General features: G+C 70.9%; 57 protein-coding genes, 1 tRNA gene and 1 pseudogene (2 of these 59 only partly in view). 36 read left to right on the plus strand and 23 right to left on the minus strand.

What is annotated here, in order from left to right; genetic code table 11:
• Positions 1-537 carry the 3' portion of an A24 family peptidase gene (locus AB0C04_RS02180; RefSeq protein WP_357047041.1) on the plus strand. It extends 279 nt beyond the left edge of the window, so 537 of the gene's 816 nt are visible here — the last part of the coding sequence; its start codon lies off the left edge, out of view; it ends in the stop codon at positions 535-537.
• 30 nt (positions 538-567) lie between these two features.
• Here the strand turns inward: AB0C04_RS02180 and AB0C04_RS02185 are convergent, their stop codons facing one another.
• The gene (locus tag AB0C04_RS02185; RefSeq protein WP_357047043.1) at positions 568-1,215 is read right to left on the minus strand and encodes a phosphatase PAP2 family protein; all 648 of its coding nucleotides are present in this window, start codon (positions 1,213-1,215) and stop codon (positions 568-570) included.
• Positions 1,216-1,371: 156 nt separating this feature from the next.
• Between AB0C04_RS02185 and AB0C04_RS02190 the strand changes: the two genes are divergently transcribed.
• The gene (locus tag AB0C04_RS02190; protein ID WP_357047045.1) at positions 1,372-1,875 is read left to right on the plus strand and encodes a hypothetical protein; all 504 of its coding nucleotides are present in this window, start codon (positions 1,372-1,374) and stop codon (positions 1,873-1,875) included.
• Between the two features lie 3 nt (positions 1,876-1,878).
• Here AB0C04_RS02190 and AB0C04_RS02195 read toward each other — a convergent pair whose 3' ends face one another.
• Complete coding sequence (locus AB0C04_RS02195; protein ID WP_357047047.1) at positions 1,879-2,343, minus strand: hypothetical protein; 465 nt, start codon at positions 2,341-2,343, stop codon at positions 1,879-1,881.
• Positions 2,344-2,509: 166 nt separating this feature from the next.
• Here AB0C04_RS02195 and AB0C04_RS02200 point away from each other — a divergent pair, with 166 nt between their 5' ends.
• Both AB0C04_RS02200 and AB0C04_RS02205 read left to right on the plus strand, forming a co-directional pair.
• The gene (locus tag AB0C04_RS02200; RefSeq protein WP_357047049.1) at positions 2,510-3,658 is read left to right on the plus strand and encodes a low temperature requirement protein A; all 1,149 of its coding nucleotides are present in this window, start codon (positions 2,510-2,512) and stop codon (positions 3,656-3,658) included.
• Positions 3,659-3,725: 67 nt separating this feature from the next.
• On the plus strand, positions 3,726-4,400 hold the full coding sequence (locus tag AB0C04_RS02205; protein ID WP_357047051.1) for an SUMF1/EgtB/PvdO family nonheme iron enzyme: 675 nt from the start codon (positions 3,726-3,728) through the stop codon (positions 4,398-4,400).
• 128 nt (positions 4,401-4,528) lie between these two features.
• Here the strand turns inward: AB0C04_RS02205 and AB0C04_RS02210 are convergent, their stop codons facing one another.
• Positions 4,529-5,365, minus strand: coding sequence for a hypothetical protein (locus AB0C04_RS02210; RefSeq protein ID WP_357047053.1), 837 nt, complete (start codon positions 5,363-5,365; stop codon positions 4,529-4,531).
• 173 nt (positions 5,366-5,538) lie between these two features.
• Here AB0C04_RS02210 and AB0C04_RS02215 point away from each other — a divergent pair, with 173 nt between their 5' ends.
• The 8 genes from AB0C04_RS02215 to AB0C04_RS02250 all read left to right on the plus strand — a co-directional run bounded on the left by AB0C04_RS02215 (position 5,539) and on the right by AB0C04_RS02250 (position 12,730).
• Positions 5,539-5,772: a hypothetical protein gene (locus AB0C04_RS02215; RefSeq protein ID WP_357047055.1), complete on the plus strand. Its 234-nt coding sequence runs from the start codon at positions 5,539-5,541 to the stop codon at positions 5,770-5,772.
• Positions 5,773-5,809: 37 nt separating this feature from the next.
• Positions 5,810-6,139 (plus strand): hypothetical protein, encoded by a 330-nt coding sequence (locus AB0C04_RS02220; RefSeq protein ID WP_357047057.1) that lies wholly within the window; start codon positions 5,810-5,812, stop codon positions 6,137-6,139.
• 196 nt (positions 6,140-6,335) lie between these two features.
• Positions 6,336-7,532 (plus strand): epoxide hydrolase family protein, encoded by a 1,197-nt coding sequence (locus AB0C04_RS02225; protein ID WP_357049059.1) that lies wholly within the window; start codon positions 6,336-6,338, stop codon positions 7,530-7,532.
• 499 nt (positions 7,533-8,031) lie between these two features.
• Positions 8,032-9,075: a hypothetical protein gene (locus AB0C04_RS02230; RefSeq protein WP_357047059.1), complete on the plus strand. Its 1,044-nt coding sequence runs from the start codon at positions 8,032-8,034 to the stop codon at positions 9,073-9,075.
• Between the two features lie 157 nt (positions 9,076-9,232).
• Positions 9,233-9,958, plus strand: coding sequence for an ATP-binding cassette domain-containing protein (locus AB0C04_RS02235; RefSeq protein ID WP_357047061.1), 726 nt, complete (start codon positions 9,233-9,235; stop codon positions 9,956-9,958).
• A complete protein-coding gene (locus AB0C04_RS02240; protein ID WP_357047063.1) occupies positions 9,955-10,725 on the plus strand; it encodes an ABC transporter permease in 771 nt (256 codons plus the stop codon). The genes AB0C04_RS02235 and AB0C04_RS02240 overlap by 4 nt, the downstream gene beginning before the upstream one ends.
• A gap of 17 nt (positions 10,726-10,742) precedes the next feature.
• The gene (locus AB0C04_RS02245) at positions 10,743-12,068 is read left to right on the plus strand and encodes a sensor domain-containing protein (protein WP_357047065.1); all 1,326 of its coding nucleotides are present in this window, start codon (positions 10,743-10,745) and stop codon (positions 12,066-12,068) included.
• Positions 12,069-12,082: 14 nt separating this feature from the next.
• The gene (locus tag AB0C04_RS02250) at positions 12,083-12,730 is read left to right on the plus strand and encodes a response regulator transcription factor (RefSeq protein WP_357047067.1); all 648 of its coding nucleotides are present in this window, start codon (positions 12,083-12,085) and stop codon (positions 12,728-12,730) included.
• A gap of 417 nt (positions 12,731-13,147) precedes the next feature.
• Here AB0C04_RS02250 and AB0C04_RS02255 read toward each other — a convergent pair whose 3' ends face one another.
• From AB0C04_RS02255 to AB0C04_RS02265, 3 genes are all read right to left on the minus strand, one after another.
• Positions 13,148-13,714, minus strand: a complete 567-nt coding sequence (locus AB0C04_RS02255; RefSeq protein WP_357047069.1) for an NUDIX hydrolase — start codon at positions 13,712-13,714, stop codon at positions 13,148-13,150.
• A 257-nt stretch (positions 13,715-13,971) separates the two neighbouring features.
• Positions 13,972-14,145, minus strand: a complete 174-nt coding sequence (locus AB0C04_RS02260; RefSeq protein ID WP_357047071.1) for a hypothetical protein — start codon at positions 14,143-14,145, stop codon at positions 13,972-13,974.
• On the minus strand, positions 14,142-14,360 hold the full coding sequence (locus tag AB0C04_RS02265) for a flavin reductase (RefSeq protein ID WP_357047073.1): 219 nt from the start codon (positions 14,358-14,360) through the stop codon (positions 14,142-14,144). Before AB0C04_RS02265 ends, AB0C04_RS02260 begins: the two co-directional genes overlap by 4 nt.
• 370 nt (positions 14,361-14,730) lie before the next feature.
• On the opposite strand from AB0C04_RS02265, the gene AB0C04_RS02270 reads away from it, so the two are divergent.
• Entirely contained in the window at positions 14,731-15,132 is a 402-nt protein-coding gene (locus AB0C04_RS02270) for a winged helix-turn-helix domain-containing protein (RefSeq protein WP_357047075.1), read from the plus strand.
• Positions 15,133-15,535: 403 nt separating this feature from the next.
• On the opposite strand, the gene AB0C04_RS02275 is transcribed toward AB0C04_RS02270, so the two are convergent.
• Positions 15,536-16,249 (minus strand): DUF3800 domain-containing protein, encoded by a 714-nt coding sequence (locus AB0C04_RS02275; RefSeq protein ID WP_357047077.1) that lies wholly within the window; start codon positions 16,247-16,249, stop codon positions 15,536-15,538.
• Between the two features lie 504 nt (positions 16,250-16,753).
• Here AB0C04_RS02275 and AB0C04_RS02280 point away from each other — a divergent pair.
• Positions 16,754-18,259, plus strand: coding sequence for a restriction endonuclease (locus AB0C04_RS02280; protein ID WP_357047079.1), 1,506 nt, complete (start codon positions 16,754-16,756; stop codon positions 18,257-18,259).
• A gap of 385 nt (positions 18,260-18,644) precedes the next feature.
• Entirely contained in the window at positions 18,645-19,700 is a 1,056-nt protein-coding gene (locus tag AB0C04_RS02285; RefSeq protein ID WP_357047081.1) for a hypothetical protein, read from the plus strand.
• 367 nt (positions 19,701-20,067) lie between these two features.
• On the opposite strand, the pseudogene AB0C04_RS02290 reads toward AB0C04_RS02285, so the two are convergent.
• Positions 20,068-20,469 (minus strand): annotated as a pseudogene (locus AB0C04_RS02290) (hypothetical protein); the annotation flags it as partial.
• A 598-nt stretch (positions 20,470-21,067) separates the two neighbouring features.
• The gene (locus AB0C04_RS02295) at positions 21,068-21,514 is read right to left on the minus strand and encodes a hypothetical protein (protein ID WP_357047083.1); all 447 of its coding nucleotides are present in this window, start codon (positions 21,512-21,514) and stop codon (positions 21,068-21,070) included.
• Between the two features lie 1,183 nt (positions 21,515-22,697).
• On the opposite strand from AB0C04_RS02295, the gene AB0C04_RS02300 reads away from it, so the two are divergent.
• Genes AB0C04_RS02300 through AB0C04_RS02310 form a run of 3 tightly spaced genes read left to right on the plus strand, consistent with a single transcriptional unit; the run spans position 22,698 to position 25,680 of the window.
• On the plus strand, positions 22,698-24,266 hold the full coding sequence (locus tag AB0C04_RS02300; protein ID WP_357047085.1) for a replication initiator: 1,569 nt from the start codon (positions 22,698-22,700) through the stop codon (positions 24,264-24,266).
• Positions 24,263-24,460: an excisionase family DNA-binding protein gene (locus AB0C04_RS02305; RefSeq protein ID WP_357047087.1), complete on the plus strand. Its 198-nt coding sequence runs from the start codon at positions 24,263-24,265 to the stop codon at positions 24,458-24,460. The genes AB0C04_RS02300 and AB0C04_RS02305 overlap by 4 nt, the downstream gene beginning before the upstream one ends.
• Positions 24,460-25,680 carry a site-specific integrase gene (locus AB0C04_RS02310; protein ID WP_357047089.1) on the plus strand — a complete coding sequence of 407 codons (1,221 nt, stop codon included), beginning with the start codon at positions 24,460-24,462 and terminating at the stop codon, positions 25,678-25,680. The genes AB0C04_RS02305 and AB0C04_RS02310 overlap by 1 nt, the downstream gene beginning before the upstream one ends.
• Positions 25,681-25,765: 85 nt before the next feature.
• On the opposite strand, the gene AB0C04_RS02315 is transcribed toward AB0C04_RS02310, so the two are convergent.
• Positions 25,766-25,837 (minus strand) — tRNA-Lys (locus AB0C04_RS02315).
• Between the two features lie 96 nt (positions 25,838-25,933).
• Between AB0C04_RS02315 and AB0C04_RS02320 the strand changes: the two genes are divergently transcribed.
• On the plus strand, positions 25,934-26,236 hold the full coding sequence (locus AB0C04_RS02320; protein WP_357047091.1) for a hypothetical protein: 303 nt from the start codon (positions 25,934-25,936) through the stop codon (positions 26,234-26,236).
• Positions 26,237-26,362: 126 nt separating this feature from the next.
• Entirely contained in the window at positions 26,363-27,445 is a 1,083-nt protein-coding gene (locus tag AB0C04_RS02325; RefSeq protein ID WP_357047093.1) for an NAD-dependent epimerase/dehydratase family protein, read from the plus strand.
• Between the two features lie 6 nt (positions 27,446-27,451).
• On the opposite strand, the gene AB0C04_RS02330 is transcribed toward AB0C04_RS02325, so the two are convergent.
• From AB0C04_RS02330 to AB0C04_RS02340, 3 genes are read right to left on the minus strand one after another with little or no spacing between them, the layout of a single operon-like run.
• Positions 27,452-28,645: a hypothetical protein gene (locus AB0C04_RS02330; RefSeq protein WP_357047095.1), complete on the minus strand. Its 1,194-nt coding sequence runs from the start codon at positions 28,643-28,645 to the stop codon at positions 27,452-27,454.
• A gap of 53 nt (positions 28,646-28,698) precedes the next feature.
• On the minus strand, positions 28,699-29,895 hold the full coding sequence (locus AB0C04_RS02335; RefSeq protein ID WP_357047097.1) for a GNAT family N-acetyltransferase: 1,197 nt from the start codon (positions 29,893-29,895) through the stop codon (positions 28,699-28,701).
• Between the two features lies 1 nt (position 29,896).
• Positions 29,897-30,619: a PP2C family serine/threonine-protein phosphatase gene (locus AB0C04_RS02340; protein ID WP_357047099.1), complete on the minus strand. Its 723-nt coding sequence runs from the start codon at positions 30,617-30,619 to the stop codon at positions 29,897-29,899.
• A gap of 63 nt (positions 30,620-30,682) precedes the next feature.
• Between AB0C04_RS02340 and AB0C04_RS02345 the strand changes: the two genes are divergently transcribed.
• A complete protein-coding gene (locus AB0C04_RS02345; RefSeq protein WP_357047101.1) occupies positions 30,683-31,741 on the plus strand; it encodes an AAA family ATPase in 1,059 nt (352 codons plus the stop codon).
• Here the strand turns inward: AB0C04_RS02345 and AB0C04_RS02350 are convergent, their stop codons facing one another.
• Positions 31,742-32,302: a helix-turn-helix domain-containing protein gene (locus tag AB0C04_RS02350; protein WP_357047103.1), complete on the minus strand. Its 561-nt coding sequence runs from the start codon at positions 32,300-32,302 to the stop codon at positions 31,742-31,744.
• 62 nt (positions 32,303-32,364) lie between these two features.
• On the opposite strand from AB0C04_RS02350, the gene AB0C04_RS02355 reads away from it, so the two are divergent.
• Positions 32,365-33,669 carry a benzoate/H(+) symporter BenE family transporter gene (locus tag AB0C04_RS02355; RefSeq protein ID WP_357047105.1) on the plus strand — a complete coding sequence of 435 codons (1,305 nt, stop codon included), beginning with the start codon at positions 32,365-32,367 and terminating at the stop codon, positions 33,667-33,669.
• A gap of 259 nt (positions 33,670-33,928) precedes the next feature.
• On the opposite strand, the gene AB0C04_RS02360 is transcribed toward AB0C04_RS02355, so the two are convergent.
• The 5 genes from AB0C04_RS02360 to AB0C04_RS02380 all read right to left on the minus strand — a co-directional run bounded on the left by AB0C04_RS02360 (position 33,929) and on the right by AB0C04_RS02380 (position 36,653).
• Entirely contained in the window at positions 33,929-34,201 is a 273-nt protein-coding gene (locus AB0C04_RS02360) for a hypothetical protein (RefSeq protein WP_357047108.1), read from the minus strand.
• Between the two features lie 503 nt (positions 34,202-34,704).
• Positions 34,705-35,064 carry a hypothetical protein gene (locus AB0C04_RS02365; RefSeq protein ID WP_357047110.1) on the minus strand — a complete coding sequence of 120 codons (360 nt, stop codon included), beginning with the start codon at positions 35,062-35,064 and terminating at the stop codon, positions 34,705-34,707.
• A 59-nt stretch (positions 35,065-35,123) separates the two neighbouring features.
• Positions 35,124-35,375: a hypothetical protein gene (locus AB0C04_RS02370; protein WP_357047112.1), complete on the minus strand. Its 252-nt coding sequence runs from the start codon at positions 35,373-35,375 to the stop codon at positions 35,124-35,126.
• Positions 35,376-35,456: 81 nt separating this feature from the next.
• Positions 35,457-35,930 carry a large conductance mechanosensitive channel protein MscL gene (gene mscL, locus AB0C04_RS02375; RefSeq protein WP_357047114.1) on the minus strand — a complete coding sequence of 158 codons (474 nt, stop codon included), beginning with the start codon at positions 35,928-35,930 and terminating at the stop codon, positions 35,457-35,459.
• A 39-nt stretch (positions 35,931-35,969) separates the two neighbouring features.
• Positions 35,970-36,653, minus strand: coding sequence for an FCD domain-containing protein (locus tag AB0C04_RS02380; RefSeq protein ID WP_357047116.1), 684 nt, complete (start codon positions 36,651-36,653; stop codon positions 35,970-35,972).
• A gap of 50 nt (positions 36,654-36,703) precedes the next feature.
• Between AB0C04_RS02380 and AB0C04_RS02385 the strand changes: the two genes are divergently transcribed.
• Complete coding sequence (locus AB0C04_RS02385; RefSeq protein WP_357047118.1) at positions 36,704-37,996, plus strand: MFS transporter; 1,293 nt, start codon at positions 36,704-36,706, stop codon at positions 37,994-37,996.
• A gap of 9 nt (positions 37,997-38,005) precedes the next feature.
• Here the strand turns inward: AB0C04_RS02385 and AB0C04_RS02390 are convergent, their stop codons facing one another.
• On the minus strand, positions 38,006-38,362 hold the full coding sequence (locus AB0C04_RS02390; RefSeq protein WP_350868210.1) for an STAS domain-containing protein: 357 nt from the start codon (positions 38,360-38,362) through the stop codon (positions 38,006-38,008).
• Positions 38,363-38,526: 164 nt separating this feature from the next.
• Between AB0C04_RS02390 and AB0C04_RS02395 the strand changes: the two genes are divergently transcribed.
• The 6 genes from AB0C04_RS02395 to AB0C04_RS02420 are packed head-to-tail and all read left to right on the plus strand — an operon-like array spanning position 38,527 to position 44,124.
• Positions 38,527-39,387, plus strand: a complete 861-nt coding sequence (locus AB0C04_RS02395) for an STAS domain-containing protein (protein ID WP_357047121.1) — start codon at positions 38,527-38,529, stop codon at positions 39,385-39,387.
• Entirely contained in the window at positions 39,387-39,803 is a 417-nt protein-coding gene (locus AB0C04_RS02400) for an STAS domain-containing protein (RefSeq protein WP_357047123.1), read from the plus strand. The genes AB0C04_RS02395 and AB0C04_RS02400 overlap by 1 nt, the downstream gene beginning before the upstream one ends.
• Positions 39,800-40,219, plus strand: a complete 420-nt coding sequence (locus tag AB0C04_RS02405; protein WP_357047125.1) for an ATP-binding protein — start codon at positions 39,800-39,802, stop codon at positions 40,217-40,219. The genes AB0C04_RS02400 and AB0C04_RS02405 overlap by 4 nt, the downstream gene beginning before the upstream one ends.
• Positions 40,216-41,229 carry a SpoIIE family protein phosphatase gene (locus tag AB0C04_RS02410; RefSeq protein ID WP_357047127.1) on the plus strand — a complete coding sequence of 338 codons (1,014 nt, stop codon included), beginning with the start codon at positions 40,216-40,218 and terminating at the stop codon, positions 41,227-41,229. The genes AB0C04_RS02405 and AB0C04_RS02410 overlap by 4 nt, the downstream gene beginning before the upstream one ends.
• A complete protein-coding gene (locus tag AB0C04_RS02415; RefSeq protein ID WP_357047128.1) occupies positions 41,226-42,587 on the plus strand; it encodes a sensor histidine kinase in 1,362 nt (453 codons plus the stop codon). Before AB0C04_RS02410 ends, AB0C04_RS02415 begins: the two co-directional genes overlap by 4 nt.
• Positions 42,577-44,124, plus strand: a complete 1,548-nt coding sequence (locus AB0C04_RS02420) for a SpoIIE family protein phosphatase (RefSeq protein WP_357047130.1) — start codon at positions 42,577-42,579, stop codon at positions 44,122-44,124. The genes AB0C04_RS02415 and AB0C04_RS02420 overlap by 11 nt, the downstream gene beginning before the upstream one ends.
• Before the next feature lie 344 nt (positions 44,125-44,468).
• Here AB0C04_RS02420 and AB0C04_RS02425 read toward each other — a convergent pair whose 3' ends face one another.
• Positions 44,469-45,284 (minus strand): AraC family transcriptional regulator, encoded by an 816-nt coding sequence (locus AB0C04_RS02425; RefSeq protein WP_357047132.1) that lies wholly within the window; start codon positions 45,282-45,284, stop codon positions 44,469-44,471.
• Between the two features lie 31 nt (positions 45,285-45,315).
• Between AB0C04_RS02425 and AB0C04_RS02430 the strand changes: the two genes are divergently transcribed.
• The 6 genes from AB0C04_RS02430 to AB0C04_RS02455 all read left to right on the plus strand — a co-directional run bounded on the left by AB0C04_RS02430 (position 45,316) and on the right by AB0C04_RS02455 (position 51,400).
• Complete coding sequence (locus AB0C04_RS02430) at positions 45,316-45,885, plus strand: TIGR03086 family metal-binding protein (protein ID WP_357047134.1); 570 nt, start codon at positions 45,316-45,318, stop codon at positions 45,883-45,885.
• Positions 45,886-45,950: 65 nt separating this feature from the next.
• Positions 45,951-46,487: a PadR family transcriptional regulator gene (locus AB0C04_RS02435; RefSeq protein ID WP_357047136.1), complete on the plus strand. Its 537-nt coding sequence runs from the start codon at positions 45,951-45,953 to the stop codon at positions 46,485-46,487.
• On the plus strand, positions 46,484-47,185 hold the full coding sequence (locus AB0C04_RS02440) for an ABC transporter ATP-binding protein (protein WP_357047138.1): 702 nt from the start codon (positions 46,484-46,486) through the stop codon (positions 47,183-47,185). The genes AB0C04_RS02435 and AB0C04_RS02440 overlap by 4 nt, the downstream gene beginning before the upstream one ends.
• The gene (locus AB0C04_RS02445; RefSeq protein ID WP_357047141.1) at positions 47,182-48,705 is read left to right on the plus strand and encodes an ABC transporter permease; all 1,524 of its coding nucleotides are present in this window, start codon (positions 47,182-47,184) and stop codon (positions 48,703-48,705) included. Before AB0C04_RS02440 ends, AB0C04_RS02445 begins: the two co-directional genes overlap by 4 nt.
• Positions 48,706-48,818: 113 nt before the next feature.
• Positions 48,819-49,247 (plus strand): hypothetical protein, encoded by a 429-nt coding sequence (locus tag AB0C04_RS02450; RefSeq protein ID WP_357047143.1) that lies wholly within the window; start codon positions 48,819-48,821, stop codon positions 49,245-49,247.
• Entirely contained in the window at positions 49,244-51,400 is a 2,157-nt protein-coding gene (locus AB0C04_RS02455; RefSeq protein WP_357047145.1) for a bifunctional polysaccharide deacetylase/glycosyltransferase family 2 protein, read from the plus strand. Before AB0C04_RS02450 ends, AB0C04_RS02455 begins: the two co-directional genes overlap by 4 nt.
• A gap of 76 nt (positions 51,401-51,476) precedes the next feature.
• Here AB0C04_RS02455 and AB0C04_RS02460 read toward each other — a convergent pair whose 3' ends face one another.
• Positions 51,477-51,752 (minus strand): hypothetical protein, encoded by a 276-nt coding sequence (locus AB0C04_RS02460; protein ID WP_357047147.1) that lies wholly within the window; start codon positions 51,750-51,752, stop codon positions 51,477-51,479.
• A gap of 154 nt (positions 51,753-51,906) precedes the next feature.
• Entirely contained in the window at positions 51,907-54,003 is a 2,097-nt protein-coding gene (locus AB0C04_RS02465; protein ID WP_357047149.1) for a S9 family peptidase, read from the minus strand.
• A gap of 101 nt (positions 54,004-54,104) precedes the next feature.
• On the opposite strand from AB0C04_RS02465, the gene AB0C04_RS02470 reads away from it, so the two are divergent.
• Positions 54,105-55,110: the 5' portion of an FAD-binding oxidoreductase gene (locus tag AB0C04_RS02470; protein WP_357047151.1), read on the plus strand. It continues 353 nt past the right edge of the window; 1,006 of the gene's 1,359 nt are visible here — the first part of the coding sequence; it begins with the start codon at positions 54,105-54,107; its stop codon lies off the right edge, out of view.

The raw sequence follows: 55,110 nt of genomic DNA on the forward strand, positions 1-55,110 counted from the left end.
GTCGGGCCGCCGGCGGTCACCGTCGAGCTGGCCGTGCTGGCGGCCGGGGTGGTGCTGCTGCTGCTCGGTCCGCCCGCCGCCGAACTGGCCGCGGTCGCCTGGTGGCTCGGCTGGGCGGTGCCGCTCTGCTTCGTCGACGTGGCCGTGCACCGGCTGCCGGACCGGCTCACCTACCCGGCGGCGGCCGGGGCCTGGGCGCTGCTCGGGCTGGCCGCGCTGACCGGCGGCGCAGCGGGGCCCTGGCTGCGGGCCACGCTGGCCGGGGCCGGGCTGGCGCTCTTCTTCGCCGCCACCACCCTGCTGCTCGGCCGGCGGGGCTTCGGGCTGGGCGACGCCAAGCTGGCGCTCGGCGTCGGCGTGCTGCTCGGCTGGTACGGCTGGCCGGTCCTGGTGGCCGGGCTGCTGCTCGCCCTCGGTCTGGCCGCGCTGGTCAGTCTCGGTCTGCTGGTGGCCGGGCGCGCCCGGTGGTCCAGCCATCTCCCGTTCGGCCCGTTCCTGGTGCTCGGCACGGTAGGCGCCCTGCTGTTGGCCAACTGACCACCGCTCGCCGGGCGCCGCCGTGTCGGCTCAGCGGCGGCCGGCCCCGCCCACCGGGTCGGTGACCGGCCCCTCGGCCTGGCGCGACCGGCGGCGCAGCAGCTCGGCGGCCGGGCGGGCCAACAACGGCGTCACCAGCAGGACAACCAGGGCGCCCAGCAGCACGCCGGCGACCACGTCGTGCGGATAGTGCACGCCGACGAAGGTGCGGGAGAACGCGGCCAGTGCGGCGATCGGCACCGCGATCAACCCGAACCGGCGGGACAGCAGCAGGGTGGCGACCGCCAGCGCGCCGGCGATGGTGGAGTGGTTGCTCGGGAACGACCAGTCTCCCGGCGGCGGGCAGCTGCCGGCGATGATCGCCCTGGTGGCCGCCCGGCACGGCCGGTCCTCGTCCACCACCGTCTTGAGCCATTCGCTGCACCCGTACGCCAGGACCACCGGAACCGGCGCGACCAGGGCGAGCGCCCGGTCCCGCGGACCGCCACCGAGCCGGGTGAAGGCCGCCACCAGCAGCAGCACGCCGAGCAGCAGGATCGACACCTCGGTGAAGTGCCCGGCGAACCACTGCACCGGTTGCGGGCTGTCGGCGGCCGCGTCGACGATGTCCTGGTACCAGTCGACGCTGATCTCCGGTACGTCGGTCGCGCCGGCCTCCACCATGCCTAACCTCACCATCCGTTCATGCTGTGTTCACCTTGAGTAAAGGTACCGATTCCCGAAGTGTCACCGCAGTGTGCTTTGGTCAGCACCCCTCCCTGACCTTCGTCCTCAGCGGTCTCACAGCCGGGTCTGCCACGATCCGGGGGCGTCGTCGGAACCACAGGAGGCTGCGTGCACACCACCGCCACGGCCGGGCCGGCTGGCAGCAGGTCGTCGGAGGGTGACGGGAGCTGGCGGATCCGCCGGACGGCGGCCGACCTGGACCGGCTCGGCGAGACAGAATCGATCTTCGCGCTGAGCAACGGCTGGATCGGCTGGCGCGGCACTCTCGACGAAGGCGCGCCCTACGGAATGCCGGGCAGCTACCTCAACGGCTTCCACGAGCGGGCCGAACTCGGCTTCCCGGAGGACGGCTACGCCTTCCCGGAGTTCAGCGACACCGTGGTCAGCGCGCCGAACGCCACGCTGATCCGACTCTGGGTCGACGGCGAGCCGCTGGACGTCCGCACCGGCACCCTGCGCACCCACGAAACCGTCGAGCTGTGGCACCACGGCGAGCAGGTGCGGGTGGCCGGCGGGGCGCCGGTCAGCGGGGCGATGCCCCCGGTGCCCGACCCCGGCCCCGAGCCGCCCTCCCCGCCGGGCCGGCGGCCGGCCCGGCGCGCCGCGGGCTGAGACTCACGCCGTCTCAAGCCCGCCGGACATCCGCTCGCGGACCTTCTCCAGCTCCTCGAAGGCGTACGCCCAGTTGTGGCACTTGAAGCTGCGCAACCCGTCGATGGCGGTGTGGCAGTCACCGCAGCGGACCCCGGGGATGGCGTCCGGCACCTCGGTGTTGACGTACTTGCGGTCGCCGAGGATCACCATGGCGATCATCGTGCGGTCGTGCACACCGGAGAGCGCCGACGAGACGATGTCGTACCAGGTCACCCGACGGCCGCACTTGGGGCAGTCCGGCTCGTCGCCGCTGACCCAGAGCGGGGCGCCGATGCTGCGGGGCGGGATGCCGAGCAGCTTCTCCAGCCGCCGTACGTCCGCCTCCGGAGTGGTCCAGCGGTGCCGGCCGGGCAGCGAGGCCGGTGAGTCGTAGACGGTGCGGAACAGGTCCGAGTCGACCTGCACGGTCTCCCGCTGACTGGTCATCGGCGTCCCCCCTCGACGATCGGTGCCCCCACCGTGTACGTCGGCGGCGGGGGGTGCAGCCGGATCAACGACACGACCGCCCGCCGGGTCGTTCTTCGCGTTCCACCGTCGCCCGCCCTCCCGCCCGTGGTACGACATCCGCAGGGCGCCACCGGGAGGAGTGCCGATGGCGAGCGCGCCGGAACGGCTGCTGCGGCACCGTGAAGACCCGGTGAGCGCCTCCTTCCTGGAACTCTTCTTCGACCTGGCGTTCGTCCTCGCGCTCAGCCAACTGGCCAGCATCCTGCTGGCCGACCTGAACGTCGGCGGCGCGCTGCGGACCGCGCTGCTGCTGGCCACGCTCTGGTGGGTCTGGGTGACCACCACCTGGTTCACCGACTGGTTCGCACCGAGCGCCACGGTCGTGCGCTTGATCCTGGTCGCCGCCGCGCTGGCCAGCCTGCTGATGGGCACGGCCGTCCCGGAGGCGCTGGGAGACCGGGCGCCGCTCTTCGCGGGCGCCTTCGTCACGCTCAACGTCGGCCGGAACGTGCTCACCAGCATCCTGCTGCGCGGTCACCCGCGGCGTTCGCGCAGCCTGCGGATCCTGTTCTGGTTCTGCGCCAGCGGGGCCCTGTGGCTGGTCGGCGCGCTGGTGCCGGTGGCGCGTGTCCCGCTCTGGCTGATCGCCATGGCGACGGACTATGTCGGACCGAGCGTCGGGTGGCCCACGCCGGGGCTCGGCCGGGCCCGCCGGGACGAGTTGCGGCTGACCGGCGGGCACCTGTCCGAGCGGTTCCAGCAGATCTTCATCATCTCGCTCGGCGAGTTGATCCTGGTCGCGGGCCTGGCGTACGCCGCGACCGACCTGGGTTTGGCGCAGACCGCCGCCTTCCTGCTGGTCTTCACGATGGCCGTGCTGACCGGGCTGCTCTACATCACGCCGGCCGGCGGACGTCTGGGCCAGGCCCTCGAGCGGGCCGACCCGTCCCGGCTCGGCCCTGGCTCCGCATACCTGCACCTGGTGATGGTCGGTGGGGTGGTGGCCACCGCCGTCGGGGCGGAGCTGGCCATCGCCCACCCGACCGAGCCGGGCGCGGTGGCGGTGGTCGTCGCCGGTCCGGCCCTCTTCCTGACCGGCCGGCTGCTGCTCTCCGCCGCCATCGACCGCCGGTTCTCCTGGCCCCGGCTGGCCGCGCTGCCGGCGCTGCTCGTGGTGGGTCTGCTGACGGCGGGACTGCCCCTGCTGGTGGCGACCGCGGCCAGCGCCGCGATCCTTCTCATCGTGGCCGTGCTGGAGTGGACCGCGGTCTTCGCGCCCCGCGAGCGCGGGTGAGGCGGCGCAGCTCGCCTGTCCCACCCGCGCCGCGGTGAGCAAACCGCGCGACTACGATCGGCCAGCCATGGACGACAGCCCGGAGCGCGAGATGATCGCCGTACCGGCGGGGCGGGTGACGCTCTCCGACCGGCGGACGCAGCGGCAGTGGTCGGTGTCGCTCGCGCCCTACCAACTTTCGGTGTTCCCGGTCACCCAGGCCCAGTACGCGCAGGTCACCGGTGAGCGGCCGAGCAGCCACCAGGGCGATCGACTTCCCGTCGAGACCGTCTCCTGGTGGGACGCGATCCGCTACTGCAACGCCCTGTCCGGACGGCACGGCCTGGCGCCCGCGTACCGCCTCGACGCGAACGGTGAAGACGTCGAGTGGGACGGCACCGCCGATGGCTACCGGCTGCCGACCGAAGCCGAGTGGGAGTACGCCTGCCGGGCCGGCACCACCGGCCCGCGCTACGGGCCGCTCGACGAGATCGCCTGGTACCGCGGCAACTCACAGGAGCGGATCCACGAGGTGGGCGGCAAGCGCCCCAATGCGTGGGGCCTGCACGACATGCTCGGCAACGTCTGGGACTGGTGCTGGGACGTCTACGACGCCGAGGTCTACGGCAGCTACCGGGTGCTCCGTGGCGGCGGCTGGTTCGACGAGCACTGGAGCTGCCGGGCCTCGGTGCGGCGCCGCAGCCACCCGAGCTTCCAGGTCGACGACGTGGGTTTCCGCGTCGCGCGTTCGACCCGCCGCTGAGCACGTCCCTCGCCCGCTCCGTGCGGCTGGTCGCGGGTCCGCCTGTGGGTCGAGTCGGGGAACGTCCTCCTGAGACGGCACTGCCCGGCCGGCGAAGAGTCGCCGGCCGGGCAGTGTTCCGGCCCTGGTCAGTTCTGGGTGGCCAGGTCCTTCAGGCCGTCCAGCATCTCGGCGAAGTCGGCGGTTTCCGCCGGCGGCGGCGTCTCGATGCTCACCGCCTTGCCGTAGTCGGTGTAGTCGACCACCATGTCGCCCATCTTGCCCATGACCATGCCCGCCCGGCGCGGCCGGTACTGCTCGTCGACCCACAGGTCGATCTTGATCTCCTTGACGCCCTGCTTGGCGAACTCCTTCTCGACGCCCGACCGCAGTTCAGCGTCGAGCTGCCCCAGGTGGGTCGCCACGGGAGTGGTGACGGTGTAGTGGACGGTGGCCGCCCCGTTCACCGTCTCCTGGCCGACGACCGTCACACCCTCGGAGGCGAGCAGCGTCTTGACCTGCTTGGTCGGGTCGACGTCCTCGAACTGCTTGGTGAGGTCCATCCCCGCCTGCTCGCCGACGGTGCTCAGGTCCATCTTCATCCAGCGCTTGCCGCCGGTGCTGGCGCGGTCCTCCGCCGGAATCTCCACGTAGACCACGGCGCCGATCATCCGCACGGTGGTCGGGGCGCCGTCCGGGCCCGTCGTCGTCATCTCGGCCTTGACCGGGTCGCCCAGGTCCAGGACGCCCTGCATCGAGATCTGCTCGCCGCCCGCCGCGCCCTTCATCGTCAGGGTCACCGAATCGGTCTTGTCGGTGGCGTCGATCGTCTTCTGCAACGACCCCTTGAGATCACTGGCGAGCAGCTCCAGCACGCTGGGCTGCTCCGGCGCGTCCGACGAGCCGGGCTTCGAGCCGCAGGCGGACACCGCGAGTGCGGTGAGCGCCGAGACCGCCACGATCGTGGTCTTCTTCCAAAGTGACACGTAACAGCTTCTTTCCCCCGAAGGATTCTGGGGATCTCCCCAAGTAGACCGACGACAAGCTATCTCAAGCCGTCAAGCCCCGGGTGACACCTCACCACCGCCCGGTGAGCAGGCCGCTTCGCCGTCGCCGCCGTGCCGGGAAAGTGTCCCAACGGGCTCCTAGGCTGCTCGCCGTGACCGACCCGTACACCGTCTTCTGGGCCAAGGACCGCTGCCGGTCCGTCGCCACCGCCGCGGCCGCCCACGTACCCCTGCAGGTGCTCTTCGGTGGCCCGCACCTCTCGATGCCCAGCTTCCTGCGGGCCAAGGTCCGCCCCGGTGACCTGGTATGTCCGGTCGGCGTGCACGACCAGCGGCTGTACGTGCTGGGCCGGATGCGGGTCACCGCGAGCGAGGTTCTTGTCTGAGTCGCTGATCGAGGTGGATCTCCATCATCATGATCAGATGGCCCAGGTCGAGTTGCCACTCGCCGACACGCTCGCGCTCGGACGGTTGGCCTATCTCCGCCAGCGTTCGCTCGGCAATAGACGCTATCGGGCAGTCGACCAGGTGTGGCTCTGTGTCACACCTCGCTACCTGCACTGGAGTCGGCCCTCGGCCTTCGACCCCCACCTCGACTCGGTGCGACGCAGCCTCGTGACCTTCGAGCGGCTGGCAAAGCGGCGCGATCCGGGTGTTGCCGAGGCCTGGCAGGCGGTTCTCGCCGCCGTGGACCTGTTGCTCGCCGAGGGCCGGCAGCGTGCCGGTCACCGGATCCGGCCACGACGCATCTGACCGGCGCGGGGCATGGTCACGCCTCATCAGTTGCTCGCGGGTTGACCTCGCAACCCTGGCGGTCACACCGGCAGCACAATCCGGGCTTTTACCAATGTTTGTGATCGAACCGCCGAGTCGTCGTGTGACCATGAGCGGCGAGCGGCCGACCCGCCAGCGCCCCGGCACCGGTCGACCAGCCCAGGAGGTGGGGACGATGGCCAACGGCAGCAAAATCCGTGCCTTCCGGCTCGACACGCCGGAAGAAGCGATCGCCGACCTGCATCGGCGGATCGCGGCCACGCGCTGGCCCAGCCGCGAGCTGGTCAGCGACCGCTCCCAGGGCGTACAGCTGGCGACGGTCCAGGAACTGGCCCGCTACTGGACGACTGATCACGACTGGCGCGCGTGCGAGGCGAAGCTGAACGCCCTGCCGCAGTACACGACGGACATCGACGGCGTCGAAATCCACTTCATCCACGTGCAGTCGCAGCACGAGAACGCCCTGCCGCTGATAATGACGCACGGCTGGCCGGGTTCGGTCGTCGAGCTGCTCGGGGTCATCGGCCCGCTCACCGACCCGACCGCGCACGGCGGACGGGCCGAGGACGCCTTCCACCTCGTCCTGCCGTCACTGCCCGGCTACGGCTTCTCGGGCGTGCCGACCGAGCTCGGCTGGGAAAACGGCCGCATCGCGAGCGCGTGGGCGGAGCTGATGAACCGCCTCGGCTACTCGCGCTACGTCGCCCAGGGTGGCGACGTGGGCGCCGCCGTCACGGACGCGATGGGCCGCCAGGCACCCGACGGGCTGCTCGGCATCCACGTCAACCTGCTCGCCGGGGCGATCGGTATCAAGGACCAGCTGCCGGCGAAGTCCGAGCAGGAACGCGCGGCGCACGACGCGCTCAACACGTTCACCACGGACGGCTTCGGCTACTTCCTGGAGCAGTCCACCCGGCCACAGACGATCGGCTACTCCCTGATCGACTCACCCATCGGGCTGGCGGCCTGGATGTTCGACCACGACACGGACAGCTACTACAAGATCTCCCGCGCGATCGTCGACGGCCAGCCGACGGGCGGTCTCACCCGGGACAGCATCGTCGACAACGTCACGCTCTACTGGCTGACGGGCACCGGCACCTCGTCCGCCCGGTGGTACTGGGAATTCGGACGGTTCCTGGCCGCGGCCGGTGCGTCCGGCCAGGCCCCTCCGCCGGTCTCGGTTCCGGTCGGCTTCACGACGTTCCCCGGTGAGCTCTTTCCTGCCCCGCGCAGCTGGGTCGAGATGGTCTACCCCGGCCTCGCGTACTACAACGAGGCCGAGCGTGGCGGCCACTTCGCCGCCTGGGAGGAGCCCGACCTGTTCGCGGCCGAGATGCGGGCCGTGTTCCAGCCGCTACGGACATCCTGAACCCGCTCAGGTTCGCGCTCTATAGCGCGCCATCCTCGATCGCCTGGTCGACCAGGTTCGTTCCGCGACGCTGACCCAAGGCAGTTGTTTCGCTGAGGGACCGCTCGGCCGGCGAGCCTGGAAGTTTTCGCGCCAACACAATCGCGCGACGGAAGGTCAGATACCTGACTGCCAACCGCGCAGATCTGGGCTCGGCGCCGGTCGTGTTCGGGATTGTCCTAGATCTCTGCGAAGCCCGAGTTATCTAAGGTCGCGACGAGCTTCCGGCTCGCCGCTACGATGCAGCCTCCGAGGCACGTCGCACCAGCGGAGGGCGCGCATGCTTGGGCCCCAGAGAACGGTGAGAACAAAGACGACCATTTGGCGCTACAGACTGTGGCGATACAGGTTGACCACCGTGGGTATGGTCCTAGCCTCGTTCGGTTTGGCGACTTCTCTGGTGGACCCGCCTCGGCCAGTCAGTGTTGTTGCGGGGCTTGCTGGCGCTACTCTCTCCCTCATGGAGACCGGAGCCAACCGCCGGCGTTCGAAGGAAGTGCGGTTCCAGCTGCGGAAGGGCGACACCTATCAGGATGTAATTAGTCACTCGGTGGACCTCGGGCCAGTTGTGGAGAGCGCCCGCGACGTAGGGATTTTGCTGTCCCGCGAGAACGCCGAACTGCGCAAGCGCCCCATCCCGGCTATTGTCCAGAGCCCCGATTACAGGCTGCCACATGACTTACGGACCTGGTCCCTTGACTACTTAACCTACCGCGCGAGAACGGCAAAAATCTATAACGACAGTGCGCTCTGTCTGGCGTCGGACCTCTTGAGCGACGATGTTGTCAAGCTGAGAGCCGGCCGCTATTTCGACTTCATGTGCAGCAACCTGCTCGCCCCGTCCGACATCTGGGAGGTGGGGCGGAAGAGTCCTGCCCTTCGTGGCAGGGACCTCATCCTCGACCCAGACGGCCGACTCGTATCTTTCAAGCGCAGTCGCCTGGCGAACCTCATCGGCGTATCAACCCTGGCCTTCACCACCGACGGCCAGCTGCTCCTTGTCGCGCAGACGGACGACAACATCGGAAGCCCTGGCTTGCTCGCCCCCTCTGGTTCAGGTGCACTCGAACCTAAGGACGTGCCCGACAACACGGAGGAATGCACCATCCAGAAAGTCATGATACGCGGAGCCGAGCGCGAGTTGCGGGAAGAGTGCCATCTGACGGAGCGCGATTTAGAAAACAGCTCCCTCGTTGGGCACGGTCGCTGGATCAGCCGGGGGGCGATGCCTGAGTTCTGCGCCGTAACCCTCCTCGGCCTCACAGGTGATCAGGTGCTCGAGCGGTCACCGCGGCGGGTAGAAAGGTCTTACGTCCACGAATTTATGCCAGTCAGTCTGGCGCCTCCGCGGCTCTGGGATCCCAGTCGACCGCTCGACATGCTGCCTCAGCATCGACAGGCGGCTTCCTGGCCCTTGGCGCTTGGGCTCGCCTGCCTGGCGGAGTGCATCAACGACGAATCGTGGTCCTTGCGCGAGGACTTGTTGACGCGATTGGAGGGGTAGTCCCGCGTATGCGGAACTAGGCATCCAATCCTGGAGGGCTTTCGTCAACAGCCCCGCCGCCAAGGTCCGCCTCGGCCGTGGGGGGCGGAAAACCTCCAGGCGCAGTCGGATGGTTTCCGGCTTCCGACCGCCGACGGCGCTGCCTAGCGTCTATTGCATGATCGAACTACGTGAGCTGACGAAACGCTACGGCGACCAGGTCGCCGTCGACGGGCTGAGCGTCCGGGTGCAGCCGGGGGTGGTGACCGGCTTCCTCGGCCCGAACGGATCCGGCAAGTCGACGACGATGCGGATGATCCTCGGCCTGGATGCCCCGGACCATGGCGAGGCACTGATCGGCGGCGTCCGGTACCCGGACCTGAACTGGCCGCTGAGGACAGTCGGCGCGCTCCTCGATGCCGGGGCGTTCCATCCCGGCCGCAGCGCCCGTGCGCACCTGACCGCGCTGGCTGCGAGCAACGGCATCTCCGGTTCCCGTGTCGAACAGGTGCTGCGCATCGTCGGTCTGTCCGACGCGGCAACGCGGCGTGCCGGTACGTACTCGCTCGGCATGCGCCAGCGTCTCGGTGTCGCTGTGGCCCTGCTCGGCGACCCGGGCGTCCTCCTGCTCGACGAGCCGGTCAACGGACTGGATCCGGAGGGCATCCGCTGGATCCGGGACCTGCTGCGCGGACTCGCCGCCGAAGGCCGGACGGTGTTCGTGTCCAGCCACCTGATCGCCGAGATGGCGCTGACCGCTGACCGGCTGGTGGTGATCGGCCGCGGCCGGCTGCTGGCCGAGACGACCGTCGCCGAGCTCGCCGCCGGCGAAGACAGCCTGGAGGACGCGTTCTTCCGGCTCACCTCACAGGTCACCGACTATCGCGGAGTGGGAGCGTCATGAACGGGTACGGATTCCGGCACGCCGCCCGGATGGAGCGGATCAAGCTGAGCAGCGTCCGGTCGACGTGGTGGCTGGCGATCGCCGCGGTGGTCTCGATGGCCGCGGCGGGGGCCGGGGTGGGACTCGGGTACCGATCGCACACCCCGGTCGCCACCGCCGCCCAGATCCTGAACAACAGCCTCGGCGGCGCCATCGTGGCCCAGCTGCTCCTCGGAGCGCTCGGCGTCCTGATGGTGACCGGTGAATACGGCACCGGGATGATCCGCTCGACGTTCGCCGCCGTTCCGCGGCGTCGGACCGTCCTGGCCGCGAAGGTCGCCGTGTGCGGCGGCGCGGCTCTCACCGTCGGCCTGGTCGCGAGCTTCGCCGGCTATCTGGGCGGGCAGCTCGCGATCCGCGGCACCGCCATCCCGGCCGCATCCCTTTCAGACCCGCCGATCCTGCGCGCGGTCGTGCTGACCGGCGTGTATCTGGGCGTCACGGCGCTGATCGGGGTCGGCATCGGGACGATCGTGCGGCACTCGGGCGCCGCGATCGGCACGCTGTTCGGTCTGATGTTCGTACCGATGATCGTGGCCGGCCTGTTCGGCGAGAGCGGAATCCAGGTCGGCCGCTTCGTCCCGCTGTTGATGCTGCTCAACTCGATCGCGGTGACCTCGCCGGTACCCGGGCTGTTCTCCAGCTGGATCAGCGCGCTGCTGATGTGCGGGTACGCGGCGGTAGCGATTCTGTGCGGCGCCGTGCTGCTCCGCCACCGCGACGCGTGAGCAGCGACAATGGGCCGATGACCGCGCTGCGCGCTCCGTTCACCACACTGGCCCTGCGCCGGGCGGTGTTCTGCGTCGTCGGCGTGGTCAGCGCGGCCGCGATCCTGAGCGTGCCGGCGATCGGGCCGGCCCTGGGCGTCCTCTTCCTCTGGGCGACCGGAGCCCTGTCCGACCAGCCGGCACCTGCCGTCGCACCGGTGTTCCTCTTCCTGGTTCCGCTCACCGTCGCGTTCCTGGTCGTGCTGGCCGCCCCGATCGGGCGCGCGATGGGAGCCGTGCATCGCTCGCTCGCCGACCGGCTGCTCGACACGCATGTGGACGCCCCGCCGCCCCGGCCGTCGAAGCGGCTCAGCGCCGTGGTCGCCGACGGACCGGGCTGGCGCGCCGTCGGGTACGGCCTGCTCAAGGTGCCACTGGCCATCCCCGAGGGTTACGGCGCGTTCTGCTACGTGTTCGGCCTGGTCAACCTCAGCTACCCGGTGTGGTGGCCGCTGTTTCGCAACCATCCGCCCGGAACGCGCCTCGGACCGGTGTGGGCGCTGACGCCGTTCGGCACCATCGGTACGCGGACGTTCGCCGGGACGTTTCTCATCGCCGCGGCCGGCCTCGCCATGCTGCTGGTCGCACCGTGGTTGATGCGGGCCGGTACGACGCTGGACCTTGCCGCGATGCGACGGCTGCTCGGTCCGCGTCGGCTCGCCGAGCGGGTACGCGAACTGCAGGTCACCCGTGCCCGCGCGATCGACGACGCGGCCGCGATGATGCGCAGGCTGGAACGGGACCTGCACGACGGCGCGCAGATCCGGCTGGCCACGCTGGCGATGAACCTCGGCATGGCGACCGAGAAGCTCGGTGTCGACGGCCCGCCACCCGACCTCGCACAGGCCCGCGAACTGGTCGCGCTCGCCCACCGCGGAGCGAAGGATGCCCTCGCGGACCTGCGCGACCTGGTGCGCGGGATCCACCCGCCGGTCCTCGACAATGGTCTCGGCGACGCGCTGGCGACGCTCGCGACCAGCAGTGCCATCCCGGTCGCGGTGAACGTCGAGCTGCCCGACCGCCCGGCGCCCGCGATCGAGACCATCGCCTACTTCTGCGCCTCCGAGCTGCTCGCGAACGCGGCCAAACACAGCCGGGCGACCCGTATCGGGCTCGGTGTCGTCCGATCCGGCGAGCGCCTGATGGTGACCGTCAAGGACGACGGCATCGGCGGGGCGAGCCCGGACGGCCCCGGCCTGTCCGGCCTGGCCCGCCGCATCGCCGTCGTGGACGGCCGGATGCGCGTACACAGTCCGGCCGGCGGTCCGACCCGGGTCGAGATCGAGCTGCCCACACAGGTGTGAACGGAGGCGACGACATGCGGATGGTAATCGCGGAGGATGCCGCGATGATGCGCGAAGGGCTGGTGCGGCTGCTCACCGACCGCGGCTTCGAGGTGTGCGCGGCGGTGGCGGACGCGGATGCGTTGCGGTCCGCGGTTGCCGCCCACGTACCGGATGTAGCGATCGTCGACATCCGGATGCCACCGACGCACACCGACGAGGGACTGCGCGCAGCGATCGACATCCGACGCGACCATCCCGACGTCGGTGTGCTGGTGTTCTCCCAGTACGTGGAGACCCGCTACGCGACCCGGCTGCTCGCCGACCGGCCGACCGGCATCGGATACCTGCTCAAGGACCGGGTCGCCGACGTCGCCGATTTCGTGGACGCGCTGACGCGGGTGGCATCCGGTGGCACCGCACTGGATCCGGAGGTGGTGGGCCATTTGATGCGGGCCGGCCAGGGCACGGCCGGGGTGGCGTCGCTGACCCCCCGGGAGCGTGAGGTGCTTTCGCTGATGGCCGAGGGACGATCCAACGCCGGGATCGCGACGGCTCTTGTCATCACCGCCGGAGTCGTGGAGAAGCACGTGGCGAGCATCTTCGCGAAACTCGGTCTGCCGTCCTCGGACAGCGACAACCGCCGGGTCCTGGCCGTCCTCCGCCACGTCAGCGGCGGCTGATGACACTTAGAGACAACAGCATCACGTGCACTAGCCAGAGCTGAAGTCCGCTGCCCTTTCGTCGCGCTGTAGCTAGCGCCGAACCAGGCCTCCGATTGGTCAGCTTGTCCACGAGTACGGCGATCGTGCAGCGCCTCGGCCCCGATGCCGCGCCCGGCGGCCTCCACGGCCAGTGGAGTCCCCTCTGGTCTCTGGACGATCTCGGTCCACAAGCCGAGCGGCTGCGAGTTGGGAACGAGCGGTCCGCCCGCCGTCGTCCGCCCCTTCGCTGTCTCATCACCGCTCGGATTCAGGAGGCCAGCCGGCCCCGATCGCGGCGAAGCGACCCGGTTGAAGTCGCTCGCCGCACACCGCCGCCGGCCAGCCGTACGGCACTTCATCAGCCGCATCGACGCGAGCCTGGGCCGACGCCGCTAACTACAGCTCGCGCCGGGCCTTGCGCGCGACCAGTTCCAACACGGCGATTACCGTCCCGGCGCCGGCGATCTCACCCTGGGAGACGAGATGCCGCGCCTCCTCCAGCGGAATCCAGGCCACCCGCTCGGCCTCGTTGACGTCTACCGGAGCACCGATGTACGCCGCCTCCCGGGCAAGGAACACCAGGTTCTCCGCGTCCGCGGTTGCCACCCACGGCTGGAACGACAGCAACGGCTCCACCACCCCCGGACGCCACCCGGTCTCCTCCTCAACCTCCCGGACCGCACACGCCGCCGGCTGCTCGCCATCATCGACGTAGCCACCCGGCAGCTCCCACACCCACCGATCGAAGACAAACCGATGCCGCCGCATCAGCAGCAGACGCTCCTGATCGTCAAGCACCGCAACCATCGCCGACCGGGGCGCCCGGATCACGTACTGCTCGAAACGCACCCCATCCGGCAGTTCCACGTCGGCGATACTCAACCGCGCTCGCCGGCTGCCGTCCACCACCCGCTCACCATGAATCGTCCACCGCGTCGACTCGGTAACCTGCTCCTCCGCCACCAGGCCAGTATCCGACCACCAGCGCTGGGGTACATTGCTGCCTCGACGCCACACGGAAGCCGCTCACGGCAAAGCGACCCCGACCGAGGCCTATGACCTGCGGAGAAGTGGGCCGCCAGGGACTCGAACCCTGAACCTATGGATTGCCGGCGGGGTAGCCGGATCGGGTGTGGTGCGAGGTCATCCCGGCTGCTGGCGCGCATCTCGATCTGGTTCGGCTGGCACGGTTGCTGTACTTCGCTGCTGTACTGCTGGCGTCAGATCAGCCGCTGGATGCGGACCTTCGGGTGCTCGTGTCTCAGGTGGCCCTGCTTGTGCTGGCGGACCTGCTCGTCCCAGACCTCTTGGTCGTAGTCCGGGTCGGGCGGGATCCACTTGTGGGAGCCGTCGCTGTAGTGGAACTTCTCATCCCCGGGTCGCAGAATGCTCATCGAGTCCAGCCGAGGAATCGGTGATGCAGGTGGCCGGCGGGGACGTGGGCCAGGTCCTGCGCGGCGTCGACGAGTTGGGCTGCCAGGTAGAGAGCGAGCGATACCGGGGCTCGGTCGTACTCCGCTCGTAGCTCTCGACGGCGGGTGTGGCAGGGCCAGTCGGCGCCGCAGCCACCGCAGGTCCAGGCCGGCGTGATCGGGAGGTGGGTCGTCACTTGGGCTTCCTCCGCCCGGCCGGCGGTTCCGATGACGGAGCGGATAGCCGGCCGTCCTCTGACGGCCAGTGACCTCGGTTGATTGGGATTCGATGCCTCGTATGGCAGGGCAACTCGCCCCCGCATCGGCAGACCTTCCGCCATCGCTGCCATGACCAGGCGGGTCGGTGCCGCCTGGCCAGGGTTAGCGCGACGGCCACCAAGTACTCCTCGTACGACACGCGAGGCATGGGCCTCCCTTCGGATGTTTGTCGATGTCGCGGGCGGGCCGGAGTCGATCGCGGCTGTTGTCCCAGCTCATGTCACCGTAACGACGTAGGACTGTAGATACAATAAGATGTAGAACTGTTGGACACGTAGCGTCACATTTGTGATCGACCCCAGCGCGGATCGGGCCGTGTTCCGGCAGCTCGCAGACCTCCTGCGAGACCGGATCACGTCTGGCGACCTCGCGCCCGGCGCATCGCTACCGAGCGAGTTGCGACTGGCTCAGGAGTACGGGCTGAGTCGCACGAGCGTCCGACAAGCGGTAGCGCTACTCCGGTCGGAAGGGCTCGTGATCGTGGAACCACCCCGCGGCACGTTCGTCCGCGCCGACGAGCCGACCGAAACGGTGACCCTCCTCAAGGGCGATACCGCGACGGCGCGTATGCCGACCCCTGCTGAACGGCGCGAACTGGAGATCGGTGAGGGCATCCCGGTCATCGTGATCTTCCGAGCCGACGGATCCCGCGAGCTGTACGCCGCCGACCGCATCCGCGTCGGCCCCTGAGCCTGCCGTAACCGTCGACGAACCCGTCTGGGGGATGCGGACCCAAGCTATCGGCTCCTGCCGCCTGTTAGCAGCCAGTGTCGGTTAGCAGGTGCCTGCCGTCGTCGTATGACGTTCGGAAGCAACCCAGATCGAGGCCCGCGCTGCCTCTTCGCCGCCTCCCGGCTGCCTGATGTCGCCCTCATGAGCTCGGTGCAATCGGACGTGGCCCGATGGGCATACCGACACGTCGAGGTCAGGCCAGGTTGTGGCGAGCGAGCTGCCCACCCTCGCGATGTGACAAAGACAGCCGATCTGAGGCTTCGAAACCCTGTCCGTACCGCCGAACACTGGCTACGATTAGTGGCAGGAAGCTTGCTTCCGAACCCGCCTTAGGCCCCGCAGATGCGGGGCCTTCGTGCATCTACCGCTGTTGGTAAGCCATCGGGTACCAGCACTGGCGGTGCCACACCTTGGGCTCAATACGTGCCCAGAGCTGCTCGTTTGCCCGCTTGGCTTTCTCCACAGGCTCGGTGTGACATTCCATGCGGCGGTAGAGGAAGGTCACCAAGTCGATCGCCTGAACGAGCCGTGACGCGCTGGAAGGGGCAAAGTGCAACGTGTCGACGATCTGGGTTAGCTTCCTCGCCCGGTAGCCCCAAGTGCCGGATCTCCGATACATGGCCATGTCTGACCGATGCTTTGCCTGCTCGCCCACCTCGTCGGCGATGATCAGCACATGTTCCCCATGGGCCTTGGCGCAGTCATCGATGCGCTCAAGAAGATGCAGCAGTACCACTGAGTGCGGGGGCTCCGGCGCGAGGTACCGCTGGCGGAGCCCTGCTGCGTGAACCCCGCGGAGGATGATCGCCCGTGCGTGCTGACCAATTGCTTCGAATGCCTCGTTGTAGACGCCGATGCGAACCCGGGGCGGAATCCCCTCCCACCAGCCCTCACCCTGGAACAGCTCATAGCCATGCAGCTCAGCGTCCTCTGCCACGCTGTGGTTCTTCACAGCCTTGACGATGACCTCATCAAGTGCAGCAGTGATCGCCTGAGCCCCCGTGCCGTCACACAGCAGGGCGGCCATGTAGTACCAATCCGCACTGTAGGACTCATCGAGGTAGCCGAGCAGCATCGGGGCAGCCTATCGAAGCCGAGAGCAACGAGGCGGCCTGCGAGCCCGGGAAGCCGGCCAGGCAGGGACTCCACGCTTACAAGTTCTGTGCGTCGCATCCGCACCCGTCCGGGACCGGTCGCACGCTCGGAGTCGCGTCCGTGTCGGCTCGCTGGCTCGTCGCCGTTCGGTGCGGTTGCTGTCAGCGTTGCTGTCGACAGCACTCCCGCCCACCGACTCCGTGGGCGGTACCTTTGCCCCACATGGAACGATGCGCGGGCCGTTCGGGCCCTGGCCGGTAGTCCAACCGGATCCGGCCGTCGTGTTGCTCGTTCCGCCGTCATCGCCGCGCGGCGGGCCCGGCAGCCCGGCGATCAGGCCGTCTACGGAACCGCTCCGAATCGACCCTCGCGCTGACCTTCCCTGCACCCCCGGCACCCCAGCTACCCTGCGTAATAAGGGCTATCCGCTGCGTCGTGAGTGCGTTACGGTCGTGTCTGTCTATGGTGGAGCTGTGGAGGATGTATGGCGCGACGTAAGGGCCTAATTGCTCAAATGCTCGACGCGCGCAAGCAGGCCAAGAAGCTCCAGGCGCAGGCGGAGGCGCGCTGGCACCGCGAGTTGGTGGCCGAGCAGAAGCTTCAGGAAGCCGAGGCACGCCGCGAGGCTAAGCAAGCCGAGGCTGCAGCAAAGAAGGCCGAGGCCGCGCGCCTGCGGCAAGAAGTACAGGCTAAACGTCTGGCCGACCAAGCGGCGGCGAAGGCAGCTCGGGAGGCCACCCAGCGCGAGCGTGCTGAGGAACGACGCCGAGCTGCTGATGCCCGCGAGGAAGCGCAGGAGGCAGCCGCTGCGAAACGCCTGACGGAGCGGGAGGCAAATGCTCGCAAGATAGCAGAGGCGGAGTTTCGGACCGATGCCATCAGCGCAAAGATTGCCGAGTACTCACAGCTGCTAGCCCGGAGAAACAAGCGCGGCGCCATGTCTGCCCTCGAACTCAGCGCGGCGTTGTTGAACGGCGGACCACCCGCGTTTGTTGAGCGTCTACAACACGTCCTTGCCCAATCTCGATACCCCGAGGGCCTGACAGGCAAGGTCGCTGCTCATTATGATCCTGCCTCCACTGAGCTGCTGATTGAGTACGAGCTACCACTCCGGGACGTCGTGCCCCCCGTCGTCGCCTATCGCTACACGACGGCGAAGGGCATGGTTGCCATACCCCGCAAGGAACCCGAGACTAAGAAGCTGTACGGCGACCTCCTTGCACGACTGACATTGCGCACCATTGCCGAGACTTTCGACGTGACCTCCCCGGACCTCGTCACCGGCATCGTCTTCAACGGCTACGCCTCAACCAAGGACAAGGCGACTGGCCGCGCCATTCGCCCGCTCCTCATGAGCGTGGGTGTGGAGCGGGACAAGTTCGCCGTAGTGCAGCTCGATGAGCCAGAGCTGGATCCGGTACTGTGCCTTCGCAACCACCTGAACGCAATTGTTTCCCCGCATCCATACGACCTAGAGGCCGTCAGACCAGTGGTGTCCTTCGACCTTTCGAAGTACAAGTTCGTCGACGAGATGGATGTCGTCGCCGGCTTGGATAGCCGTACGGACCTACTCACACTCTCTCCTGGAGAGTTCGAACATCTCATTCGCCGCCTTTTCGAGAGCATCGGTATGAAGTCCTGGGTCACGCAAGCCTCAAAGGACGAAGGTGTAGACGGCGTCGCTGTCAATGAGGATCCGATCGTCGGCGGGCTCTGCATCATCCAAGCGAAGCGCTACAGCAAAATCGTGGGCCTTGAAGCCGTCCACGCACTTGCCGGCGTGATGGATCACAAACGAGCCGCCAAGGGTGTCCTGGTTACTACCTCGTGGGTTGGAAAGGCGAGCCGCGACTTCGCTGCGGCCAACGGACGCATCGAGATCATCGAGGGTCGCAATCTCAAGCACATGCTGAAGGAGCACCTTAATCTTGACGTCCTAATCGGCCTAGAAAAGCTTCCGCCGGGCTGGGACAGGGCAGACCTGGAGTAGGGGCATCCTCATCTAGACCGGATGAAGCACTCGCTGCAAGTTCTAGGCGCGTCGTCCGGCAGGGTCTGTACGCATCCGCGTCCTCGGGCGGCAGTTCGCCTTCGGTAGCCGGCGGCTGCCCACATCTTTGCCGTTGCAGTCAGCGCTGCTGGCAACGGTGCTGCAGCACACGGTTTAGGAAGGCAGTTGCGCTTGGCAACCGCGCCGGTCTTCTACCAGGGCACACGACCAACGTGTTCCTAGCGGCGGCTTTGATCATTCCGCGCATATTCCGGATCTTGCCCACCGGGGTCCCGAGGCACTCCGGCGCGCCTCCTTCGAACAGGCGTTCGCTTGGTATAGCGTGCCGCTAACCCTCGACCAACTGCAGCAGAGGCCACTCTTCATGACAGACGAACCTTTCCAGTTAACGCTCGTCGGCGAGCATGACGGATTCCGCCAGAACATCCGCATGGCCTTTGCGCTACTGCAGGCAATGGCCAACGAGAGTTCTTGCCCGCCAATCAACGTCACTGCAATTCTCGCGGACGACTTTGTCAGCGCCGTTGAATCTGCACAACATCGAGCCGGGATTGCAGATGGGCGACCCTTTGCTCTTGAACGCATTGGCGGCCTCGTTAGCGCAAAAAATGTCCCGACTGCACGCGACTATTCAACGGTCGAGATTGTCTTCAACTCTGAGCTTTGGGAAGCCTCGAATGATTCTCCAATGGCAGAGGGTATCCGGCTATGGATTGCTCTTCACGAGTTGGCGCATCCGGTCTTCGGGCGACTACGCCACGCTAGCGGCGCACTCGATGGGGTTCCATTCCCGTCCCATACCCCAAGCGAAGTAGCCCGTAGCATGATCCGCGTCGCCGTCGAGGAGATGCGATGCGACCAGATCGTTGACCGCATCCTTTCCAATGTTGCAAGCGTGCGCCGACCCGACGGAGAGGAATTGCCCCTCCGGCTTGGCATGCTTCACGATTTAGGCTACTGCCAAGCGGTCATTGAGGCTCTGGACGAGCGAGTCTATCCCGGCTGGCCAGACCTAGTTGAGGACTACCAATACCACCAGCTAAGCCTTGACGAGATGTGGGCGCGTCTGGCTACAAGCACTGACGGCATGCTTACGCTTCTTGGCCGCGCTCATGCTGAGGCCCTTTCAGTGGACTATCCGGGTCCACTGTCTAACGAAGCAGCGACCAGCCCAGGGACACAACTGTACCTTGGCCCTATGTGGGGGAGGATTGTCGCCGCCGCAATGAACCAGCCGCTGATTCCATCGCTCGACACATTCGCTCAGCTTGAAGCCGAGTTGCTAGATGAGGGAGAGAACGCCATCCACGAGATGTGGCGCAAGCTAGGTGTAGAGGTCGAGGAACTCGGCGATCGCAAGTTCGCGCTCTGGATCAGCGAACCAACCCGCATGCCCCAGCAGGATGAATTTCCCGGCTGAACCTTTGTACCGGCACCTGCGAGAGGACCGCCACCGAATCCCCTGCTCCTATGGATGTCAAACTCCGCCGGCTGACAGTGTCTGACTCCTGCGTCCCGAAGGAACCACCAGCCGGCTACGAGTTGCGCCAGCAGCAATGCTGTGTCAGACGTTAAAGCGGAACTAGAGCCCGATGCCCCCCCACCAGCGCGAACGACCCGCCGACACCTGCTCACACGGCGTATAGGGCTGCCATCGTTGGTGGCTGGTTGACGACGTTTGACAGTGTCTTGTGCCCCCTGTGTGCCCCGAAAGCAATCAGGGGTGGACGGGTCCCACAGGCAGGGAACGGACTGCTTGTTCGGATCCTGGCCGTCGCCACCGTCGACTACTCAAAGAACCGCCGGCCGCCGAACTCCGCCTGCAAGCGATCATCCAATTCATCCGCTAGCCCAACCATAACTTGCACGGCAAGCATAAGGTGCGGTCGCTGAAAGTGTCGCCCGAAAACCGGTATGGACGCCCAAACGGTTCCTGTTGAGAAATACATCCTACCGATAGGCATTCGGTTTGTGAATTCGGATAATCTGACCAGAAGATCAGGCGTTTGCTCGACCTCCGTTAGAATGGGGGAAAATACGTCAACGAGTGGCGGGGCGTCACGTGTTCTAACAAACACCATCGCCGACCCAGCCCTGATTGCAATATCGCCGTCATGGTCTATTTGCAAGTCCCCGACCTCGACTCTAGTCATGGCGGCAACGACTTGCTTGACACTCTCCTCTAATGGCTCTTCTTCAAGATATTCCGCATCAACTTCACTTCCGCCTTCTCGTGCGGTCGAAGAAGACTCGGCTTGAACCTTCTCGCCCTCCTCAACCCAGTGACCCACCAACGACCAAAACTCGATCAACTCACGTTCCGATATCGACGGACTCCCGGTGTAGGTGGGGTGAGATTGGCCGCGCAACCCAGCGCCTTGTCCAAATGCATGGTGGTGGTGGTGGGCTACGGCTGACGGAGCAGGGTCGACGTCGCGATCTTGACTTTGGTCTCTTGCTTGAGATTGACCTTGCTGCGTTACAGGAACCGAACTCTGCGTAGAGCCGGCTACTTTTAGCGACTCCGCAAGCCTACGGATGGCGAGCCTCATTCCTGTGTTCGCGGGTCCTAACCGTCCTAAAAGCGAATGTGACACGACGGCGTCCGCAGCTCTTTTGAGGTGGGTTTCGTTGAATGACAGAAGTTCGCCGTCGCCTGCCTCAAAATCTTCCATCCCTGCCGTCAACCGAGGGACACTCGTCCTACTAGACTCGGGAGTCGCACCACCCTCGGGGCTCCCCAAGTCCGACTGGCTTGAAGACGAAGTCCGGGAACGTCGCGCCATGTCATTTCCCCATTGTCTGCATTAGCGCCAGCACCACAGCTAACACGACCGCCGATCCTTGAAGATAGAACGCCACTGTCATCACCAGCAAGCGAGAGCGATTACCCTCCAGTGTCAGCATTTTCGATAGGAATAGTTCCGTAACCGCGTCAACTTGCTCCTTCTCACCGGCAGCAGCAGCCCACCGCTGCACGGCAACAAGACGCGGGCCTGGATGCAGCAACGGAACAAGCGTCATAACTCCAAGCGCACCGGCTATACCTAGAGCCCACAGTGCACCTGCCACATTGAGTTTTCCTGTCTGAATCCGGGCCGCCAAAACTGCCGCAGCAACGGCTGTGGTAGCGATGAGGAAGCCGGCACGACTTGCAATGGCGTCGCATTGGACCCGGACATGTTCCAGTTGTCTGTCAAGCTCAGCGAACATGCGGTCCGCGTGGGTCGTCACCCTAGATCCCCCTTGAGGATCGGCGGTACGTCGGGGTCATGCTAGCGATACTGGCTCGATTCCCACTATCGGTGACTTGTTCGAGACAGGGTGATCAAGGCTGTCTCACCACAGGAGTTCCCCATCCTTGCCATCCCGTCCGCCGTCGACCCGCCCTCTTGGGGAGTGGGCCGCCGCCCGGCCCGCCACGTCAAGACGGCCTTGACGCACGTTCGGACGCTGGCGGGTCGGGCGGCGGTCTGCTCGGCTTGCCCGGGTCGATGGCGGGCGGGATGGGCTACCGCGACCACCCACTGACCGTGACCCGCCGTGGGTGTCCCACCATCTCGGAGCCTGAGCGCCCCCGCCGGAGGCGCGGTATACCGCAACCCCACGACCGCCGTCAGCTCGCCCACGCGGCCGGAGTGGGCTCCCCTACGCCGCGCGGACCTGGCCGCGGCCCGGCCGGCTGCCGGCCCACTACCCCAACCGGTTACTGCCCTGTCGTTCTGCGGCGGCCCTTGGGCACTCGCTGTCCGCGCCAGCCGCCGGGCGTGTTGCGTGGCCGGAGTCGGAGCGCCAGCGGAGCGACGGACGCGCGCCCAGGCGGCGGCGCATGCGGCCCGTTCAGGGCCGCCTTGATAGACGTACAGAAAGTCCTCCCACACCGGCAGGCAGCCGGCGGTCCCCACACAGCCTCCGGGATCACGGTGGGTTGACGTGTCGGAACCCGGTGCTACTCTGGCGCTCGTCGAGCACGCCAGGGCGGCCTTCCCGCCGGATCGCTGGACTCGACGTTGGAGATGCTGAGCGGCCTTCCTGCCGCTGATGGGGGCCACGTCCCGCCGGCTCTCGATCGCACCGGTGCTGCACTGGTCTCCCGAATCCGCTGAGCGGCCCAGCACGGCCTTCCCCGCCGTCCACGATGGCCCGGATTCGCACACCTCCACGGGTGGGGCAGCCTGCGGCACCCGGCCGGATGCCGACATCCCAGGCTCCCCACCCGTGCCGACCTCCGTCAACGAGTCCACGAGCGCGAAAGGACACGACCATCGGCGGGACGTGGCACCACCACGAACCCGCCCTCCGGCGTCAGCCGCCCTCCCGGCGGTGTCAGGAGACACGACGAACACCACCAGCGGACCAGTGTCCACGGCTGGTGGTGCTTCGTCTCCCGTCCCTGCCACCCCCAGAGGAGAAGACCGTGTCTAGCCCGCTCACCCTGTATCGTCCCGGCGATGCCAGCGGCCGTGACGCCCAAGCCCTGCACCGCGCCGCCACGCCGGAGTTCTCCGGCTGGCTGGAGCACACTCGCACCGCCGGCGGCTGCGCCCGGCCGGTCCGCCTTACCGGCACCATCGCCGCTGTCGAGCGAGACACCGGCCGGGTCCTGGGCGAGCAGCACACCGACGAGCTGCCCGACGCGGCGCTCTACAAGGCGTGCGGCAACCGCCGCGAATCGCACTGCCCCGACTGCGCCTGGGTCTACCAGGGCGACGCCTACCAGGTCGTGCGCTGCGGCCTGACCGGCGGCAAAGGCGTCCCTGCCTCGGTTGGCCGGCACCCGGTCGTCTTCGCCACCTTCACCGCTCCATCCTTCGGTGCGGTCCACCACCGGCACATCCCGCGTCACACCTGCGCCACCCGGCAGCGCTGCGACTGCCGTCCGGCTCCCTGCCGCGCCCGCCACACCGCCGGCACCTGCCAGCACGGGCAGCCGGCGGCATGCTTCGCCCGTCACGACGCCGACGATCCGCGGCTTGGGCAGCCGTTGTGCCTGGACTGCTACGACCACGGCCACCAGGTCGTCTGGAACTACTTCTCGGGCGAACTGTGGCGGCGTACCAAGCAGGCAGTTGAACGGCACCTCGTCGCTCTCTGCCGCCGACGCGGCATCCCTCTCGTCCAACTCGTCACCGACTCCGGCAAGGTGCGACGGGTGCCGCCGGTGCGGGTGTCACACGGCAAGGTCGCCGAGATGCAGCGCCGGGCAGCCGTGCACTTCCACGTTCTGCTGCGCCTCGACGGCGTCGACTCCGACGACCCGGACGCGCTTGTGCCGCCGCCGGCCGGCATCACCGTCGACGACCTGGAGGCAGCCGTCCACGCCGCCGCCCGCCAGATCACCGTCACTCCGCCCTCGCACCCCGACCAGCAACGCGGCTGGGTGGTGGCCTGGGGCGAGCAGGTTGACGTCCGGCGCATCAAAACCGCCGGAGGCGAGTTGACCGACGGCAAGGTGGCCGCCTACCTCGCCAAGTACGCCACCAAGGCAACCGAAGCCACCGGCCACCAATCCGCCCGGCTCACGCCTGCCACCGTCGACGACTACGCCAATCCGGAAGGCGACCACCTCGCCCGCCTCATCGACGCCTGCTGGCACCTCGGACGGCCCAATGGCACCGACACCGCCAGCGGCGCCGCAACGGCCGACGTCCGTCAAGGCAGCCTTGACACCAAACCGAACGCCTACGCCGGGTTGCGCCGCTGGGCACATATGCTCGGCTTCGGCGGCCACTTCCTCACTAAGGCCCGCCGCTACTCGGTCACCTTCGGCCTGCTCCGCGACACTCGCGCCACCTACCGTCGCGACGACGGCGATCACACCGCCGACATTGTGACCGTCGGCGTCCTCAGCTACGCGGGATCTGGGTGGCTCACCGAGGGTGACGCCCTCCTGGCCAACACCGCCGCCGCGCAGCGCCGGCAGGCCAGACGCATCGGCCGGGAAGAACTCGCTCACGAAGCCTGGCTCACCGGGGCCGCCGCATGAACCACGACCTCCGCCCCCGCTGGTACTCACCCGCCGAGGTCGCCGTCCTGCTCGGCTTCGGCATCTCCAAGGTGAAGATGAAGATTGCCACCGGAGAACTCCGGTCGGTTAAGGACGGGAAGTATCGACGCATCCTGCCCGAGTGGGTCGATGAGTACATCCGTGACCAGGTCGACCGGCAGGAAGTCGCCTGATGCCCCGCCGCGCTCGCGCAAACGGAGAAGGCTCGATCTTCGCCTACCGCGACGGCTTCGCCGCCTACGTCTGGGTCGAGAAGCCGGACGGCAAGCGGGGCCGCAAATGGGTCTACGGCAAGACCCGCGAGGAGGTCCACGACAAGTGGATCAAACTGCACGGTCAGGCTAAGGCCGGCCCCGTGGCGACCAGGTCGCCGACGGTAGGGGAGTACGCCGCCTACTGGCTGCGGGAGATCGTCAGACCGAACCTGGCTCCAGGCAGCTACGTCACCTACGAGGTGGCGGTACGGCTGTACCTGGCTCCGGGTCTGGGTAAGAAGCGGCTCGACAAGCTGCGGGTCAGCGACGTTCAGACCTGGATCAACGCCGTAGGCCGGACCTGCCAGTGCTGCGCCCAAGGCAAGGACACTGGCCGCAAGCCGGCACAGCGGCGCTGCTGTGCGCTCGGCCAGTGCTGCCAGCATCTCCCGTCGGCGACCAGCATCGCCCACCTGCGGACGGTGCTGCGGACGATCCTGTCTCAGGCCATCACGGAGGGCCTGATCTCCCGCAACGTCGCCTCGCTCGTGAAGCTTCCGCCGGTCCGGTCCCGCAAGCGCAAAGCCTGGTCGAGTGACGAGGCTCGACGGTTCCTGGAGTCGGCCCGCGCCGACGATGACCCGCTTTACGCCGCCTACGTCCTAGTCCTGGTGCTCGGCCTTCGGAAGGGCGAAATGCTGGGACTGTCGTGGGCTGACGTCGACCTCGATGCGGCTGAGCTCACCATCGACCGGCAAATCCAGCGGGTGGGCGACCAGCTCCTGCACCGAGAGACGAAGACCGCCGCCTCCGATGCCACGCTGCCGCTGCCGGACATCTGCGCCGTGGCGCTTGGCCGCCGCCGCGCCGCCCAGGTCGCCACCATCGAAGCTGCCGGCCCCGCCTGGCAGCCGTCGGACCTCATCTTCACCACGCGTTACGGGCGGCCGGTCGAGCCCCGTAACTTCAACCGCTTTTGGGACCGCCGCTGCGACTCGGCCGGAGTGCGGCGCATCACCGTCCGGGACGCCCGCCGCACCTGCGCCTCACTGCTCGCCGACCTGGACGTGCACCCTCGGGTGGCCATGCAGATCCTTCGACACGCGCAGTTCGCCATCACGATGGAGATCTACACGGTGGTGTCCTCGGCGGCCACCCGCGAAGCGCTCAAGCGACTTGGTAAGGCGCTCGACCGATGAACGGCCTACTGCTGTACTTCGCTGCTGTACTGGCCCTGATCGAGGGAACCACAAGCCCGGTCAGGGCCTCTGACCTGGGTGTGAGTGGGCCGCCAGGGACTCGAACCCTGAACCTATGGATTAAAAGTCCACAGCTCTGCCATTGAGCTAGCGGCCCGCGCGCTCAGGTTACCGGACAGCGGTGACCGGCGAGTCGATCAAGGCCGCCGGCGGGTCGAGGCTTGGGTGGGCCGGCGCCGGGTATCGGACCGGTATGCGGTCGAGCGGCAAGCCGGCGGTGGCGGCCTCCGGCGAGGAGATCGGCCCGGACGGCGTACGCGAGCCGGGCGGCGAGGTGCACGCCTGGCTGCCGGGGCAGAACCAGACCGTCTGCGGGCTGCCGCTGAGCCGGAGCCGGCTGCGCCGGTTTCCGCACGTGCGGTTCGACTACGCGTCCACCGACGTGCTCACCGGTGCGGACCCGGTTGGCCGGATCTGCCCGCGCTGCCTGGCGGCCACGGAGGGCCGGCGGCGGGACGAGAAACGCCCCTGGACCCGCCACGCGCCCCGCCCCTGAGCTTCCCGCCCGCCGTGAGCGGGATGCCGATCCAGCCCGCGGCAGTATCGAGAATTCGACGTCGCACCGGCTGCCAACAGGCATTCGGAACGGTTGGCGGGCGGCTGGGCGGGTACCGGGTGCGGCATGCGGATCGTGGTGGTGGGGGCGAGCGGCAACGCGGGTACAGCCCTGTTGCGCCGGCTGCGCCGGGAGCGGGGGGTTGAGCTGGCCGGGGTGGCCCGTCGCCTGCCCGGCCCGGACGCGGGTGAGCCGTACGACCAGGTGGAGTGGCACTCCTGTGACGTGGGCCTGCCGGGCGCGGCGGAGCAGCTCGCCGAGGTCTTCACCGGCGCGCACGCGGTCGTGCACCTGGCCTGGCAGATCCAGCCCAGTCACAACCAGCGGGTGCTGCACCGGACCAACGTCGGCGGCAGCCAGGCGGTGATCGACGCGGTGGTCCGGGCCCGGGTGCCGGCCCTGGTGTACGCCTCGTCGGTCGGCGTCTACGCGCCCGGCCCGAAGGACCACCCGGTCAGCGAGCGCTGGCCGGCGACCGGCGTGCCCGAATCGTCGTACAGCCGGGACAAGGCGGAGGTGGAGGCGCTGCTCGACCGGGCGGAGCGCGAGCACCCGGAGCTGCGGGTGGTACGGATGCGGCCCGGCCTCAACTTCCAGCGCGACGCGGGCACCGAGATCAGCCGCTACTTCCTCGGCCCGTTCGTGCCGGTGCAGCTGCTCAGGTACAACCGGATCCCGCTGGTGCCGACGCACCGCCGGCTGCGGATGCAGGCCGTACACACCGACGACGTCGCGGAGGCGTACGCCCGAGCGGTGCTGGGCGACGCGCGCGGCGCCTTCAACCTGGCCGCGGACCCGGTGCTGACCCCGGAGCTGGTGGCCCGGCACTTCCACGGCTGGACGGTGCCGGTGGCCGCACCGCTGCTGCGCGGCGCGGCGGCCCTGACCTGGCACGCCCGGCTGCAACCAGTCGACGCGGGCTGGGTGGCGCTGGCGCTGAACGCGCCGTTGATGTCGAGCGAGCGGGCGGAGGCCGAGCTGGGCTGGGAGCCGGCGATCGACGCGCTCACCGCGCTGCGGCAACTCTTCCTCGGCATGGCCGAGCGCGGCCACACGGCCAGCCCGCCGATGTCCGCCGCCGCCACCCTCCCCGGCCGCCTGGGTGCCCTACTGAAGGCCCGCCCCGCCGGCCAGGGCAATCCCTACTGAGACCGGTCAGCTGAGTTTCGAGCCGGGGGTGCTGGGGTTGCGGGCGCCCAGGAAGAAGATGCCGGGATAGCCGCGGGTCTCGAACTTGCCGCTCGGATTGCGGCGCAGGGTGGACTCCTCGATCGTCATGGTTCCGGTGCGGTCGTTGCTGACGAAGAAGATCGCGCCGCCGCCCTCGTTGGCCCGGTTCTTCTCGATCACCGTGCCGGCGATCCGGACGGTGAACCGGTTGCCGTCGCAGTAGATCGCCCCGCCGCTGCCGCCGCCGGGCGTGCCGGCCTTCGCCGGGTTGGCGCCGTTGCCGATCGCCTCGTTGCCGGTGAAGAGGCTGTTCAGCACGGTCCACGAGACGCCGATGCTGCTCAGCGCCCCGCCGTTGGCGCAGGAGCCGCGGTCGAAGGTGCTGTTCACCACGTACACCGGCTTGTTCTCGTACTGGCTGAGCACCCGCAGCGCGGCGCCGCCCAGGTCGGGCCCGGTCCGGTCGCAGCGGTTGCGGACGAAGCGCGAGTTGACCACCTTGACCCGCCCGCCCCGGACGAAGATCGCCCCGCCTCCACCACCCTCGGCCTTCTGGCCGGTGGAGTTGCCCTCGGTGAAGGTGAGGTTCTGCACGGTGAGCTGCGGGTGGTCCTGGTTCTGGCAGTGCGAGGTGGTCCAGCCCTGGGCGCCGTCGCAGGTGTTCATGTAGAGGATCCGGCGCTGACCCTGCCCGCTGAGGGTGACCTTGCCGCCGCCGTCGAGCACCACCTTCGGCCCGTTGGCGTTGCGCACCTTGGCGGTGGCGGTCATCTTGATCGTCACCGGGTCCGGCCCGCAGTTGAAGGTGATGATGCCGCCGGCCGCGACCGCCTTCACCACGGCGGCCGAGGTGCAGCTCGCCGGGGTGCCCGTGCCGACCCTGCGGCTCGGCCGGGAGGTGTCCACCGCCCGTCCCTCGGCGGGCACCGCCGCGTCGCCGGCCGGGTTGCCGGCCCGGAACGAGGTCGCGGGCTTCCGCGACGGGCTCGGGCTCGCACCCGGGCCACCGAGACCCGTCCGGTTCACTCCGGCAGCGGGTTGGTCGCCGGTGGGCAGGTCGCCGGTCGCCGAGGGCGCGGCGGCCGGCGGGCCGGCGTCGCGATCGGACGAGCCGCAGCCCGGCAGGGTGGCGGCGGCGACCCCGAGGGCGAGCAGAACGGTGACGGTCTTCAGGCGCACCCCACGATGCTAGGACCGGCGCGGTGCCGGACCCGCCACGCCGGGCCGGCGGATCAGAAGTCGGCGAAGAGGTACGGCACCTGGCGCGGAAAGATCCGGCGCAGCTCGGCGGCCGCCTCCACCGACACCTCGCCGAGCCCGCGCAGCGGCACCTCGGCCGGGTCGAGCACCCCGTACGCCAGGGCGGAGAGTCCGGCGGCGGTGAGCGTGGCGTCCGGCACCGGACCAGCGACGGCCGTCCCCTTGAGCAGCTCCAGCGAGCCGGTGCTGCCGTCCATCAGGTAGGTGCCGGCGAGCCAGCGGTCCCCGGTCAGCTCGACCCGCACCCGTCCCGGGCCGGCGGGCAGCCCGGCCAGCGCGTCCATCGAGAGCAGCCGGGCCATCGGGGCCGAGGAGCCCGGCCGGGCCACCCGAGCCTCGACGTGCACGGCCAGGTCGGTGAGCCAGAGCTCGGGCAGCTCGTCGGCGGCGACCTGGACGCTGATCCGGTCCACCTGGTCGACGTGCCGGGCGAAGAACTGCAACATCAGCGCCCGCGCGAGCGGGTCGTCGGCGAGCAGGTCGTCGGCGGCCAGCTCACCGCCGTGGTCGTCGATCCGGTACGTCACCGCGCCGGTCACCACGCCGTCGACCCGGGCGGTGAGCAGCCAGCGCTCGTCCCGATCGCGCAGCCCGACGTCCCGGTAGTCGGGGAAGACCGCGAAGCCGTGCCGCTCGCGCAGGCAGCGCTCGGTGAACTCACGCCAGGCCGGGTAGCCGGCGCCGATCCGCTCCCAGCTCACCTCACCGGGCAGGTCGGCGCGGAGCAGCGGGCCGAGGTCGGCCGGCGAGAAGGTGGCGGTACGCGGCTTGGGCAGCCCGACGTAGCCGAACTTCGCGTAGAAGCTGGGCCGGAACGGGTAGAGCGCGGTCAGCGGGTGCCCCTCGTCGCGCATCTCGTCGAGGAGCTGGTGCAGCAGTGTCCGGACGTGCCCCTGCCGGCGGGCCAGCGGGTGGCTGGCCACCCCGGCGACGCCGGCCATCGGCAGCACGGCGCCGCGCAGGTTCTGCCGCATCGGGATGGCCGAGGCGGCGGCCAGCGTGGTGCCGTCCTCCTCGACGATCAGCGTCCGGTTGCCCTCGTTGTACGGCAGGTAGCGGGGGAACTCCGCAGCCCGGGTCGCGCTGAGCGGCGACGGCTCGAAGGCGTACGCGGAGAGCGGGAAGCTGGTGATCAGGCGCTCCTCGGAACCCACCCGGCGGACCGCCACGTCAGGACACCAGGGTGACGTCGGCGACCACCACGGTCACGTTGTCCGGCGCGCCGGCCTGATGGGCGAGCTTGACCAGCTGCTCACCGCAGAGCTGCCGGTCGCCGTACGCGCCGAGGGCCACCGCGATCGCCTCGTCCTCGACGTAGTCGGAGAGGCCGTCGCTGCAGAGCAGCAGCCGGTCGCCGGCCAGCACGGTGAGCGTGCCGATCGCCGGTGGGGCGTCGGCGCCCTGCACCGCCCGGGTCACCAGGGACCGTTGCGGGTGGTGGCGCGCCTGGTCGGGGGTGAGCGCCCCCTGGTCGACCAGCGCCTGGACGAAGGTGTCGTCCCGGGTGAGCTGGGTCAGCTTGTTGTCCCGCAGCAGGTAGCCGCGGGAGTCGCCGACCTGCGCGAGCACCAGCGTCTCACCGGCGAGCAGCGCCGCGGTGAGCGTCGTACCCATGCCTTCCCGGGCGGGGTCGACGGTGATGGCGGCGTGGATGCGCCGGTTGGCGGTGCTCACCGCGGCGCGCAGCGCCTCCTCGGCCTCGCCCGGGTCGGTCGGCGGAGTCAGCTCGTCCAGGATCCGGATGACGATCTCGCTCGCCACCTCGCCCGCGGGCAGGCCGCCCATACCGTCGGCGACGGCGACCAGCCGGTCACCGGCGAGAGCGGAGTCCTCGTTGTTGGTCCGGACGAGACCGATGTCGTTGAGGATGGCCGAGCGGAGGATCAGCGTCATAGGGTCAAGCTTGCCAAGAACACCCCACCGCCGTCTCTACGCACTACTACGTAGGGTTGAGGAATGATGCCGGTGTCCATGGTCGGCCGCGCCGGTGAGCTGGCTGAGCTCGACCGGGCCTGGTCCATCCTGGCCGCCGATCGGCGGCCGGCGCCGACCGTCGCGGTGATCACCGGAGCCGCCGGGGTGGGCAAGAGTCTGCTGGTCGCGGCGGCCCTGGACGGCTTCGCCCCGCGCCCGGCGGTGGTCCTCTCCGGTGCCGCCCGGGTGCACAGCCCCGCCCCCTACGACTGGCTGGCGGCGGTGCTCAGTGGGCGGGACACCAGCCGGTTGGATCTGCCGCCGGACGCGTTGGCCTGGCTGGCCCAGCAACCGACCGCGCCCCGCGAGCGCTACGCCCCGGGCACCCTGCTGCGCCTCGCCGTGCGTACCGTCCGCCTGCTCGTGGGCGCCGGCCCGGCCGTGCTGGTGGTGGAGGACCTGCACTCGCTCGACCCGGCGAGCCTGAACCTGATCGGCGAGCTGGCCACCGCCGCCGACCTGCCCGCGCTGCTGATGGTGGCGACCCGGCCCACGGCGGAGTCGGTGGCGCCGGATCTCGCGGTCCGCGCGCTGTCTCGGCTCTGCGGGGTACGCGGCGCGGTCCGCCAGCACCTCGGGCCGCTGTGCCCGGCCGAGGTCGCCGAGGTGCTGAGCCAGGTGTACGCCGGATCGCGCCCGTCCGGGCGACTGGTGGCCGCGGTCTGGCGGCGGACCGGCGGCAACCCGTACGCGTTGACCGAGCTGCTCGCCGCGCACGCCGGTCAGTCCCCGGACGCCCTGCTCCGGCCGGCCCCGGCGCAACATCCACCGGTGCCGCGCCCACCGGCGCACCGCCGGCCGGCGTCCCGCCCGGCCGCGCCGGACGAGGCCGAGCTGACCGGCCGGGAGGTCGAGGTGCTCGGCTGCCTGGTCGCCGGGATGTCCAACAAGCAGGCCGCGAAGGCGCTCGGCATCTCGGTGCGGACGGTCACCGTGCACGTGTCCAACCTGCTGCGCAAGACCGGGTCGGCGTCCCGTACCGAGGTCGCGCTCTGGGCCGTGCAGCACCGGCTCCAGGTGCGGACGCCGGTCGACGGCTGATCAGGCGCGCGGGTAGCGCAGCAGCAGACTGGCGGCGACCTCCTCGTCGCCCACCGCCGTGTAGCTGTGCGGCACGTCCGAGGTCCAGCGCAGGTGTCCGCCGGCGGCCGCGGTGAGCGGCGCGTCCACCGGGCCGGCGCGGAGCACTCCGGTGAAGACCGTGACGTGCTCGGTGACGCCGGGCTGGTGCGCGGGGGAGAGCTGCCCCGGGCCGGGCGTCACCCGCATCCGGTACAGCTCGTAGGTCGCGTCGGTGTCGGTGAAGACCTCGAGCAGGGTGGCGTGCACCGCCGCCCCGCTGACCGTCGGCGTCGCGGCGGGCTCGGCGAGTACGGCGGTGAGCGGCACGCCGAGCTGGGCGGTGACCGCGTAGAGCGTCTCCAGCGTCGGGTTGCGGGTGCCGTTCTCCAGGCCGGAGAGGGTCGCCTTGCCCACCCCGGCCAGCCGGGCCAGCGCGGAGAGCGAGATCCCCCGCTCCTCGCGCAGGCTGCGGACCCGCCCGCCGATCACCGTCGGGTCGGCGTCGAGGGCACGGCGGTGCGCTGGTGGCGGCTGGGGCACCCCGCTATGGTGCTACAGACCATCGTTCCGTAAACGGAACACCGTGGCGGAAGGGTGGACAGATGGCCGGAAGGACCCAACCGGTGCTGGCCGGTGTGGTGACCGCGCTGGTCGGCTTCGCCAGCTCGTTCACCGTCGTGCTGGCCGGCCTGCGGGCCGCCGGGGCCAGCGCCGAGCAGGCCGCGTCGGGGCTGCTGGCGCTCTGCGTGGCGTCCGGGCTCGCCGCCGCCTGGCTGGGCCTGAGGTACCGGCTGCCGATGAGCATCGCCTGGTCCACGCCGGGCGCGGCGCTGCTGGTCGCGACCGGGCCGATGCCGGGCGGCTGGCCGGTCGCCGTCGGCGCGTTCCTCGTCTCCGGCCTGCTGATCGTGGCTGCCGGGCTGGTGCCGCCGCTGGGCCGGGCGGTGGCGGCCATCCCCAAGCCGGTGGCCGGCGCGATGCTCGCGGGCGTCCTGCTGCCGCTCTGCACCGCACCGGTGCGCGCCCTGGTCGAGGTGCCCCGCCTGGCCGGCCCGGTGGTCGTCGCCTGGCTGCTGCTGCACCGGTACGCGCGCCGCTGGGCGGTGCCCGGCGCGCTGGTGGTCGCGGTGCTGGCGATCGCGTCGAGTTCCACCGGCGGACGCCTCGGCGCGGTCGGGCTGCGGCCGGTGGTCGAGCTGACCCCGCCGGCCTGGAGCGTGTCCGCACTGGTCGGCCTCGCGCTGCCGCTCTTCCTGGTCACCATGGCCGCGCAGAACGTGCCGGGCACGGCGGTCCTGGTCGGCTACGGCTACCGGCCGCCGTTCAACGCCGCGTTGCGGGCCACCGGCCTGGTCAGCGTGCTGGCCGCCCCGGCCGGCGGGCACGCGGTGAACCTGGCGGCGATCACCGCCGCGCTGGCCGCCGGCCCGGACGCCCATCCCGATCCGGACCGGCGGTGGATCGCCTCGGTCACGGCCGGCGCCGGGCTCGCCCTGCTCGGGCTGGGCGCCGGCGCGGCCACCGCGCTGGTGGCGGTCGCGCCGCCGGTACTGATCGAGGCGGTCGCCGGGCTGGCCCTGCTCGGCGCGCTGGCCACTGCGCTCGCTTCGGCGCTGGCCGAGCCGGCGGGGCGCGAGGCCGCCGTGGTGACCTTCGTGGTCACCGCGTCCGGGGTCACCCTGGTCGGCATCGGCGGCGCATTCTGGGGGCTGGTTGCCGGCTGCCTGATGCTCCTGCTCTTCCGCCGCCGCCCCGCCGCCCCGCAGCCGGACTTGGCCGTCCCGCAGCCGGACCCTGCCGCCCCGCGGGCGGACCACGCTGCCCCTGAGCCGGACAAGGACTCCCGGTCGGAGCCCGAGACGGTGGCGGAGTCACCGCTTTCCGATCTCCGCACACGGTCGAGCTGACGGCCGCACCGCTCGGCGCGCGCCAGCCGTCAGCCGTCGGCTCGGCCGTCGGTCGGTCTTCGGGCGTCGGTCTTCGGGCGGGCGGTCAGCTTCGCGTTCCTCCGGAGCTGAATCGTCTACGACATCACGCCGCGAGACGGCGGCCGGCAGCGGCGGGCCGCCCGGGAACGCAGCCCGAGCAGCCGGGCAACCTTGTTGGCTGGCCGCTGTCGAACTGCCCCAGATTTGGGACGCGGGGCCCACCGGGTCGGTGTGCGGGTCAGCTGGCCCCCGCCTCGACAGCGACCGCCATGAGCCGAAGGCGTACCCCGGTGACGTTGGTTTCCACGGCGCGGCGCAGGGCCTGGGCGTTCTCCAGCGTGTCGAGGACGACCAGCGCGTGCTCGATCGCCGGGTCGTCCTCGTCCGCTCCCCACGAGCCGCGGACGAACCCCGGGCTCTGCCGGACCACCTGGGCCATGTGCTCGAACCGGGCCCGCCGCTCCGCCGGCTCGCCGGCCTCGCCCTGCTGCTCTCCGATCAACATGTACATGGCTCCACCATAGATACACGCTCCGTCGCGCCCCACCGTGCGCGCGCCGCGTCCGCACCCACTGCGCGCAGCCGTACCGTGCCGCTGCCTTGCGGTGCCACCGCCCCGCACCGCGCCGTGCCGCCGTGCCGCCGCGCCGCCGCGCCGTGCCGGCCGTGCCGCCCTGCGCGAGTGCCGCCGCGCCACCGTGCCGGACGTCGTGGGGTGCCCGGCGCGCCGCCCGCGCCGCGCCGCGCCGCCGCCCCGCGCCTTTCGCGCGCCGTTCCGGTGATGCGTCTACGACATCAGCTCGAAAGGAGCGGCCGGACAAGTAGCGCGGCCGGCCGGAGCCAGCCGGGCGCACCAGCCGGCTCCGGTCGGGTCGGCGGTCACGAGCGCCGTGCCGGGGGTGGGGCGGGGGCGAGCGGCGCGCCTGTGCCGCGCGATGCATGGTGGCCCAGATATGGGGCAGTTCGACAGGACCGCCGGCACTACCGACCACCGGACCCTCGCCGACGGGTCGGTCACTCCTCGGCCGGCAGCTCCGTCACCGGTACGTCGAGGCGGACCCGGCCGTCGGTGACGGTGGCGATCCGCTCGGCGGGCACGTAGACCGCGCCCGCGCCGGTCGGTTCGGTGGTGACCTTCAGGTAGCCGCCGTGCAGCAGCCGGGCCGCCAGGTCGGCCGGCACGTCCGGCTCCTCCACCGCGGTCGACTCGATCAGCTCGTCCAGGCTGCTGCCCGGGTCGGCGGTCGGCGCCTGCACGGTCACCGCGTTCGGGTCGGCTCGCTGGACGAGGTCGACGGTGCCGACCTCGGTGCCGGCGGCATCGACCACCGGCATGCCGGTGGTGACCCGGGAGATGGTGGTCTGCTGGTTCATCCTGCGGCGGTTCCCGGGGCGGCGTGCCGCTAAACGCCGCCCCGTGCGGGCCGCGCGGCTCAGATGGTCGGTTGGGTCCAGCCGCCCGGCGGCCGGGGGGAGAGCTCGCGCCAGGTGTCGGTGCCTTCGAGCAACGCCCGGACCGTCTCCTCTGCCTCGTCCGCACTGCCGTGCTCGTAGAAGCGGGAGATGCCCTCGGCGCCGCCGGCCCGCTGCTCGACGTGCCACCGGTCGCCGTCCACCCGCAGGAAGACGTCCCGCCGTGCCAGCCGCCCCCACTTCCCGTTCCACCAGTGCTTTCGCTGCTCCATGCGCGGACTCTATCGAACACACGTACGAGAAAGTGCGGCCCCTGCGGGAATCCCGCAGGGGCCGATGTGCTGGTGCCGGGTTCAGCGCTGGGTGGGCGGTTCGTGCCGTCGACCGAGCACGTCGTCGAGCGCGCCGCGCTGCTGCACCGGCGTCTGGTGGCCGGCCGCGACCAGGGCGTCCCGGATCTCGGTGAGCAGCTTGACCTCCTCGCTCGGCGCCGCGGGCGGCGGCTCCTCGCCCCGCCGGCGCCGCTCGGCCAGCCGGTTCATCGGGTAGACGACCAGGAAGTACAGCGCCGCCGCGGTGAGCAGGAAGGTGATCACCGCGTTGACGAAGGCGATCCAGTCGAACGGGATGCCGCGGAACGCGGGTGCGGTGCCGGCGAGACCCTTGTCGCTGCCGGTGATCAGCAGCACGAAGACCCGGATCAGCGGGTCCAGGAACGACTTGGTGAGCTGGGTGACCACGCCGGTGAACGCGGCACCGATGACGACACCGACTGCCAGGTCGACCACGTTGCCGCGCATGATGAAGTCTTTGAAGCCCTTGAGCATCCGTACTCCCGTGCTGTCCGGTTTTCCGTCCGGGACAACCTATGCCCCCGCAGCGGGCTCCAGAAAAGCGCCGGCCTCGCGGGCCGCCAGCTCGGGATCGCCGGCCCGGATCGCGTCCACCAGCCGGGAATGGTCGACGTGGCGCTCGGGCACCAGGGCGTCACCCATCGCCTGGGCGACGGTGCTGCGCAGGGCGGTGCCGACCGAGGCATAGAGCTCGGCGAGCATGGCGTTGTGCGCGGCGGCCACCACCGCGGTGTGCAGCGCGGCGTCGGCCTCGACGAACTCGTCGACCCGGCCGCCGTCCCAGGCCGCCTCGCGGGCGGCGAGCGCGCCGTCGAGCGTGGCCAGGTCCTCGGGCGTACGCCGGCGCGCGGCCAGCCGGGCGGCCTCCACCTCGAAGGCGCGCCGCACCTCGATCACCTCGGCCATCCGGTCGTCGGTGAGCCGGCGGGCCACCACCGGCGCCAGCTCGTCGGTCGACACCACGTACGTCCCCGAGCCCTGCCGACACTCCAGCACTCCCGCGTGCACCAGCGCGCGGACCGCCTCGCGGACGGTGTTGCGCCCCACCCCGAGCGCCGCGACCAACTGCGGCTCGGTCGGGATCCGACCGCCGATCGGCCACTCGCCGCCCAGGATCCGCTCCCGGAGCTGGGCGGTCGTCTGACGTACCCGGTGGCCGCGCGGCGGCACCGGCACGGAATCGAACGACGGTGGCACTGGTTACATCACCGGCCCGTAATTCATCCCATGATTGTAGGTTCATCAGCATGACCCCGCCACCGACCGCCACCGCGGACCAGACCCGCGCCCCCGCTGACGCCCCGCCAGCCGGCTCGGGTCCGGTGCCGACCCGGCCGGTCAACTCGGCCGGTCCCCTGGCCGGCGGCGCCCTGGTGCTGGTCGGGATGCTGCTCGTGGCGCTCAACCTGCGCGTCGCGATCACCAGCCTCGGCGCCCTGCTCGACGAGGTTCGCGACGGTCTCGGGCTCTCCGGCGCGATGGCCGGGGTCGTCACCACGCTGCCCACCCTCGCCTTCGCCGTCTTCGGCGCGCTCACCCCGCGGCTGATCCGTCGATACACCCCGGCCCGGGTGCTGCTGGTGGCGATGTTCGTGCTCGCCGCCGGTCAGCTGGTCCGGGTGGGCACCGACTCCGCAGCGGTCTTCCTGGCCGGCAGTGCCCTGGCGCTCGGCGGGATCGCGGTGGCGAACGTGCTGCTGCCGATGCTGGTGAAGCAGTACTTCCCGAACCGGATCGGTCTGATCACCGGGGTGTACTCGATGACGCTCACGGTGGGCGCCGCGACGGCCGCCGCCGCGGCGGTGCCGGTCGCGCACGTGCTCGGCTCGTGGCAGGCCGGGCTCGCCGTCTGGGCCGGGCTGGCCGCGGTGGCCGTACTCCCGTGGGTGCCCCTGGCGCTGCGGACGCGCGGGGCCCGGCGGGCCGCCACCCCGACGGAGGCCGGAGCCGCCCGGCGGCGGATCCGCCCCGGGCGGACCCGGCTCGGCTGGGCGATGGCGGTCTACTTCGGGACGCAGTCGCTCGGCGCGTACGCGATCATGGGCTGGTTGGCCCAGATCTTCCGGGACGCCGGCTACCGGCCACAGGACGCTGGTCTGCTGCTCGCCCTGGGTACCGCGCTGGGTGTGCCGATCGCGTTGGTGATGCCGACCCTCGCCGGCCGGCTGCGCTCGCTGCGTCCGCTGATGCTGACGCTCTCCGCCGCGATGGCGCTCGCGTACCTCGGGATGGCGCTGGCGCCGCACGGCGGCGCGCTGCTGTGGGTGGTGCTGTTGGCGATCGGGCAGAGCGCCTTCCCGCTGATCCTGGCCGTCATCGGGCTGCGGGCCCGGACGGCCGAGGGAACGGTCGCGCTCTCCGCGTTCACCCAGAGCACCGGGTACCTCATCGGCGGGCTCGGCCCCCTGCTGGTCGGCATCCTCTACGAGGCGACCGCCGGCTGGACCGTGCCGATCGGCTTCCTGCTGGCCGCGCTCGCGGTGCAGACGTGCCTGGGCATGGTGGTGGCTCGTCCCCGGCACATCGAGGACGAGGGCTGAGCGGAACAGCTAGGAGGAGGCGGGCGTCGGGTCGCCGGCGACGGCCTGCTCGACCGTCGGGTAGGTGTGCAGCACCTCGACCAGGCCGCTGACCTCCAGGATGCGCAGCACCCCGCGCTGCGGGGCGGCCAGCCGGACGACGCCGCCCGCCTCGTCGGAGCTGTTCTTGGCCCGCACGAAGACGGACAGCCCGGTGGAGTCGCAGAAGGAGACCTCGGCCAGGTCGAACACCAGGCGACTGCGGCCCTTGTCGAGCAGGTCCGTGATCTGGTCCTGCAACTGCGGTGCGGTCGCCATGTCCAGCTCGCCCGCGACCGACACGACGACCACGTCGCCGCGCTGTTCCGTGTGCACCGTCAAGGACATTCGCCAGACCTCCTGTTATCGGTGGAACGGTATCCCACGACGGGGGTCGGACGCAGAACGGGAGCCGGGATCTGGTGGCCATCGTCATTCCGTTGCTCTGGGACAACTAGTCCGCCAGCACCCGGTGATAGAGTCCGGCCGGTCCAGGTCAAGGGGGTTTGGCAATGGCGTTGAACGCCGAGGAAAGTGGTCGGCTCGCCGTACTGCTCAATGAGCACGCCGAGCGGGTCACCCAGCGCTGGGCGGAGCTCGTCGCGGCGTCGCTGCGCGGCCGGCTCAGTCAGGCCGAGCTGCGCCGGCAGCTGCAGGAGCTGCACCGCGCCATGATCATCGCGGGCGAGCAGGGGACCATCGACCTGGAGGCCGACCGGGCCGCCGAGCTGCGGGCCGTGCTCGCCGAGCTGTCCCGGGGCCGGGCCCGGCAGGGCTTCTCCGCCACCGAGACGGCGATCAGCGTGTTCGCGCTCAAGGACGTGCTGCTGGAGCTGCTGGAAACCGAGGGAAGCGCCACCGCCCTCCGTGACTACGTCGCGTTCTCCGGGCTGGTCGACCAGATGGGCCTCTTCACCTTCGAGACCTTCGTCCGGACCCGCGAGGGTCTGATCGCCGATCAGGCCGAGCAGCTGCTCGAACTCTCCACCCCCGTGGTCAAGCTCTGGGAGGGCGTCGTCGCCGTGCCGCTGGTCGGCACGCTCGACTCGGCGCGGGCCCAAGTGGTGATGGAGCGGCTGCTGCAGACCCTGGTCGACACCAGCTCCCCGTACGCGATCATCGACATCACCGGCGTTCCGGCGGTGGACACCCAGGTCGCCCAGCACATCCTGAAGACCGTGGTGGCCGCCCGGCTGATGGGTGCGGACTGCATCATCTCCGGCATCCGCCCACAGATCGCCCAGACCATCGTGGCGCTCGGCATCGAGTTCGGTGACATCGCCACCAAGGCGAGCCTCGCCGACGCGCTGCGGCACGTGCTCCGCCTCTCCGGCGTCGAGACCGCGCGCCGACAGTCACGTCGGGACGCCTGATGGAGCGGGTGCCGATCCTCAAGATCGGCGACATCCTGCTCGTCTCCATCCAGGTCGACATGTCCGACCAGACCGCGGTCCAGCTCCAGGAGGATCTCGCCGAACGGATCGTGGCGACCGGTTGCCACGGCGTGATCATCGACATCACGGCGCTGGACATCGTCGACTCCTTCGTCGGCCGGATGCTCTCCACCATCGCCTCGATCTCCAAGGTGCTCGACGCCGAGACCGTGGTGGTCGGGATGCGCCCGGCGGTCGCCATCACGCTGGTCGAGCTGGGGCTGTCGCTCAACGGCATCCGGACGGCGCTCAACGTGGAACGGGGCATGGACCTGATCGCGGCCGCGCACGCCGACGAGCACGAACAGGCCGCGCTCGAGGACGAGGTGGACGCCGAGACGACGGCCACGTCATGACCGCCGGCATCGACCTGGGCCACCCGCAGGCACAGGCGATCCAGAGCGACGAGGACGTGGTCCGCGTCCGGCAGCTGGTCCGGACGGTGGCAGTGGCCGTGAAGCTCTCGCTGGTCGACCAGACGAAACTGGTCACCGCGGCCAGCGAGCTGGCCCGCAACACCCTGGTCTACGGCGGCGGGGGCAGTGTCGAGGTGACGACCGTGGACAACGGCCGGCGCCGCGGGGTACGCATCGTCTTCGCCGACTCCGGGCCCGGCATCGCCGACCTCGACCTCGCGCTCACCGACGGCTACACCACCGGTGGCGGCCTCGGCCTCGGGTTGAGCGGCGCGCGCCGGCTCGTCGACGAGTTCGACATCGAGACCGGAGTCGGGGCGGGCACCCGGATCACGGTAACCAAGTGGTCTCGATGACCGAGGACGCGATCACCGATCGCGGAGTCTGGTTCCGGGTGGAGTCGGGCGGCACGGGCGGCACCGTCCGGCGGACCGCCGAGCGCCTCGGCCGCCAGCTGGAGCTGGGCGAGGCGCGCACCGCCGACCTCGCCATCGTCGCCGCCGAGCTGACCAGCAACCTGGTCAAGCACGCCGACGAGGGGGTGCTGCTGCTCCGCCCGATACGACGCGAGCGGGAGGCCGGCGTTGAGCTGGTCGCCATCGACTCGGGGCCTGGCATGGCCGACCTCACCGTCTCCTCGCGCGACGGGCACTCCACCGTCGGCACCCTCGGCATCGGCCTCGGCGCGATCGTCCGGCAGGCCAGCTGGTTCGACGGCTACTCGCTCCCGGCCCGGGGCACCGTCCTCGCCGTGCAGGTCTGGCCGTCCGGCGCTGACGCCCCACGCTGGGCCGCCGGGCTGACCCGGCCGATCACCGGCGAGACGGTCAGCGGCGACGGGTTTGCCGTCCGGGTGGCCGAGGGACGCCGGCAGGTGCTGGTCAGCGACGGCCTGGGGCACGGCCCGCTGGCCTCCGCCGCCAGCGACGCGGCCATCGCCGCCTTCCATGGCGCGCCGGCCGGCCCGCCGGCCGCGGTGGTCCAGCACCTGCACCGGTCGATGTCGCACACCCGGGGGGCCGCGCTGGCGGTGGCCGAGCTGGACCCACCGGCCGGTGTGCTGCACTACGCCGGGCTGGGCAACATCTCGGCGCAGGTGGTCACCGCGGGCGGCCGGCGTCGGGGGCTGGTCTCCCTGCCGGGCATCGCCGGGCACCAGCGGCCGGTGGTACGGGAGTACGACTACCCCCTCGAGCCGGGCGATCTGCTGGTGATGCACAGTGACGGGGTGGTGGACCGGTGGCAGCTGGACGACTACCCGGGACTGGCCGAGCGCTCGTCCCTGGTGGTCGCGGCGACGCTGCTGCGTGACGCCGGCACCCGGCGCGACGACGCCTGCGTGCTGGTCGCGAGGGCGACAGCATGACCGGGCAGCTCGACCGCCCGCCGCTGCTCCAGATGGCGCTGCGGGTCGAGCACGACATCTTCGTGGTCCGCCAGCGCGGCCGGGAGGTGGCCGCGGCGGTCGGGCTGGAGCACCAGGACCAGGTCCGGATCGCCACCGCGCTCAGCGAGGTGGCCCGGGATCTGCTGCGCGCGGTCGGTGGCGCGGAGGTCAGCTTCCACGTCGACGACGGCCCGGACGGCCGGTGCCACCTGCGGGTGGACCTGCTTCCGGTCGGCCCGCTGCCCGCTGAGCGGTACGAGCCGCAATCCGCCGCGGTGGCGCGGCTGGTGGACAGCCTAGGCACGATCCGGCTCGGTCGGGATACGGTCGTGAGGATGTCCCGACGTGTCCCGGTCACCGCGCAGGCGCTGACCCCGGAGCGGCTTGCCGAGCTTCGCGCGGAGCTCGGCCGGAGCGTTCCGGGCAGCGCCCTGGACGAGTTGGCTGCGCAGAACGAACAGCTGATCGCTGCCCTCGACGAGGTGCGCAGCCAGCGCGACGAGCTGGCCGTGCTGAACGAGGAGCTCCAGGAGACCAACCGTGGGGTGATGGCCCTCTACGGGCAGCTCTCCGAGGAGTTGGAGGAGACCAACCGGGGCGTGGTGGCCCTCTACGCCGAGCTGGACGAGAAGTCGGCCCAGCTGCGGGCGGCGAGCGAGTCCAAGAGCCGGTTCCTGGCGAACGTCAGCCACGAGCTGCGGGCCCCGGTGACCGCGATCATCGGGTTGGGCCGGTTGCTCGCCGACTCGTCGTCCGACCCGCTCACCACCGAGCAGGCCCAGCAGGTCGGGCTGATCCGATCCTCCGCGGCCGATCTGCTCACCCTGGTCAACGAACTACTCGACCTGGCCAAGGCGGAGTCGGGCCGGATCGAGCCGGGCTGGGCGCAGGTCGACCTCCGGCCGATCTTCGGGCAGCTCCGCGGCACGCTGCGCGCGCTGGCCACCCGGCCGGAGATGGCGCTGGTGGTGGAGGAGCCGCCGAGCCCCGCCACGCTGCGCACCGACGAGGTGCTGCTCGGCCAGGTGCTGCGCAACCTGCTGCACAACGGGCTGAAGTTCACCGAGCGGGGCGAGGTCCGGCTCCGCGCGGAGCTGCGGGGCGAGCAGTGGTCGCTGACCGTCTCCGACACCGGCCCCGGCATCGCCCCGGAGCTGCACGAACGGATCTTCGAGGAGTTCTACCAGGTCCCGGGGGCGACCCGGGTCGGCGGCACCGGCCTCGGCCTGCCGTACGCCCGGCGGCTGGTCACCCTGCTCGGCGGCACCCTGGAGCTGGCCAGCGAGCCGGGCAAGGGCAGCACCTTCACCGTCACCCTGCCCGTGGGTGGAGCCTGACGTGGAGGCCCAGTCGACGGTGCTGGTGGTCGACGACAGCCGTACCAAGCGCTACCTGCTGGTCAGCTGGCTGACCCGGGCCGGGTTCCGGGTGTTGGAGGCCGAGAACGGCGCCGAGGCGCTGGCCCGGGTCGACATCGACCCGGTCGACCTGGTGGTGCTCGACGTGCGGCTGCCCGACCTGAGCGGCTACGAGGTCTGCGAACGAATCAAGGAAGCGCACCCGGCGATGCCGGTGATCCACGTGTCCGCGCACGCGGTGGACGTGGCGGACCGTGCCCAGGGCCTCACCCGAGGCGCGGACGCGTACCTCGCCGAGCCGATCGAGCCGGAGGAGCTGGTCGCCACCGCGCACGCGGTGCTCCGCTACTACCAGGCCCGGCAGCGGGCCGAGCTGCTCGCCGAACGGCTGCTCGGGCTCGCCGACACCACCGTCGCGGTGCACACCGCGCCGAACTTCACCCGGTTGTTGCAGGAGGCCGCGGCCGGCGCGGCGCAGATCTTCAAGAGCCCGGCCGCGGTGGTGGCGGAGACCTTCGACGGTGACTGCCTCGCCGGGATCGCGGCGGGCCCCGGCTCCGAGGCGACGATCGTGCCGTGGGTCGTCGACGACACGGGGGTGCCGATCGGCGCGACGGTCCGGGTCACCGACCCGGCCGAGTGGGGGCTGGTCGACTGGCCGGCCGACGACACGGTGACGGTGGCCGCCGCCCGGCTGCGCACCGACCGCGCGCCGCTCTACGTCGTGGTGCCCACCAGCACGCAGACCGCCCGGACACCGGTGCTGGTGCAGCTGGCCCAGGCAGTGGCGGCGGCGGTGGAGGCGCAGCGCTCCTTCGACGAGGAGCACCGGATCGCGGTCACCCTCCAGCGCAGCCTGCTGCCCCGTCGGATCCCCGAGATCAACGGTCTGGACCTGGCGGTGCGCTACGAACCGGCCAGCGCGCAGACCGAGGTGGGTGGCGACTTCTACGAGCTGGTGATGCTCGACGGGCACCTGCTGCTGGCCATCGGTGACGTGGCCGGGCACTCGCTGCACGCGGCGACGGTGATGGCCGAGCTACGGCACGCCGTCCGGGCGTACGCGGTGGAGGGGCACCAGCCGGGGGCGATCCTGCACCGGGTCAACGAGCTGATGCGCACCCTGCTCCCGAACGAGCTGGCCACCATCTGCGTGCTGCTGCTGCACCCGCCCACCGGGCGGATCCGCCTGGCCAGCGCCGGGCACCTGCCGCCGCTGCTCAGTTTGGAGGGCAAGGTCGAGTTCGTGCAGCACTCGGCGCCGCTGCTCGGTGTGCGTGCCGAGCGTCCGGAGGACCTGGAGTTCGTGCTGCCGGCCGGGGCGACGCTGGTCTTCTACACCGACGGCCTGATCGAGCGGCGGGACGCGACGATCGACGACGGGCTGTCCGCATTGGCCGCCGTCGCCACGCAGGTCGACGACGACCTGGACCGCTTCTGCGAGCGGCTGCTGGTCGAGCTCGCCCCGCCCGAGATCCACGACGACGTCGCGGTGGTCGCCCTGCGCCGTCGCTGAGCTGCGGCGGCGCCGGTTTGCCGGTGCACGCGGACGGTCACCTGCGAAAAATCACGTACGGTGACTGTTGGCGTGAATGCGTAGCGTCACCATAGCCACGTCCCGGCCACACTCCGCCTCTTCCGCTTTGCTCTGCTTCACTATCGGCAACACCGCCCTGAACTGCTGCTGTGGCATTCGCCGCCGTTGAACGTCGCCCGCCGACGATGACCCTCCGTTGCTGTTTCCTCTGCTGAAGCAGAGCAAAGCATCGGGGTGGCTAGGCCGGGGAGGACGACGAGATTACATTCCGTGGTGCCGGCCGACCGGCCGAGCGGGGGTCGATGCCGCCGCCGGATGACCGGTCAGGCGAGCGAGCGGGCGTACGCGGCGGGCGAGGTGCCGGTGGCGGCGGTGAACTCGCGGACCAGGTGGGCCTGGTCGCTGTAGCCGAGGTCGGCGGCGAGTCGGGCCCAGTCCGGTTGCGGCCCGTCGGCGGCCTGCTCGATCGCCTCCTGCAACCGGTAGCGGCGGATCACCCACTTCGGACCGACGCCGACCCGGTCGAGGAAGAGGCGTTGCAGTCGGCGGGTGGAGAGCCCGTGCCGGCGGGCGAACTCGTCCACCCGCAGCACCGTCCGGTCGGTACGGATCTCCTCGACCAGCCGGATCACCTCGTCGGTCACCGGGTCGGCCTCGGGCGCCCAGCCGGTGAGCAGGTCGTCGAGCGCTTGGCAGCGCTCGGTGTCCGTACCGTCGCAGATGCCGCCGGTGTGGTCGGCGGCCGGCGGCCAGGACGCGGCGAGGTCGGCGAGGGGCCGGTGCCGGCCGGTCAGCTCGGCCACCGGGCGGCGCCAGAAGGGGCGGAAGCCGCCCGGCCGGAACTGCACGCCGCAGACCCGGCCGCGCCCGGTCAGGGTGACCGAGAAGAGGGCCAGCCCGACGCCGGCCACCTCGCCGACTTCCGGGGCCCCGCCGTCGCGGCGGAACACCACGTTCACCGCCGGGTGCGGTACGACGCGCTGCTCGAACGGCTCGGTCAGATCCCAGTCGATCAGCCAGTAGTGCTCCACGTACCGGCGCAGCCGTCCGGCGGGCAGGTGCCGGCGAAAGTGGACCTCGCGCAGCAACCGTCGGGGGTCGAGGATTCCCCGGTTGTCGCCGCGCGGCTGCTGTCGCATTTTTTCAAGACCACCCTCATACGCTGGCCCTATGGCCACAAAGACTAGCGAGCTGCTGGCGGCTGCGGCGCCGCGAACGGTCGCGGTGGTGCGCGGCATCGCCGACGACCAGCTCGACCTGCCGACACCCTGCCACGACTACTCGGTGCGCGACCTGCTCAACCATCTCTTCCAGGTGGTGGTCAACTTCCAGGACCTCGCCGCGAAGCGGCCGGTCGAGTGGGCGGACAAGCCGGACCATCTCGCCGACGGCTGGCGGGACCGGTTCGAGGTCGAGACCGACCGCTTGGTCGCCGCCTGGTCCGACCCGGCCAGCCTGGAGGGCATATCGACCGGCATGGGCATGCCACAGGCCACGGTGGGCGGCATGGCGCTGCTGGACCTGACCGTGCACGGTTGGGACCTGGCCACCGCCACCGGTCAGGCGTACGCTCCGGCGCCCGAGGCGACAGCCGCGTTGCACGAGCTGGTCGAGCAGCTGGGCGCGACGGCCCGGAAGATGGGCGTCTTCGCCGAGCCGGTGCCGACCGATCCGACCGTGCCCGACCTGCACCGCCTGCTCGGTGTCACCGGGCGTGACCCGGCCTGGTCCGCCGGCTGAAGGAAAAAGCGCCGGGCCGCCCGGGCTGCTTGACTCGGCTATTCGCTGAGCGAATAGTGGCAGGCGTGTCCACTCCGCACGTGCTGCTCGGGCTGCTCGCCACCGGCAGCAAGCACGGCTACGAGCTCAAGCGGGCGCACGACGAGCGGCTGCCCCGGGCCCGGCCGCTCGCCTTCGGGCAGGTCTACGCCACCCTCGGCCGGCTGCAACGCGACGGCCTGGTGGCCACCGCCGGCCACGATCGCGACGGTGGTCCCGAGCGCACCGCCTTCGCGCTGACCGGCGACGGTCGTGCGGCGCTGGATCGGTGGCTGTCCACCATCGAGCCTCCGATGCCCTACGTGACCAGCACCCTCTTCGCGAAGGTGGTGGTGGCGCTGCTGGTCGCCGACGTCGACCGGGCCCGGAGTTACCTGATCGAGCAGCGCCGGGCGCACACCGCCCGGCTGCGCGAGCTGACCGCGGTGAAGACCGACCCGTCGGCGAGCCTCGACGATCTGCTGGCGGCCGACTTCGCCGTCGCTCACCTCGACGCGGACCTGCGGTGGCTGCACACCACCCTGGACCGGGTCGCCGACTGGCACCGGGAGGTGCACTCGTGACCCAGCTCCAGGCTCGCGGCGTGGTCAAGGCGTACGGACGGACGCCCGCGCTGCGCGGTGTCACCCTCGACGTCGCCGAAGGCGAGATCGTCGCCGTCACCGGTCCGAGCGGCTGCGGCAAGTCCACCCTGCTGCACTGCATGGCCGGGATCCTGCGCCCGGACGCCGGCGAGGTGACCTGGCGCGACCAGCGGATCGACCTGCTCTCCGAGGCGGCCCGTTCCCGGCTGCGGCGCACCGATTTCGGCGTACTGTTCCAGTTCGGTCAGCTCGTCGCCGAGCTGACCGCGGCGGAGAACGTCGCGCTTCCGCTGCTTCTCGCCGGCACGGGGCGGCGAGAAGCGCGGACGGCGGCGCTGAACTGGCTGGAGTGGCTCGGCGTGGCAGACGTCGCCGACACCCGACCGGGCGAGATGTCCGGCGGACAGCAGCAACGCTGCGCCACCGCCCGGGCGCTGGTCACCGAGCCGCGGATGCTCTTCGCGGACGAGCCGACCGGCGCGCTCGACACCCTCACCGGCGAGCAGGTGCTCACCACGCTCGTCCGGCTCGCTCGGGAGCAGCGCACCTCGATCGTGCTGGTCACCCACGAGCCGCGGATCGCCGCGTACGCCGATCGGGAGGTCGTCCTCCGGGACGGGAAGATCGACCAGACCGGCCTGGGCCTGGACGTGTCGCTGGCCGGCGGCCGGCGGTGAGACCGGCGGCGCTGCTCCGGCTCGCGCTCGCCGGCACCCGCACCGACTCGGTCCGGGTGCTGCTCACCGCCCTCAGTGCCGCGCTGGCGACGCTGGCCGCGCTGGCCGCCCTCACCGTGCTGGCCATCCCCAAACCGGCGGGCGACGCCTGGGCCCAGTCGGAGCAGTACCGCAACGCGCTGCTGCGCGAGCCGGGCCTGCGCGGCGGCACCGCGTTCGCCCTGCTGCTGCTCTGCGTCCCGGTGCTGGCGCTGGCCGGGCAGTGCGCACGGCTCGGCGCCCCGGCCCGGGACCGCCGGCTCGCCGCGCTCCGGCTGGCCGGCGCCACCCCGGGCCAGGTCACCCGGCTCGCGATGCTGGAGACCGGCGTCGCCGGCCTGCTCGGGACGCTGGCCGCACTGGCCGGCTACGTCGGCGGCCGGGAGCTGTTCGACCGGCCGGACGCGCGAGGGCAGTTGGCCCTGCCCACCGACGTGCTGCCGTCGCCCGGGGCGATGGCCGCGGTGGTGCTGGGGCTGCCGCTGGTCGCCGCGCTGGCCACCGCGGTGATGCTGCGCCGGGTCACCACCAGCCCGCTGGGCGTGACCCGCAAGGCCAATCGGGAACGGGGGCCGCGCCCCTGGGCCGGCGTGCTGATCGGGATCGGCGTGCTCGCGTTCGCCGCCGGCGGGTCGATCATCCGCTACGACCGGAGCCCCGACGGCCCACCGGTCGGGACGCTGCTGGCGCTGCTGGCCGGTGGCGGGCTGACGGCCATGATCGGCGTGGTGACCGGCACCGGCTGGATCTCGCACACCACCGGTCGACTGCTGCGCCGCCACGCGCGGCAGCCCGCCGCGCTGCTCGCCGCCGGTCGGCTCACGGCCGACCCGTGGGCGGGCAGCCGGACCTTCGCCGCCCTGCTGGCCGCACTGATCTTCGGCGCCGGCGCGGCCGCCCTGCGGGCCGACTTCGCCCTGCGGGACCAGCTGACCCGGGAACAGAACCGGTTCGCCGGAGTCGACGAGGGCAGCGACCCGTTCTATCTCGCCACCATGGATCTGGTGGACCTCGCCGTGGCCGTGGCGGTGGCGATCGCCGCCACGGGGCTGCTCGTCGCCGTGGTCGAGGGCATCGTGGCCCGGCGGCGCGCGTACGCCGCGCTGGTCGCCACCGGCGTGCCGCGGGGCATCCTGGCCCGATCCATCGCCTGGCAGTCGCTGCTGCCCGCCGTCCCGTCGATCCTGCTGGCGCTCGCCGTCGGCACCTTCCTGTCCCGCGGGCTCTTCGGCGAGGTCAGCCAAGGCGGCGCGGCCTACGAGGTCTGCGACGCCAGCGCGGCGCTCTGCGAGGACCCGGCCACCCGTCCCCAGTACACCCGGATCGTGACAAGTCCGGCGGTGAGTCGGGCGCCCGAGGTGCCGTGGGAACAGCTGGCACTGCTCGGGGCCGGCGCGCTGGCCGCGGTGCTGGTCACCGTCGGAGTCGGTCTGCTCTTCCTGCGGGCCAGCACGGCGGTCGAGGAGCTTAGGACTGCCTGAACTCTGTAACACCCGCGTCCGTCGGGGCGCTGTCTGCTCCGAGGGCCCGGACGGTCGGGCCCGACGCCGGGGCCGGACGGCCTGCGGCGGCTGCGGCGGCGGGAGCTCAGCACATGCACAACCAGCCCGGCGGCGCCCCGCCGGTGTTCGTCGACCGGACCGGCCGTCGACGCCGACTGACCGTGATCGCCGGCACCGCGATGGGGCTCGGCCTGCTCACCAGCTTCGCGCTGATCCTCGCCGGCCTCTTCTTCGACCCCTCGGTGCCGCTGCCCGGCTGGTCGGACGACCGGCCGGCGCAGCCGGTCGAGGCGGGACTGGACGGACAGGGCGAGGTCGCCGACCTCCCCGGCGCGGTCCCCTCACCGATCACCCACACCTCCGCGCCGGTCCCGGCGACCTCCCCGTCGGCGGACGCGCGGACCGGCCGTCCCACCCCGGCGGCCCCGGCCGCTCGACCGAGCGGGTCCGACCGGCCCGGCCAGGGTGACGAGCGGCGCAACACGGCGAAGCCGAGCAGGCCTCCGGGCAAGCCGCAGTGACACCCCCGCGGCACGTCGCCCGGCGCGATCCCCGAGCGCACTGGCTGCTGCTCCTGCTCGGCCTGGTCCTGCTGCTCGCCACGCTCACCGTGCACGGTCTGGTGACCGGTCTCGGCGGCGGCTCGGGGCCGGCCGCAGCCGTCACCGACGGTGACCAGGGCGCGGCGGAGACGTCCGCGGCCGGTGTGCCGGAGCCGGTCGCCGCCGGCGGCCCGGTGCTCCGGCTGGACCGACCCGAGCCGGTCACCCGCACCATGCCGGACCGAACGATCGCACTCACCTTCGACGACGGCCCGGACCCGCGCTGGACGCCACAGGTGCTCGACGCGCTGCGCCGGCACCACGCACACGCCACCTTCTTCGTGGTCGGCGCCCGGGTCAACGAGCACCCCGAGCTGATCCGGCGGATCCTCGCCGAGGGGCACGAGATCGGCTCGCACACCTTCACCCACGCCGACCTCGCCAGCCAGCCGGGCTGGCGGCGCGACCTGGAGCTATCGCTGACCCGCAAGGCGATCGCCGGGGCGACCGGACGGGAGGTCACCCTGCTGCGGCCGCCCTTCTCGTCCCTGCCGTCCGAGCTGACCGGGCCCGGGTACGAGGCGCTGCGCGACGCCGCCGGCAGCGGTCACCTCGCCGTGCTCGCCGATCGGGACACCCGGGACTGGGAGCGCCCCGGGACGGCCCAGATCGTCAAGGCCGCCACCCCGCCCCGTGGGCGCGGCGCGGTGGTGCTGATGCACGACGGCGGCGGCGACCGCGACCAGACGGTGGCCGCGCTGGACCGGCTGCTGCCCGAGCTGACCGGGCAGGGATACCGGTTCACCACCGTCTCGGCGGGCATCGGCGCGCCGGAGTCGGCGCTCCCGGCGAGCACCGGCACCCGGCTGAGCGGCACCGCGCTGCGCTGGACCCAGCGCGGCGCGGGCTGGGTCGCCGGGGCGATGAACCTGCTGCTCGGAATCGCGTTGGTGCTCGGCGTCGCCCGGCTGGCGGTCCAGGTGTTCTGCGCCCAGCGGCACGTTCGCCGGGTACGCCGGAGCACCGGCCCCCGGCCCGAGGTCCGCGCCCCGGTGTCGGTGATCGTGCCGGCGTACAACGAGGCGGCGAACATCGCGGCGACCGTCCGGTCGCTGATCGCCAGCGCCTACCCGACGCTGGAGGTGATCGTGGTGGACGACGGGTCCACCGACGGCACCGCCGACATCGTCGAGCGGATGCGGCTGCGCGGGGTGCGCGTTCTCCGGCAGGCGAACGCCGGAAAGCCGGCCGCGCTGAACACCGGGATCCGAGCCGCCCGGGCGGAGCTGCTGGTGCTGGTGGACGGGGACACCGTGTTCCAGTCGGACACGGTGTACCGGCTGGTGCAGGGCTTCGCCGACCGCTCGGTGGGCGCCATCTCGGGCAACACGAAGGTGGCCAACCGCCGGCGGCTGCTCGGCCGCTGGCAGCACCTGGAGTACGTGATCGGCTTCAACCTCGACCGCCGGATGTACGACGTGCTGGAGTGCATGCCGACGATTCCCGGTGCGATCGGCGCGTTCCGCCGCGAGGCGCTGCTCGGCGTCGGAGGGGTGCCGGCGGACACCCTGGCGGAGGACACCGACCTCACCATGAAGGTGCTGCGGGCCGGCTGGCGGGTGGTGTACGAGGAGGCGGCGATCGCCTGGACCGAGGCGCCGTCGAGCCTGCGGCAGCTGTGGCGGCAGCGCTACCGCTGGTGCTACGGCACGATGCAGGCGATGTGGAAGCACCGGCACGCGCTACGCGAGTCGGGAGCGGGCGGCAAGCTCGGCCGGCGCGGGCTGCCGTACCTCATGGTTTTTCAGATCCTGCTGCCGCTGACCGCGCCGGCGGTCGACGTCTTCGCCCTCTACGGGCTGCTCTTCCTGCCCTGGTCGACGCTCGCCCTGTCCTGGTTCGGTCTGCTGCTGCTCCAGGCGCTGACCGCCGGCTACGCGCTGCGGCTCGACCGAGAGCGGTTCGGGCCGCTCTGGGCGCTGCCGCTCCAGCAGTTGGTGTACCGCCAGGTGATGTACCTGGTGGTGGTCCAGTCGGTGGTCACCGCGGTGATCGGCAACCGGCTGCGCTGGCACCGGATGGTCCGCACCGGCGAAGCCGCCGCCCTGGTCACCGCCGCCCGCGCCGGCTGACCCCGCCCTCGGGGTCCGCCGCGCGGACAGGTCGGACAGCCGTCGCTGCCCACGCGGGCTCGCCCGGAAGGCGCGGTCAGGGTTGGTGGAAGAGGCCGGCGGACCAGGCGATCAGCAGTCCGACCACGGCCGAGCAGCAGCAGACCACCAGGGCGGCGGAGAGCACGGCGAGGATCAGCAACGCCGGCCGGCGCCGGGCCGTTCCGGGCGCCGCAGCCTCCTGGTCGGACGGCCCGCCCGGCTCTTCGTCGTCCCGGTCGACCCCGGTCACCACCGTGCCCCGATCACCCGGGAAGTCTAGGCGCTCGGGCCGCCCCGCCGGGCCGACCGCCGCCACGTTCCCCCGGGCCACCGTCGCCGGCTTCCCGCCGCCCGCCCGTCGCCGGCTTCCCGCCGGACCGGTCGAGATCGTGCTGGTTCCCGGGAAGTAGTGGCCTCGATCAGTCGTCGAGGCCACTACTTCCCGGGTGTTGCGCGATCTTGTTGCGCAGTGTGCGGGCGTGCGGTCAGGCCCGGCCGAGGCGGTCGAGGATCCAGGCGTTGATGAACGCCTCCTCCCGCCAGGAGTCGTAGCGACCGCTGGGGCCGCCGTGACCGGCGCCCATCTCGGTCTTGAGCAGGTAGTCGCCCTGCGGGGCGGTGGCCCGCAGCCTCGCGATCCACTTCGCCGGCTCGTGGTAGAGCACCCGGGTGTCGTTCAGGCTGGTCACCGCGAGGATCGCCGGATAGTCCACCGCCGCCACGTTCTCGTACGGCGTGTAGGACTTCATGTACGCGTAGACCTCCGGGTCGTCGAGCGGGTTGCCCCACTCCTCCCACTCGGTGACGGTCAGCGGCAGCGACGGGTCGAGGATCGAGGTGAGCGCGTCCACGAACGGCACCTGCGCGACGATGCCGGTGAACGCGTCCGGCGCGAGGTTGGCCACCGCGCCCATCAGCAACCCGCCGGCCGACGCGCCGCGGGCCACCAGCCGGTCGCTCGCCGTCCAGCCGGCCTTGACCAGGTGTCGGGCGGTCGCCACGAAGTCGGTGAAGGTGTTCTTCTTGGCCAGCAGCTTGCCCTGGTCGTACCAGCGCCTGCCCAGCTCGCCGCCGCCCCGGGTGTGCGCCACCGCGAAGATGACGCCCCGGTCCAGCAGGGAGAGTCGGGCCACCGAGAACCAGGGATCCATGCTGGCCTCGTACGACCCGTAGCCGTAGAGCTCGCAGGGTGCGGACCCGTCCCGAGGCGTGCCGACCCGGCAGACCAGCGAGATCGGCACCCGGGTGCCGTCGTCGGCGAGCGCCCAGTCCCGGTGCTGCTCGTAGTCGGCCGGGTCGTACGGCCGCCCGTCCGGCCCGGGCAGCACCGGCTTCTGCTTGCGCAGCACCATCTGCCGGGTGACCAGGTCGTAGTCGTAGACCGAGTCCGAGGTGACCAGCGAGGAGTAGCGCAGCCGGATCTGCCCGGTCCGGTACTCCGGGTTGGCGTCCAGCCCGACGCTGTAGAGCGGCTCGGGAAAGTCGATGTCGTACGAGTCGCCGCCGCCGATCGGCAGCACCCGCAGCCCGGTCAGCCCGTTGGTCCGCAGCGAGACGACCAGGTGGTCGGCGAACGCGTCGACCGCCTCCAGCCGCGTGCCGGGGGAGTGTTCGATCAGCGGCACCCAGTCGCCCGGCGCGTCGGCGGAGGTGTAGGCCAGCGCGAAGTCCTCGGCGTCGTCGTTGTGCAGGATCAGGAAACGGTGGCCGTGGTGCTCCACCGCGTACTCGACGCCCTGCCGGCGGGGCGCGACCACGGCGGGCGGGCCGGCCGGGTTACCGGCCGGGATCACCAGCACCTCGCTGGTGATCTTGCTGTGGATGTCGATCAGGATGAACTTCTCCGAGCGGGTCAGCTCGACCCCCACCCAGAACCGCTCGTCGTCCTCCTGATGCACCACCACGTCGTCGGCCGCCGGCGAGCCGATGGTGTGCCGCCAGACCCGGTTGGGTCGCCAGGCGTCGTCGACGGTGACGTAGAAGAGCACCGAGGCGTCGGCGGACCAGGCGGTGCCGTAGAAGGTGTCGGGCACCTCGTCGGGGAGCAGCTCGCCGGTGTCGAGGTCCTTGACCCGCAGGGTGAACCGCTCGTCGCCGGAGAAGTCCGTGGAGTAGGCCAGCCAGCGGCCGTCCGGGCTGACGTCGAACGCGCCGAGGGCGAAGAAGTCGTGCCCCTCGGCCAGCAGGTTGCCGTCGAGCAGCACCTCCTCGCCGTCGAGCGGGGCGCCGTCCGCGCTGACCGGCGGCTCGGTCTCGCCGTCGCGGACCGCGCGCCGGCACTGCACGCCGTACTGCTGCCCCTCGACCGTGCGGCTGTAGTACCAGTAGCCGTCCTTGCGGGTCGGCACCGACAGGTCGGTCTCCTGGGTGCGCCGGCGGATCTCCTCGAACAGCTCCGTGCGCAGGCCGGCCAGGTGCGCCGTGCGGGCCTCGGTGTAGGCGTTCTCGGCGGTCAGGTACGCGATCGTCTCCGGGTCGTCCTTGGTGGCCAGCCAGGCGTACTCGTCGACGACGGTGTCGCCGTGGTGGGTCCGCTCGCTGGGGACCTGCTTGGCCGTGGGCGCGGAATTCTCGGTGGTCACGGCGTCACGTTACCGGCCGGCCGCCGGTCGCCGCCGGTACGCGCGGCCCGGCCGCCCGCATTCGACACCACAGCCATTCGAACACCTGTACGATGACGGGCATGGCGGCTGCAGCGAGTTCGATCGACCGGTCCGGAGCTCTGGAGATCACCCATCGGTTGACGGAGATCTGTGGTCCGCCGTTCGCCCGGTTCGCCGGCCCGGCCGACGAGGTGGCCGGCCGGGCCGCCCGCTGGGTCGCGGTCCCGGGCGGTCCGCAGGCGGCGGCCCGGGTGCTCCGGCTGGCGGCCGCGCACGACCTGACCGTGGTTCCGCGCGGCGCCGGCACGAAGATCGACTGGGGTGCAGCCCCGGAGCAGGTCGACATCATGCTCGACACCGGCCGGCTGGCCGGCATCGGGCACGAGCCGGTCGACGCGCCGACGGTCGAGGTCGGAGCCGGCACGCCGCTGCGCGCCGTCCAGGCGACCCTGGAGCGCACCGGCCAGCGGCTCGCCGTCGACGCACCCTCGCCCGGGGCGACCCTCGGCGGGGTGCTCGCCGCCGGTGAGGCCGGCCCGCTGCGCCATCGGCACGGCAGCCCCTGCGACCAACTGGTCGGCGTCCGCTACCTGACCGCCGACGGCGAGCTGGTCAGCGCGGGCGGGGGTGCGCCGGGGCTGGATCTGGCGCGGCTGCTCTGCGGGTCGCAGGGCGCGCTCGGCGTGCTGGTCTCAGCCACCCTGCGGGTGCAGCCCGTGCCGGCCAGTCGGCTCTGGGTCTCGCGTCCGGTGTGGACCCCGCTCGAGGTCAACGACCTGGTGCGGGCCATCCTCGCCGCGCGCCTCGATCCCGCCGCCGTCGAGCTTGACCTCTCGGCCAGCGCGCCGTTGCCGCGCCGGCCGGTGCGCGCCGACGACCCGGCCGCCGCGGCCCGGGCCCGCCACCCGTCGATGACCGGTCGGGCCGACGTGCCGTCCCGGGCCGGCAGCCTCGTGGTCCTGTTGGAGGGCGGCCCGGCCGACGTGGTCGAGCGGGCCGAGCGGCTGGTGTCGCTGCTCGACGGTGGGGTCACGGTCACCCACTCCCCGCCGACCTGGTGGCGGCGCTACCCGTTCGCGCCGGGCG

Source organism: Micromonospora sp. NPDC048909 (assembly GCF_040649635.1).
Taxonomy (GTDB): domain Bacteria; phylum Actinomycetota; class Actinomycetes; order Mycobacteriales; family Micromonosporaceae; genus Micromonospora.

Excerpts from the sequence above, each read along its gene's own strand:
- AB0C04_RS02340 (WP_357047099.1), bottom strand. The coding sequence starts at position 30,619 with ATGACGCTGATCCTCCGCTCGGCCATCCTCAACGACATCGGTCTCGTC.
- AB0C04_RS02205 (WP_357047051.1), top strand. The coding sequence starts at position 3,726 with ATGGACGACAGCCCGGAGCGCGAGATGATCGCCGTACCGGCGGGGCGG.
- AB0C04_RS02250 (WP_357047067.1), top strand. The coding sequence starts at position 12,083 with ATGCGGATGGTAATCGCGGAGGATGCCGCGATGATGCGCGAAGGGCTG.
- AB0C04_RS02285 (WP_357047081.1), top strand. The coding sequence starts at position 18,645 with ATGACAGACGAACCTTTCCAGTTAACGCTCGTCGGCGAGCATGACGGA.
- AB0C04_RS02240 (WP_357047063.1), top strand. The coding sequence starts at position 9,955 with ATGAACGGGTACGGATTCCGGCACGCCGCCCGGATGGAGCGGATCAAG.
- AB0C04_RS02225 (WP_357049059.1), top strand. The coding sequence starts at position 6,336 with ATGGCCAACGGCAGCAAAATCCGTGCCTTCCGGCTCGACACGCCGGAA.
- AB0C04_RS02385 (WP_357047118.1), top strand. The coding sequence starts at position 36,704 with ATGACCCCGCCACCGACCGCCACCGCGGACCAGACCCGCGCCCCCGCT.
- AB0C04_RS02395 (WP_357047121.1), top strand. The coding sequence starts at position 38,527 with ATGGCGTTGAACGCCGAGGAAAGTGGTCGGCTCGCCGTACTGCTCAAT.
- AB0C04_RS02365 (WP_357047110.1), bottom strand. The coding sequence starts at position 35,064 with ATGAACCAGCAGACCACCATCTCCCGGGTCACCACCGGCATGCCGGTG.
- AB0C04_RS02450 (WP_357047143.1), top strand. The coding sequence starts at position 48,819 with ATGCACAACCAGCCCGGCGGCGCCCCGCCGGTGTTCGTCGACCGGACC.
- AB0C04_RS02400 (WP_357047123.1), top strand. The coding sequence starts at position 39,387 with ATGGAGCGGGTGCCGATCCTCAAGATCGGCGACATCCTGCTCGTCTCC.
- AB0C04_RS02360 (WP_357047108.1), bottom strand. The coding sequence starts at position 34,201 with ATGTACATGTTGATCGGAGAGCAGCAGGGCGAGGCCGGCGAGCCGGCG.
- AB0C04_RS02280 (WP_357047079.1), top strand. The coding sequence starts at position 16,754 with ATGGCGCGACGTAAGGGCCTAATTGCTCAAATGCTCGACGCGCGCAAG.
- AB0C04_RS02430 (WP_357047134.1), top strand. The coding sequence starts at position 45,316 with ATGGCCACAAAGACTAGCGAGCTGCTGGCGGCTGCGGCGCCGCGAACG.
- AB0C04_RS02185 (WP_357047043.1), bottom strand. The coding sequence starts at position 1,215 with ATGGTGAGGTTAGGCATGGTGGAGGCCGGCGCGACCGACGTACCGGAG.
- AB0C04_RS02275 (WP_357047077.1), bottom strand. The coding sequence starts at position 16,249 with ATGCTGCTCGGCTACCTCGATGAGTCCTACAGTGCGGATTGGTACTAC.
- AB0C04_RS02405 (WP_357047125.1), top strand. The coding sequence starts at position 39,800 with ATGACCGCCGGCATCGACCTGGGCCACCCGCAGGCACAGGCGATCCAG.
- AB0C04_RS02410 (WP_357047127.1), top strand. The coding sequence starts at position 40,216 with ATGACCGAGGACGCGATCACCGATCGCGGAGTCTGGTTCCGGGTGGAG.
- AB0C04_RS02320 (WP_357047091.1), top strand. The coding sequence starts at position 25,934 with ATGCGGTCGAGCGGCAAGCCGGCGGTGGCGGCCTCCGGCGAGGAGATC.
- AB0C04_RS02390 (WP_350868210.1), bottom strand. The coding sequence starts at position 38,362 with ATGTCCTTGACGGTGCACACGGAACAGCGCGGCGACGTGGTCGTCGTG.
- AB0C04_RS02325 (WP_357047093.1), top strand. The coding sequence starts at position 26,363 with ATGCGGATCGTGGTGGTGGGGGCGAGCGGCAACGCGGGTACAGCCCTG.
- AB0C04_RS02415 (WP_357047128.1), top strand. The coding sequence starts at position 41,226 with ATGACCGGGCAGCTCGACCGCCCGCCGCTGCTCCAGATGGCGCTGCGG.
- mscL (WP_357047114.1), bottom strand. The coding sequence starts at position 35,930 with ATGCTCAAGGGCTTCAAAGACTTCATCATGCGCGGCAACGTGGTCGAC.
- AB0C04_RS02370 (WP_357047112.1), bottom strand. The coding sequence starts at position 35,375 with ATGGAGCAGCGAAAGCACTGGTGGAACGGGAAGTGGGGGCGGCTGGCA.
- AB0C04_RS02220 (WP_357047057.1), top strand. The coding sequence starts at position 5,810 with ATGGCCCAGGTCGAGTTGCCACTCGCCGACACGCTCGCGCTCGGACGG.
- AB0C04_RS02195 (WP_357047047.1), bottom strand. The coding sequence starts at position 2,343 with ATGACCAGTCAGCGGGAGACCGTGCAGGTCGACTCGGACCTGTTCCGC.
- AB0C04_RS02355 (WP_357047105.1), top strand. The coding sequence starts at position 32,365 with ATGGCCGGAAGGACCCAACCGGTGCTGGCCGGTGTGGTGACCGCGCTG.
- AB0C04_RS02230 (WP_357047059.1), top strand. The coding sequence starts at position 8,032 with ATGGAGACCGGAGCCAACCGCCGGCGTTCGAAGGAAGTGCGGTTCCAG.
- AB0C04_RS02245 (WP_357047065.1), top strand. The coding sequence starts at position 10,743 with ATGACCGCGCTGCGCGCTCCGTTCACCACACTGGCCCTGCGCCGGGCG.
- AB0C04_RS02310 (WP_357047089.1), top strand. The coding sequence starts at position 24,460 with ATGCCCCGCCGCGCTCGCGCAAACGGAGAAGGCTCGATCTTCGCCTAC.
- AB0C04_RS02305 (WP_357047087.1), top strand. The coding sequence starts at position 24,263 with ATGAACCACGACCTCCGCCCCCGCTGGTACTCACCCGCCGAGGTCGCC.
- AB0C04_RS02425 (WP_357047132.1), bottom strand. The coding sequence starts at position 45,284 with ATGCGACAGCAGCCGCGCGGCGACAACCGGGGAATCCTCGACCCCCGA.
- AB0C04_RS02345 (WP_357047101.1), top strand. The coding sequence starts at position 30,683 with ATGATGCCGGTGTCCATGGTCGGCCGCGCCGGTGAGCTGGCTGAGCTC.
- AB0C04_RS02260 (WP_357047071.1), bottom strand. The coding sequence starts at position 14,145 with ATGAGCATTCTGCGACCCGGGGATGAGAAGTTCCACTACAGCGACGGC.
- AB0C04_RS02235 (WP_357047061.1), top strand. The coding sequence starts at position 9,233 with ATGATCGAACTACGTGAGCTGACGAAACGCTACGGCGACCAGGTCGCC.
- AB0C04_RS02200 (WP_357047049.1), top strand. The coding sequence starts at position 2,510 with ATGGCGAGCGCGCCGGAACGGCTGCTGCGGCACCGTGAAGACCCGGTG.